The following is a 57671-nucleotide window of genomic DNA, read 5'->3' as shown; positions in this document are numbered from 1 at the left end:
TTAGGTCTAGTTGGGGAATCAGGCTGTGGTAAATCAACAACTGGACGCTCGATTATCCGCCTTTACGATATTACAGAAGGCCAAATTACATTTAAGGGGAAAAACATTTCCGAGCTAAAGTCACGAAAAGAATTGATGCAATTCAACCGTGAAATGCAAATGATTTTCCAGGATCCTTATGCGAGTTTAAATCCACGTATGACAGCCGGTGAATTAATTGCAGAAGGCTTTGACATCCATGGACTATATAAAAATAAAAAAGAACGCCAAGCTCGTATTGGTGAGTTGCTAGAAGCAGTTGGACTGACACGCGAGCATGCTAACCGTTATGCCCACGAGTTTTCTGGTGGTCAACGTCAACGTATTGGTATTGCCCGTGCACTTAGTTTAGACCCAAGCTTCATCATTGCAGATGAGCCGATTTCTGCGCTTGATGTATCAATCCAGGCACAGGTAGTAAACTTACTAAAGCAATTGCAAAAAGAACGTGGGTTAACTTATTTATTTATCGCCCATGATTTATCAATGGTAAAGTATATATCAGACCGTATCGCGGTTATGTATCGCGGAAAAATATTAGAACTTGGAAGTGCGGATGAGATATACAACAACCCAATTCATCCTTATACGAAGTCTCTATTATCTGCTGTTCCTCAGCCAGACCCAGCTTATGAACGCAACCGTACACGGATCCCTTACAAACATGTTGATCATGATCCGGAGGCTAAAGTAATCGAAGCCCGCCCTGGTCATTTCGTCTTTGGTACAGATATACAAGTAAAAGAATGGGCTAAATGTAAATAGAACAAAAATAAAAACTCCTTCACGAGGCAATGTGAAGGAGTTCTTTCTATAATATAAAGGAAATTTCCAATGACTAACCAAATTAATTAGAATGTTTCTGACGTTGTTTTTGCTTGCATGTGCAATGTTAAATAATCCGGGCCGCCTGCTTTTGAGTCTGTACCTGACATGTTGAACCCACCAAATGGTTGATACCCAACGATAGCACCTGTACAGCCACGGTTAAAGTAAAGGTTTCCAACATGGAATTCTTCACGAGCATACTCTAAATTCATGCGGTCATTTGTTATAACAGCACCTGTCAGGCCGTATTCCGTATTGTTTGCAATGTCAATTGCTTCTTCAAACGTATCTGCTTTTGTAATTGCTACAACTGGTCCAAAAATTTCTTCTTTCATAATTCGTGCTTCTGGATTCACATCGGCAAATACTGTTGGATGAACGAAATAACCTACTGAATCATCTGCCGTACCACCAGCTACTAAACGGCCTTCTGTTTTCCCAATTTCAATATATTCGCTGATTTTCTTAAATGCTGCTGCATCAATTACTGTTGCCATAAAGTTTGCATTGTCTGTCGGATCACCGATTGTTAAAGCATTTGTTAATTCTTCGACACGGTTTACAACTTGATCATATACATCCTTTACAATGACTACACGTGAACATGCAGAACATTTTTGGCCTGAGAAGCCGAATGCTGATTTAACGATTGATTGCGCTGCCAATTCCAAATCTGCATCTTTGTCTACAACAATCGTATCTTTACCGCCCATTTCAGCGATAACACGTTTAATCCAAATTTGACCTGGGCTTAATTTTGATGCGCGCTCGTTAATGCGTAAGCCGACATCACGTGAACCTGTAAAACTAATGAAGCGTGTTTTCGGATGGTCCACTAAATAGTCGCCTACTTCTGCGCCGCTGCCAGGTACGAAGTTTACGACACCTTTTGGCAAGCCTGCTTCTTCCAGCACTTCAATAAATTTATACGCAACGACCGGAGTAGTTGATGCTGGTTTTAATAATACTGTATTTCCTGTTACAACAGCAGCTACCGTTGTACCCGCCATAATTGCGAATGGGAAATTCCATGGTGAGATGACAATTCCGATACCTAGTGGAATATAGTCGTAACGGTTGTATTCATTAGGACGGCTTTCTACTTTTCGACCATCTTTCATTTCTAGCATTTGGCGACCATAGTATTCTAGGAAATCGATTGCTTCTGCAGTATCTGCATCCGCTTCATTCCAAGGCTTACCCGCTTCTTTCGTTAACCATGCCGAAAACTCGTGCTTGCGTCGTCGAATAATTGTTGCCGCTTTAAATAATACGTCTGCGCGGATTTCTGGTTTTACTTTTTTCCACGATTTGAAAGCCTTATCTGCTTCCTGCATAGCTTTTTCCGCTAGATCCTTGGACGCTTTTGAAACCGATCCAATGACTTCCGTTTTCTTTGCTGGGTTATATGAGACAATTTTATCTTCTGTAGTAATGCGTTCACCACCAATAATTAGTGGATAGTCTGCACCAAGTTGTGACTCTACTTTATTTAAAGCTTCTAAATACGCCTGCTTGTTTTCTTCTACCGAGAAATCTGTAAATGGTTCATGTTTGTATTTAATCATTTATCATTACCTCCGATATTAAGTGCAAAATTATTTTGCATCATATTGTGTTACTTAATTTGAATTATGCAATATAATAATGCTTAAATCAATTATTTTTTCGGAATTACACAAATTATCTCACAATAACAGACTCATGTTAAAATAAAATGAAGGGGGTTACAACGTATGAATCAGGTAGACCTTACTAGTGTCTTTGAATTTATGATTGAAAAAATAGAAACCGGCCTTTGTGCCATTGATGAAAGTGGACGTGTCATCGTTTATAACAAAAAGATGCGCGAACTCACTGGAGAATCACTTGACCAAATTACACAACGCTTTTTATCCCAATCACTCGACTTTAATCTAGAGGAAAATATGCTGCAAAAAGTGTTAGCCTCGGGTCAGGGATATAAACATGTTAAGCAAACATTCTGGAATGCTCGCGGTGAAGAAGTCACGATGATGAATGACTATTATCCCTATACCCTAAATGATGGTACAAAAATCGCCATTCAATTTTCCCATGACATTACACAACAGGAGTTTTTAATGGATCGTCCATTAAGCCGTTATGGGGCTCCTTTAACTTTCGATATCATTACTGCCGTTTCAAAATCGATGAAGCAAGTAATTCAGCAGGCTAAAATTGCCGCTTACGGTCGCATTCCAGTCATGCTTGTCGGGGAATCCGGGACAGGTAAGGATATGATTGCAGAAGGCATTCACCATGAACTTTCCGAAAAAAATGAACGTTTCATAACACTTATTTGCCGACGCAATGAAGATACATTGTTGGCGCAAATCGAAAAATATATTGCGTTAGAAAAAAATTATACTTTTTTTGCTGAACGAATTGAATTTTTATCGGACGAAGCACAAAACCGTATTGTGGAGCTTCTTGAACAACATACCGATCGTAATCATGTTTTTATTGCGAGCATCGGAGAAGACCCGATTGATTTAATTCACCAAGGGAGCCTCTCCAAAAATTTATATTATTTATTTTCTAATTTAACGATTCAAGTGCCAGCATTGCGTGATCGTCGTGAAGATATTAAGCCGTTCGTTGATGATTATTTTGCTCGTCGACGGATTGCATACGGGATTTCGGTGAAAGGGTTAGCCCCTGATGTTGAGGAAATTTTCCTGAATTATGATTGGCCAGGAAATTTAAAAGAGCTTGAAGTATTGCTTGATGATATTAGCGCATTACTCACAACGGAGGAATATGTTGAGCTTATACATATTCCGGCATATTTCAAGTGGAAACTTAAACAAGCCGAGCCTGTTATATCAGAGCAGCAAACATTGTTCGATTTTTCCCAAAAAAATATACAGCCACTTGATGAATATATGCGCAAAGTAGAAGACCATTATATTGCCCATGCATTACAGCTAAATAATGGCAATATATCACAAACAGCAAAAGCGTTGGGCATACACCGACAAGGTCTTCAGTATCGGCTGAAGCGCAAGTAGTTAATATACATGGAAAAATTTTATATTTTTTACCAATCGAAAGACCTTATTTACTAGGTCTTTCTTTTTTGGTTCGAGGATGCAATATTATAATGCACCAAATTAAATTCATGTATTTTATAGCATAATTACGTCTAATAAAGATATACCACGAAAGTTTTTTTGTATAAAACTCCTTGATATTCCTCACTTTTTCTTCTTACAAACATTTATTTACTCAAATTCCATTTCCTTTTTTGAATATTTTGTTTTATACTCTCCTCAATAACAATAAAATAATTTTTTCACTTAGGAGGATTAATCAAAATGTCATTAAAGGACTTTTTTATCGCACTTTCCGAGAATCAGACATTAAATTCCGCAGCCCAAAAGTATGGTTTTAAGTTCGGGGCGCAAAGTGTCGTTGCAGGTACAAATATCGATGAGGTAGTTGCGAGTATTAAGCAGTTAAATGCGCAAGGAATTTCCTGCACAGTGGATAATCTTGGAGAATTTGTTTTTGAAAGATCGGCTGCATTAGCTGCTAAAGAACAAATTTTAGCTGTAATAGAGCGTATCCATAGTGAAAATCTAGATGCACATATTTCGTTAAAACCATCACAGCTCGGATTGGATATTGATTATGAATTCTGCTATGAAAACTTAATGGAAATTGTTTCACTGGCAAACGAATATCAAATATTTGTTAACTTCGATATGGAGAACTATGCACGCTTACATCCATCATTTGAACTTTTGGAGAAAATTCATGCACAATATGACAATGTAGGAACAGTTATTCAGGCATACTTCTTTGAATCGGATGAAAATGTAGAACGCTATAAGGATTACCGTTTACGTCTTGTAAAAGGGGCCTACAAAGAAGATGAGTCGGTCGCATACCAAAATAAAACCGATATTGACCGCAAATTTATCGAGCAAATTGAATATCATTTACTACATGGCAAATTTACTTCTATTGCAACACATGATCATAATGTTATTAATCACGTCAGACAATTTGTTGCACAACATAATATACCTTATGAAAAGTTTGAATTCCAAATGCTGTACGGTTTCCGCAAAGAAATGCAACTAAGTCTAGCTAAAGAAGGGTATAACTTCTGTACATACGTTCCTTTTGGTAATGACTGGTACGGCTATTTTATGCGCCGTTTAGCTGAGCGCCCTCAAAATCTTTCACTAGTTACAAAGCAAGTATTCACTAAAAAGACGAATACTATTTTAGCAGTCGCTACTGGTGCTTTTTTAGCAGGTCGCTTAACAAAAAGGAAGAAATAGTTAGCGGAGACGCCAAATTATAATGCATTGACGGTATTTCCTAGTGTTGTATGCTGAAATTATTAAAAATTTATCTATAAAGGAGCTGCTTTTATGTCTGATTACAGTTATCAATTATTAGCCATTATTATTTACATGGTAGCCATGCTCGGAATTGGATGGTATGCGTTCCGTAAAACGAGCAACTTAACGGATTATATGTTAGGTGGTCGTGGACTTGGTGCGGCTGTAACTGCATTAAGTGCTGGTGCGGCTGATATGTCCGCCTGGCTATTAATGGGGCTACCTGGTGCAATTTATTTATCAGGATTAGTAGAGGCCTGGATTGCTATCGGTTTAACAATCGGTGCTTATTTAAACTGGTTACTCGTAGCACCTCGCTTACGTGTTTATACACAAGTAACTAAGGATTCGATTACAATACCAAGTTATCTTGATAATCGTTTACGTGATAATACAAAACTATTGCGTATTGCTTCAGGTATTATTATTTTAGTATTCTTTACATTTTACGTATCATCAGGGATGGTTTCTGGTGGTAAGTTTTTTGAAAGTTCATTCGGAATGGATTATCATACAGGACTTATTTTCGTCTCGGCTGTAGTAGTTGCCTATACTTTATTTGGCGGTTTTTTAGCTGTTAGTTATACAGATGTTATCCAAGGAATTATTATGGTTATTACATTAATCGCCGTTCCTGCATTCGGTATTTTCTTAACAGGTGGTCTAGGTGAAACAATTGAATCAATTAAAGCGGTAGACCCGGAGATGTTGAGCCTTCTTCCTTCTACTGCAACGGCAGCGGCCATAATTTCTTCACTTGCCTGGGGACTTGGTTATTTCGGTCAGCCACATATTATTGTGCGCTTTATGGCGATTACATCTGTAAAAGAGACGAAAAGCGCCCGACGTATCGGAATTGGCTGGATGATTTTCAGTTTACTAGGCGCGCTTGCAACAGCATTAGTCGGTGTTGCCTACTTCCAGCAACAAGGTACAGAATTAAAAGATGCTGAAACGGTATTTATCGTATTAGGGCAAATTTTATTCCACCCGTTCATTGCCGGTATTGTTCTTGCGGCAATTTTAGCAGCAGTTATGAGTACAATTTCTTCGCAACTGATCGTAACTTCTTCAGCACTTATTGAGGATATTTATAAAGCTCTATTTAACAAAACTGCGACAGATAAACATTACGTATTTTTAGGACGTGTTGCTGTACTTTTCGTATCGATTTTTGCTGCAATTGTAGCATGGAATCCAGAACGCACAATTTTAGACTTAGTTTCATTTGCATGGGCAGGCTTCGGTGCTGCATTCGGTCCGATCATTTTACTTTCATTATTCTGGCGCAGGCTTACAAATTATGGTGCACTTGCTGGTATGGTTGCTGGTGCGGCTGTTGTATTTGTTTGGGGGCGTACAGAAAGCTTAAAGAGCATGCTCTATGAAATCGTTCCAGGATTTATTGCGTGTCTTGTAGTAGCAGTTGTTGTAAGTTTACTAACTTATAAGCCAAATTCAGAAATTGAAGAAGAATTCAATGAAACTCAACGTATTTTAAAAGAAGAACACAAATAGTAGCAGAACGGTATGCATTTTGAAAGATGCATGCCGTTTTTAATTTTCTACGATCAACGAAACCTTTTATGATTCTTCCTCGTATAAGTAACCATTACAATTAAAGGAGTGCTTTTATGTTAGTTGTTACAACAAATACGATTGAAGGTAAATCAATCGAAACGTATCATGGCATTGTATCCGGTGAAGCAATAATGGGAGCTAATATCGTACGGGATATTTTCGCATCTGTTACGGATATTGTCGGTGGTCGAAGTGCCTCATATGAAGATAAATTGGCGGAAGGTCGTAAAATTGCCATTCAGGAAATGACTGATCGTGCACGTAGTATGGGTGCAAATGCCATTATCGCTGTAGATCTTGACTTTGAAACACTGCGTGAAGGCATGATGATGTGTGTCGCTACAGGTACAGCGGTAACAATTCGATAATTATTGATAATAAAATGATACAATAAAAGCGTATTTAGTTATATTCTCTACTAAATTCGCTTTTTCTATGCTTAATTTTGTATAAAAGGAGGCTTTACTATGCAACTTGCACAACTATTTCCTTCCCTAAAAATACATCACATATATCCGACACGCCAAAATTTTGCAACGTCTATTTTTTATGATTCTACTAATACATGTTGGTATGAAATCGCTAAAAGTGAAATAACAGTACGAGATTCCCTATACCTGAAACATTTTTACACTGAATGTACTGAGCAAGTTGACCCTTGGCTACTTTTATTGACGCAAGGGATAGTTCCTAAGGAGACCCCCTATTCTTCCGTTCGCATTTTACAATATCACGCAAAGAAAGATGCGCATCAATTAAGAGATGCGGTTGAGCTGTTCTTTATGCACGATGCTTATTTACTTGAAGTTTCTTCTGATACATTTTGGATTATTTTATTTAAAGACTATTCTTTGGAAGAACTAGAAGGATTTCTAGCAATACTGGAAAATGATTTTTATTTGCATGGACAACTTTTTATAGGGCAAATACTTCCGGTTACTGAAATGCTCCATACATCCTTTAAGTCAGAACAAAAAATATTCCAATCCATTCAAAATCTGCAATACCAAACGATTTATACATTTACGGAAAGCTTTCAAAGCTTACTGCCACTTTATCTGAACACGCCGATACAGCAGTACTTAAAACTTACATTGCTCACTGATTTAAATGAAGAGATGATCACTACCATTACAACATTATTCATCCATAATGGAAACATGTCCTCGGCCGCGAAAGAATTACATATCCATCGCAATACATTATTATATCGAGTACAGCGTTATTCAGAAGAGACAGCTTTGGATTTAAGGCGCAATGAAGACTTGCTATTAGCCTATTTAGCGGCCCAATTGCAAAAATTGACGAAATATTCATGAAAATATTAAGCACATTGCACAAAGGCAGTTCACTTCTAATCTTTTATAATATGAAAAAAGGGGGGACTGGTTTTTATGTTAGATTTTGATCATCTTGTAAAACGTTATCCAGATGGCTATGTAGCCGTTGAAAATTTTCATTTAAAGGTTGAACCCGGTGAATTTTTAGTTCTTGTCGGTCCATCAGGATGCGGGAAATCTACAACATTGCGGATGGTTGCTGGTCTTGAATCGATATCAGATGGTGAGTTACGTATAGACGGCAAACGAGTCAATGAAGTAGAACCGAAAGACCGCGATATTGCAATGGTTTTCCAAAACTATGCGCTATACCCCCATATGAATGTTTACGACAATATGGCGTTTGGCTTAAAGCTGCGTAAATTTTCAAAAGAGCAAATCGATGTTAAAGTACGTGAAGCTGCTGCCATTTTAGGGTTAACGGACTTATTGGATAAAAAGCCAAAATCCCTTTCTGGAGGGCAACGTCAGCGTGTTGCATTAGGGCGTGCAATTGTTCGTGATGCAAAGCTGTTTTTAATGGATGAGCCTTTATCGAACCTGGATGCAAAACTTCGTGTCCAAATGCGTTCTGAAATTACGAAGCTCCACTATCGTTTAAACACAACAACTATTTATGTAACCCATGACCAAACAGAAGCGATGACTATGGCCTCACGTATTGTCGTAATGAAGGATGGCATTATTCAGCAAATCGGTATTCCACGTGAAGTATATGATACACCTGAAAACGTATTTGTCGGTGGATTTATTGGTTCTCCAGCTATGAATTTCCTCCGTGGTAATGTAGTAGGTGACTATTTCGAAATTGCTAATGAGAAAGTCCGAATTCCGGACGAAAAGCTGAAAATATTGAAAGATCAAAACTATGTAAACCGCGAAATTATACTAGGAATTCGTCCAGAGGATATTAACGATGGCAATAAACAGGATTCAAGTACCCTTGTAACAACTAAAGTACAAGTTAGTGAATTAACCGGTGCGGAAATGATTGTTTATGCAACAATCGCCGATCAGCAATTTGTCGGTAAAATTCATGCGGATGCGGATGTTGCTATGGGGCAGGAGCTTCCACTTAACTTCAACTTGGCAAAGGCCCACTTCTTCGATCCAGCGACAGAAATCCGTATTCGTTAAGTAATACAACTATAAAAAGAAGCATTCGGATTTTCTGAATGCTTCTTCTATAGTTTAAAGCAATGCTGCACCAATCAAACCCGCATTGCCTTTATTTAAGCTCGCTTGTACTCGACCTTTTTTATGTTCAAAAAATGGCAAACTAAAATACTGATCGACCAAATGAGAAATTTCCTCCACAATTTGCGGTTGATGATTCATAATTCCACCACCGAGTACAATGACATGGGGATCTACTAAAAGGATGAAACTATGAATCTTTTGAGCAATTTCCCGTTGCCATTCATGAATAAGTGGCACGATAAGTTCATCCTGCTTGTAATAACGGGCAAAAAACTCAGGCAATGTCCTCTCTTCTTTAGTATGGTGCTGTAAAATCTTTAATAATCCTGGTCCAGCACATACATCTTCAAAAAAGTCCCCCGAGCTTGATAGCGAAAAGCCGATTTCGCCTGGAACTCCGGCACCTCTCATAAATTGTCCATCATGTATCATACAGCAGGCAATTCCTGTACTCACTGTTACGTAAATAAATGTTTCTTTTTCAAAACGGCGGATTTTATATTCACCGTTAGCTGCAGTCATCATGTCCGTTTCCATAATAATATGAGCTTGTGGATACACCTCTTGAAGTTTTTGAACGAGCGGAAAGTTACGCCAAGGTAAATTTTGCTGATGTACTACAAGTCCCTGATGTAAATCCAATATACCTGGTAATCCAACCGCAACTTTTACAATATGCCCATCTTCTCCTGCAAGAAGCTCATTAAAACCTGAAATAATCGCATCAAATAAAGGTTCAGATTGCTGGGGGCTCTTTACTTCCATTTGTTTTACTAATTGCTCCGGCTGTTCTTGCTTCGATAAAGCAAGTGCTAATTTTGTTCCACCGATATCAGCACTTAAAATCCACATTCAGTCCACCTGCTTTACAAAAATTCCGTAGTTTTTCCAAACCGTATAGCCTAGTTTTTCATAAAAGGCGATTAAATCTGTCCAGTCAATAAAGAATGTCTTTTTACCGCGCTGTTGTAAATAAAATTCTGCTGCTTCGATTACGGCTCTTCCTAATCCATACTTTCTGTAATCCTCATTTACCCCTAATGGACCAATACCGCCTAATTGGTCAAACTGCTCTGCCCAGTTGTAATTCGGTCCTTTCCAGGCGCTGAGTTCATCATTTATTCGACAGAAGCCAACAATCTTGCCTTCCCATTTCACAACGACATAATCTCTCCCGGTACCACCTTGGGCAAAATAATCATATGCCTCAAATGTCCAACGCCCTGGAAACGATTGTTCCATAAACTCCAATAACTGCTGTTGCTCATCCTTCTCTAATAGAACAAATTCGACATTGTCTTTTTCTGGAAGGGATAGTGGTTCAGTAATCGATTTTGTGAAATCTACACTTTCAACAACTTGTTTAAAGCCAAACATTTCTGCAAACGCCACACCTGCCTGATGTGCAAGCGGGACTCCACATAATAAGTGCCCTAAATCCCCACCGATTTGTATTTTTTTCACACCATTTTTCAAAAGTGCCTGTTCTGCAAATTTATAAAGCTCCGTTCCAATTTCCTGCTGACGGTAATCCGGGTGCACAAGCAACATTTGAATCCAGCCATGTTCCATATTTAAAGAAATACCATGTGTTTCATGCCACATTTTTGCAATGACCACACCAACAACTTTACCGTCCACTTCCTTTAGTGCGCTTCCTTCGTGTAAAACATATGGCGATTGCCACGTATTCTGTTCAAGCAAGCGATCTGTCAGCCTAAAATCAGGTAAACACGTATTCCATAAATCCAGGATTTCCTTGTGATATTCCTTTGTTACTGACTTTAGCATTTTACTTCCCCCCAAATGTTTCTTCCATTCGACGTAACGGGTCATCAACATAGCTTTCGTCCCATTCCACAACGTGCCCTTGCTCGATTAGCTGCTGTTTTAATTGTTCATACGAAATGTCCTGCACAGCCTTACTTTCCACTATCGCCGAAGCTGTTGCAGCACCTGCTACTTGTCCGAGCATCATAAAGATTGGTTCCATACGGATGGAGCCATATGCAATATGAGAGGCACTTAAGCACACAGGAACAATTAAATTAGTACAGTGCTCTTTTTTCGGCAAAAGTGCCCGCAGATCAATCATAAATGGTTTAACCGGCACTTGAATATCGCCTTCATTCATTACTCGCCCATTGACAACAACACGACGACAATTATGTGAATCCATATGAAATGATGCGACAGCAATCGGTTGTTCGCAAATTTCCCGCTGTAGCGCATGGTGTTCAGTCATTACATATTCGCCTATCATTCGCCGTGCTTCACGAATATAAAGTTGCCGCGGCCAGTTGTCTGTATCGGTGAATTCATCTGCCGCCAATCCCCACTGCCTTACTTCTTCTTGAATAACGGACGGTACCTCCTCATCATTGGCAAGGAAATACAATAATCCTGCGACATACGTAACATGCTGCTGGTATATTTCTTCCCTTGATTCATAATCCGCATCAGGGAATGCATAATTCATCCCGATAAAATCCGTTGAAAATGCCCCGTGGTTGTTTAAATCCGTCTTTCCATTCATCAAAGGTGTATGTAACTTCATTGCATCCCAATGTCCTGCCTTTATATAGCGTAGCAGCAAAGCATAATAATCGCGCTCATATCCATGAGGTTTAGGGAAAGGTACTTTTTCTTCCTTCGTTAAACACATTCGGAAATTATAGGCTTGAATACGATGATCACCTGCACCGTTATGCTCTGTCACATATTCTTCTGAAATACCAGATAATAGCCCGCTTGCTGGATTCCCCTCTTCTATATATGGATCAATAAAACTTTCAAATTTATGGTGTTGTGTACCAAATTGAACACCATTGTAAATCTCCTTATACACTGTGCTTGCTTCTCTTCCGACAATGTATTCAACACCTGCGTGTGCCAACAAATCCCCTTCATAGCTTGCATCAATAAACTGCTTTGCTTCATAGGTAGCTCCATCTGTCATTCGGACTTGCTGAATACTTTGATTTTCCAATACAGCCGACTCAATAAATTGTTCGGTTTGAACATTAATCTCCTGCTCTTGTAGCCATGTTTTAAAAATACGCTCAGCCACATGTGGTTCAAAACGGACGCATTTTTCCATTCCATAGTGCTGTGCTATCTCATCATAAAATTGCTTTGCTAAACCACCAAGCGCCTGTTCTGCCCCTAAATCAGTCGCTCCCAGTCCACTAGTCGTCATACCTCCGATAAAGCGGCTGCACTCGGCAATACGCACACTATGGCCATTCTTTTTTAATGTAATTGCCGCTGTAATGCCTGCTGGTGTAGCTCCGTAAATTAACACGTCCTGCTTATAGTGCTGTTGTCTCTTTTCTTTCTTACGGTAATAGTAAACCGATTCCCACATCTATAAAGCCTCCCAACGTAACTTCGTAGCATTCACCACTTGCTGTAATGCTTCAACATATTGCTGAAGCGGTTCTTCAATTTGTTCCTGTTGCAGCAATTGCTCCATTGCATTCAGTAATTCCAAAACTTCGGATTTGCACTTTGAATTTTTTGCCTCAACGACACGATTAGGAAAGAAGGTGGCATTATACTGACTAATTTGTGCAAAGAGCCCTTCAATTTTCCCGGAAAGCTGCTGCATTGATGGCGACATCAAATAGAAAACCGTTTCCACCCCTTCCCATAGCGAGCGTGCAAATACGATATTATTCAATTGCTGATACTGCTGGTAATCGTAATGTTCCATATGTGGTTGTGCCTTTGCTACTTTATGCAATGGAACGACTAAATTAACCATCCCATTACAGCCGATTTCCTTATAACGTTCTGTGTCCATTGCTAATCGGTTGAATAATAACGGAAATAGCTCACTTAACATAAAATGGTCACTGTAATATTCAAAAACCGTTACTTGTTTGTCTGTTGCACTCCGCCAGTCCAGCAGACTATCCCATGCACGCTGATCTATCTGTGAAGTAAAGTTTTGCGAATAGTCCCGTCCCCAATACGCATATAGCACATTTGCAGAACTCACTTGATGTCCTTTGCGCTCAAGCATTTCCCAACTCAGACCAGCATTATAAACAATATGCTCTACCTCAACCTGTAAATTCGCCATCACCAATGCTTCCTGAAGCTTTTCAGTAAATGCAATATATTGTGTTAAAAATAGTTTTGCATCTTCACCTTTTGCGCCTACATCTTCCGGCCACAATGAAATTCTTCGAATAACAGGCTCAGCCTTGCAATAAGACACAATGATTTGAATGACTGCCTGCTGTGCTTTTTCATCTTGTAGAAAGTCGTGGTTTTTAATCGCATTTGCTGCTGTAAATTCAGTTTCCTCACCGATTAAATCATTTACCGCTCCATCTGCCGCTGACTTTCCTGAAACAGTCGCACCATTCGCCTTAGCTACTAGATAGCGTAAACTGTGCCCGCCTAACGTAACATCAATTCCGCGTTTTCTTATTTCCGGCAATAGCACTTCCTTAACCTCATCCCATAGGAAAAATGTAAAGAATGCCTCATTCAGACCATTTTTAGTTCCCACATCCAGCATACTTTTGAGAAACGGAATATCATCAATTGTTTCGAATACATTTCCACGACGAGCAAACTTCGGATTTCCTTCATAAGTACCCGTAATCCCTTGAGCAACAATTTTTTTAGGTAGATATAAATCAAAAAATACAATGCCCTCTATTTTTTCGATTAGTTTATACACTCCATACAATAAGGATCGGCTTGTATTTCCACGAATCACATAACTTTCTTCTGTCTGAATAATTTCAAATTCAACACCGCTTTTCGGCGTATCGAAATATTCAAAAAGGACAGGAGTTTCACCTGTATAGAAGCATTTTAGTTCCTCAAATGCAAATTGTTCAATTTCATTTTCAAACTGTTGGTAGTTCATCTGCATCGATTCCTTTCATCGGTTGCTTACCGGTTGAATAAAAAGGATACTCATTGTGAGTACCCTTTGCATTTTTTATAGTTTCACCGCTTGCTTTCTAGTATTAGATTCGTAGGCAGCTAATGCGATTTCTAAAGATTTCAAGCCATCGTAACCGGAGATAAGCGGCTTTTCTCCATGCCGAATTGCTTTTAGGAAATCGACGATCAAGTCAAAATCGGTATCATTTCCGCTATATAGATGTGTAAGCGACTTATTACCCTTGCCATAAAGGTGAAGATTTTCACTAAATACATCCACTTTACGTGTTGCTTTCGTACCGATGACTTCAATCATCACGTCACCCCATGTCGGAAATTGCGGGAACCGTGACCAGCTTGCATCGTGTGAAGCAATCACACCATTATCGAATATAATTGTCATAATCCCTGCATCATCTGTTTTAAGCTCGGTAAAATAATTATTCGCAAATGCCGTTATTTCTTTTGCTTCACTATTCATATACCAGCGCATAATATCAACCATGTGCACAGTATGATCCAATACTGCGCCACCACCTGCCAACTGCTCATCAACAAACCAGCCACCAGGATTTTGCCCCCTGTTAGTAGACCTTATTGCTACAATTTCACCAAGCTCACCTGCATCTATTGCTACTTTCAGGTCACAAATCGGTGCACTGTAACGAACTGGATAGGCTATTGAAAGATGCACACCGTTTTCCTTGCTAACTTCAATCATCTCTTTTGCATCTTCAACATTTGTTGCAATTGGCTTCTCACATAAAATATGCTTTTTTGACTTTGCAGCAGCAATTACCATTTCTTTATGGAGCACATTTTCACTGCAGATAAGAACTACGTCTATGTTCTCTGCCAAAAACAAGTCCATATCAGCAAAAAAAGGTACATCATACTCCGCGCTTGCTTCTTTGCCTCTTTTTGTATCAGTATCGTAAATAGCTGTTAACTTCGTATCCGGAATACGTTGAATTGCCGATGCATAGCTCGTTGCATGGATATGTGCAAAACTCATAATGCCAATGTTCATTATTGTTCACCTCTTTGCAGGAGCTGCTGTATCGTGCTAAGCTTTTCGTCATAATATTCATTCCACATAATAGCAAACTGAACAATTGCATCAATATTTTTAAATAGGTTTCGATTATTATCCTTGTCACTGCTCATTTGCAAACTATCAAACTCTACAATATGCAGATGACTGCTCCACTCAAATTCAATACGGGCATTACCTGATTTATATTCCAAATGAGCCATAATGGAATCCCCAAATTCACATAGAACGATTGTATAATGCATTTCGCCGCCTTTATTCGAACGAACTGTCACATTTCGAACATCCCCAAACCATTCTGACAAGGCAAGGATATCTTCTTTTATATATGAGAACTTATTAGTCGTTCTCCGCAATCGAAGTACACCTTTTACAGTATCGTGCGCTTGCAGTACTTGCTTTAGTTGAATGGCAAATGAATAAGACCATAAATCAAAATAGATGTTCCCTTGTTTTTTCGATATTGAGAACGGTTGATATGCTTCTGCTGAAGGCTGCTGCAAAATTGTTACGACATTTGGTTCTTCACTATTCTCGGTTGTAAAGCGATACAGCGGAGAATGTGTTAGTAGCTGCTGATCTTTTTCCAATACTATTTTCACCATGTTATCACCTACAATTTGATTTCTCGGTTTGTCGCTGCTGATTCATAAATAGCCAGCAACATTTTCGTTACTTCAACTCCATCACTTACTGGCGAAATTGGCTGGACGTTATTAATACAACAATCAATAAAATGGTTGATTTCATTTACAAATGAGCCAGCAAAATCGAAACTCAGTAAATCGATTTGTGGTGTAATATTTAAAATTGTTTCATGCTGCTCCTTTATAATCGTCAACTCAGGCTCTACTTCTGCACCACCATTTTCACCGTACAGCTTTACCGATATTTCATCCTGTTTTGAGTGCAATGTAAAACTAACATCCACAAATAGAGAGGCTCCATTTTCAAAGCGAATAAGTCCATTGGCTAAATCTTCAACATCATTGTGCTCGGCATTATAATCAGCCGCCTTATAAAAGGACAAATTTTCAATATGTGCGCGATTACCCAGTTTCCTGTACGTATTACCCGAAACCGACACCGGCTTTGGTTTCCCCATTAAATACCAGCAAAGGTCTATCATATGCGTTCCTAAATCTATTAAAGGTCCGCCACCTGACTTGGATATATCACTGAACCAACCACCCGGATTTCCTAAACGACGCAGGCATGAAGCTTTTGCATAATAGATTTCTCCTAGTTCGCCCGCATCGATAAATTTTTTTAGTACTTTTACATTCGTTCCAAAGCGGCGTACATTGCCGACTTGTAGAATCTTTTTCGATTCTTTTACTGCAGCTTCCACTGCATAAGCCTCTTCTAGATTGAGACTCATTGGTTTTTCAAGAAGCACATGCTTGTTTTTTTGAAGCGCCTGTATGGCAATATCTGCATGTGAATTATTCCAAGTGCAAATACTCACTGCATCAATTTGCTCATTCGCTAGAAATTCGCCTACTTCTGTATATAAATTTTTTACTAAATATTTTTTTCCTAAGCCCTGCAGTCTTACTTCATTCGTATCACAGATTGCAATAATCTCTACATTGGGATGCTCAAAGTAAGGTCTTAAATGAAACTCCGAAATCGAGCCCCCGCCAATTACACCAACCTTTAACATTTTAATTCCCTCCTAAATATTCAATAATGGCTGTTAATGCCTCACTATTTTCCAACATGTCATATACATCCGCTGAATTTTTAAAAGGGATTTGCATTTGTACAAAGTCAGAAACATCTATCGACTTTCGTTCTAATAAACGAATATAGGCTGCTAAATTACGTCCTTCTGTCCAACGAACATAATGATATGGATAGTCAATTGCCTCTTTTTCGTATCGAGCATCATAACGACCAGGTCCACCAGCCCGTGAGATGGTTACTATTGCTTCTTTTATAAACAACTGTTCTCGATTGAATTGCGGTTCCACATCCCCGACAATAACAATTCTTCCCTGCTTTCGAACCCACTCCAAACTACGTGGAGTTGTTTCGGAATGCTTGTCGCCAGCACATAAGAGTACAGCATCTACGCCATGCCCGTTTGTAAAGGTTGTGATATGCTGATCCATCTCCATTAAATCTGAAAAAACCTCAATGCCAGGTGTATACTTTAGCATTTCTGCCCGTTTTTCATTTGGCTCATAGCAAATTACATCATAGCTTGCCGCTGCACAAATTTTTGCAATCATTTGTCCAAGTACACCTAATCCAATAACTACAACTGATTCACCAAACTGCAACTGCCCTTGTCTTATAGCGTGTATGGCAATCGTCCCGTGTGCTGCAAACGCTGCATGCTGCGGTAATACATCTGCAGAGCACTTAACAACCAATGTTTCCGGTACTACAAGTTGTTCCATATGCCCAACATAAGGTGCACCGTAGCATGCAACAATATCTCCTACTTGTATAGCCTTAACGCTTTGGCCAATATCCTTCACCTTACCAACCGCGCTATAGCCAAGTTGACGTACGCCACCCTTGCTTCCTTCTATCAATAGCCGCTCCGTTCCTGGAGAAACAGCAGTATAGATAGTTTCAACTAATACTCCTGTAGCAAAAAGCTCGGGAGATTGTATTTCTACTAATTTCGCAACTCCATCATGGGCTTGTAAAGCTTTCACATTCCTCACCTGATTTCCACTCTGCTAAATTTTGTTTAACAAATGCATCGTCATGTAAATGTGGGTACATTTCATAAACACGCGTAATTTCTTCTGCCTGTCCTGCACTTAGCACTTCATGATCCGCCAAACACCAATTGCCTTTCAACAAACCTTGTCTAGTCAATACTTCATTTATTCCTGCTATGCTTCCTTTAAAGGCATGAGCTGGGTCAAAGAAAGCGGCATTTGCATCCGTTACCTCAATTGCCTTTGTAAACCAGATTGTATCTATTTGTACGTTATCCCTAATTGCTTTTATGTCTTCAAAATATTGGACAGCTGTTTTTGCCCATACCGACCAATGCCCTAATAGACCACCAACAATTCGTTTTTTAACGCTTGCACCATTTATATTAAATTCGTATTCTGTTAACAAATCGACGATGATATTATCATCATTACCTGTATAGAGTGCGATTTCATTTCGACGACTACTATTGCATACTGCGCGAACAACATCGAGCGTTTGATAACGATTAAAAGGTGCCATCTTAATTGCATAGACATTTTCAATATTTGCTAGTTCCCGCCAAAAATCATACGTTAATACACGTCCACCAACTGATTGTTGTAAATAGAAGCCCACTACAGGTATAATTTTGGCCACTTCTCTCGTTCGCTCCAGCAGTTGTGCTTCCGACTGCGCCTGCAAGCCTCCCATACTTAACAATGCTAAATCATAGCCAAGCTTCTTTAGGATGCCTGCTTCATTCACAGCCTGCTCTACAGGACCGCAAACACCACCTATCTTAATAAAAGATTCAGGTACATTCGCTTTTCTCATCTCATCTATCGCTAAGGAAAGTACGCGCTCATACAAATTGAATTGCGGATCGCGAATCTCAAACTGTGTCGTATGCACTCCAACAGCTAAGCCTCCCACTCCTGCTGCAATATAATATTTCGTCAAAGCACGCTGACTTACTTCATCCAATGATTTATCCTCATTTAATGCCAATGGGTGCGCTGGAATAAAGGCACCATCAAATAATGCTTTTTTTGCAGCCTCATTCATTTAAAACGCCCCTTTTCTCTCTTGGAAGTGCGTTGGTTTATTTAGTGTTGTTCCATCTAAATTTACCCAATTCGCAACTAAGTCCAACATTTGCTCTATAGATACTCTTGGATAACCAAATAATCTATGTGCATGGGCAGCAGTGTTTAACAGAGCCGTATCCTGTTCAACCCCGATTATTTTAGCTTCCTTATTAAAACGTGCTGCAAATTCTTTCGCTAACCAGCGGACAGATAATGTTTCCGGTCCTGTAACATTCAGTATTTTCACAGGGGATTCACAGTGCAATAAAGAACGAATAGCGTATTCGTTGGCATCTCCCTGCCAAATTACATTGACACTGCCCATCGTGACATCGACTGGCTCATTATTGTAAACCGATTTTGCAATTTCCAATAGAACCCCGTATCGTAGATCAATGGCATAATTTAGCCGGAACATGAGCATTTTTGTCTGAAATCGGTTGGAAAAGTTTGAAAAGATACGCTCTCTCCCTAATGTAGACATTGCATATTCACCAACAGGAATGGGCGTAACATCCTCTCCACAGTTACCTGCTGCAACAGGAGTAAATGGATAGATGTTACCAGAAGAAAATACAACAATATTAGAGTCTTTATATTTATCTGCAACACGACCTGGTACGTAAGTATTCATCGCCCATGTGAAGTGTTCATTATTTACTGTTCCAAATTTATTACCTGCCATGAAAATAACATTAGGAATATTCGGAAGCTGAGCCAGTTGCTCTTCATCCAATAAGTCGCAAGTAATCGTCTCTATCCCTGCTCTTTCCAGTTCCTCTTTCATCTCTTTATTTGAAAATCTAGCTACGCCGATAATTCGCTTCTCAATACCTGCTTCATCGGCCGCGCGCTTAGCCATTCTAGCTAAAGTAGGACCCATCTTTCCTGCTATTCCCAGAATCAATATATCTCCATCAATTTTTTTAATATCCTCTACCAATGCTGCAGATGGTTTTGTCATAAATTCTTCTAATTGTTGAACCGTTTGCATAGTGATCACCTCTTTTTAATTTGAATATTCTAACAAATTTCTGTAAAATTATTATACTATGGATTTTTGGAGGCCAAGACATAATGAATAATCACACACCGTATACCTCACAAAGTTTAATAGGAATTATTGTTCCCAAAATTTTGCAGGACACAATTAGAGAAACATTACGTGGATTCCCAAATATCCAACCACATTATTTTATAATTCATGATTTTTCAATGACGGACGAACTACAGCGATTTATTTATGAATATGAAATGCTGGTCGTCGCCGATCCTTATATTTTTCAACAGCTAAAGCTTTATGACTCATCACTGCCTCTTTATCAAATTAATAGTAGAGCAATTCGCCTATACGAATTACTATTAACCCATCAATTACAAAATGTACAAAAGCAATATTGTTTCGACTTAATGCAGCAAAGTGACATTTTATCGATTACACATCAATTACAGCAAGAAATTGATTTTGTTTACTCAACAGGCGAAACGATTGATGAAATAGTGGATGCACATACAAAACATGCTGAGCAAGGTGCGTTCCCTATTACTACCATTGCCTCCGTCTATATATCCTTATGTGAACGTAATATAGAGTGCCGCTATTTAATCCCGACAAAACAAGAGATGATCGTTGCTTTTGAACGCGTGCTTTTAGCCTCCAAAGGACGACAAAATAAAGAAAGTCAGATTGTATATGGCATTATTCAATTTGAACCGTTTACTAAACAAGTGCAATCCAAAGTAGAACAAATATTGCACTATTTTACACAGCAGTTGGATGGACATTTAATCATGCTCAACCCATTGCAATATAGCTTTATTACAACTAGGGGACAGCTTGAGCGTGAAACACTCGGCTACAAGCACCTGCCATTACTTTCTCGATTTAAAGAAGAGCTGCAAATCAATTGCACAATCGGAATTGGATTTGGTATTAACGCCTATGACTCCGGTCGTCACGCAAAACAGGCACTATACCAGGCAAATGAAAATGGACCAAATCTCTGCTATATTGTGCGCGAAGATAATAGTGTAATCGGACCAATAGACACGACAGTTTTCATTAACTACGAACAGTATCCTCTAGTAATTACAGATTTGAAATTACTGGAGCGTGCAGAAAAAGCCGGGATGTCAGCTTCTTATATCTCCAAATTAATGGGTCGTATAATGAAGCATCAAAAACTTGTTTATACTGCCGATGAACTTGCGCAAACGTTGAATATAACTCTGCGCAGTGCCAACCGGATATTACTTAAATGGTTGGATGCTGGACTAGTTGATATTATCGGCGAGGAAAAAGTAGCCCACCGCGGTCGTCCTAGGCGCATCTATTACATTCAGTTTTTGGAGGATCTAAAAAATCAATAACCCTTTCCAGCCGTCTTTGTCATCTGTTCCAGTACCCTAATAATTTGCAAAGTCTCTTCCGGATTAATTGGACTTTCCCGCAATATAAAAAACTGTTCAATTGCATCAATCAGGTAATCGTAAAATTGAACATTACCTTCACTAATTTCATACCATTCACTTTGTTGATGGGTGTGTGTCACAAATTGAAAACTATTACGATGCTGTAAGTAACCGCGAATCGTAGACACTGTACCATCTTTAAATGTAAGAGTGATAAAGTGCCACTGTTCACATACTGTAACAGTTATGTCTTCTATTCCGGTTTCCTTTAAGGCACTAATCATTTCGACTGCATGTATGCCATAGTAGAAATAATCTAAATCCCTTGGCATCGGCAGTGGTGCGATTATATCCACTGCCTCAATATTACTTTTAGATTTTGCCTGTTGAATTTCTTCTGCAAACCTTAAGGCTGAACAGCTCATTATAGGAATGCCCTGTTTGTTGGCATGCTCTATTATTGCAACAGCCTGCTCATAATTTTTTGCCAATGGTTTATCTATGAAAACAGGCTTTTTTGTATCTGACAACTCTTTAAATTGTTCAAAGTGCTGTGATGCATCAACTGATGTAATGATAAATGCATCACAAATCTGTGACAGTTCTTGTAATGAATCGATAAATAGAATACCGTTTTCACATAATTGTCCCGAGATTCTTTCAATCCTTGTACTGCTTAACTCAATTAAAGAACCACCTCGATAAGCAAATATTTCATGACCTTTATTTATTAGTCGTTTACTAAAGGCAATAGCATGAGATGAGTCTGTTCCAATAATTCCTATCTTCATGGCAGCCCCCTACTTAATACCTGACATCGTAATTCCTTCTGTAAAATAACGCTGGAAAAAGATAAATATTAAAAACGTCGGTATAAATGAAATTGTTGCTCCTGCCATTTCTACACCGAAGTTCCCTTCTTTTCCGAGCATTGAAGCAAGACCGACTGTCACCGGGAACATCTTCTCATTAGTTAAATAAATCAATGGTTGGAATAAGTCATTCCAATTTGAAATAAAGGCAAAGGTACCGACTGTCGCAACAACCGGAAATGATAGTGGCAAAATAATCTTGAAGAAAATCTGCCAGTCATTTGCCCCATCAATATAGGCAGCCTCCTCCAAATCCTTCGGTATTCCCTGTAAAAATTGTCGTACTAAAAATACACCCATAATTGCCCATAATTCAGGTACAATTAATGCCCAATATGTATTTATCCAACCGAAATCAGCGAACATAATATATTTGGGAATTATAAATAGCTGTTGAGGAATCATGATAACCGCCATAAAAGTCCAAAAAATCGCTTCTTTTCCCCAAAATTGCTTTTTCGCAAATATATAACCTAATAGGGCTGCAAAAATCATTTGAGTCATAACGGGAATTACGGTAATAACGATAGAGTTCCAAATCCATCGTAAAAAAATTCCATTTGAAAAAATCGTAATATAGTTTTGAATCGATGGATTGGTAGGTAGCCAAAACAGCGGATCAATTTGTGCCTGCTTGACTTCTTTTAATGATCCGAAAACCATAATAATAAATGGCATAATAAAAACGATTGCTAATATTGCTAATGCTGTATAAGAGATTACTTTTTTCATTTGTCTGCTCCTCCCCGCACCAGCTTAATAATAATTTGGGTCTTTCCCAATGTATTTACGTTGAATTAACGAGATAATTAAAATGATAAAGAACAATACATACGATAAAACAGCAGCATAGCTCAAATTTAAGCTTGTAAATCCTTGGTGGTATAAGTAATACACAATTGTAGTCGTTGAATAGTTTGGTCCACCATTCGTCAATAGGAACGCCGAATCGAAAATTTGAAATGAACCAATTGTTGTTGTAATTGCAACGTAAAAGTGTATCGGCTTTAGCATTGGGAACGTAACACTCCAAAACATTTTCCACGAGTTTGCACCATCGATTCGTGCTGCCTCATACAATTGACGGTCGATCGATTGTAAGCCCGCATAGTAATAAATCATTGTCGTACCAGCCACTTTAAAAATACTTAAACCTGCCAAAACAAGGAGTGCCTGGGACGAACTTGATAAAAACAGCTGTGGATCAATGCCGACAAAACCAATTAAATAGTTAATAAAGCCATCTTCAGTACCACGGAATAACCATCCCCAAATACCTGCAATAATTACGAATGATGTAACAACCGGCAAGAAAAATAACCCTTTAAAGAAGCCTGAAAACTTAATGCCCGAATTAATAATTAGTGCCAAAATTAGGCCAAGTGCCATTGTCGGCAGTATATAGTAGACGGAAAACTTAACAGTATTCCATATTGCTTTCCATGCGATTTCATCATCAAATAGATTTTTCCAATGCTTTAATCCAACAAATTCAGGGTCGCCAATTATTTTCCAATCATGAAAAGTTAAATAGAAGCTAAGAGCAAATGGATAAACTTGAAATATGATGAAGTGAATGATAACTGGAATGAGTACGATATAGACTAATAAATTTTTATTTAATTCTCTCTTTATTCGTGCACTAAGTGATTGTTTAGAAGTTGTAGAGGTCACATGCCTCACCCTTTCTGTACTTGAAGTAATGAGAGAGTTTGATCATTAAGACCAAACTCTCCTTTAAACTATTTGTTAATCAATTTATCAATTGCTTCCGCTGACTTATCCGCAGCTTCTTGAGGAGATTGTTTCCCTTCCAGCATTGCTTGAATTTCCGCTTGAACTACAGGCATTATGTTACGGCCTTCCGGGTGAATAATACCCGGCTTAGCATATTGAGTGTAGCCTGCTAATTGAGCCATGTATGGTTGTGAGTCAAAAATATCCTTCGCATCGTCGCGTGTTGGAATATATTGTGTAATATTGTTAAACGTACGTTGATTCTCAGTGTTTGTTACATATTTCATGAATTCTGCTGCCGCTTCCGGGTTTTTGGAAATTGCAGAACCTACGAACATTCCAACAGTACCGTAAGTTAACTGCTCAGCATCTTTTAATGGTGGAGCAATGACAAAATCAAATGGCTTTTCAGCTAATAAACGGTTTACAGAAATACCTGAGCCATTTACAGCTAATAACTTACCACCGAAGTATAAGGAGTCATGATCTAGTGCTGTAATTGAATCTTGAGGGATCCAGCCCTTTGTATACATTTCATTAATTAATTCAAATGACTTAACTGCTTCCGGCTTGTTAATTAAAATATTATTACTCTCATCAATTACGTTACCGCCAGCTTGCCATAAGAATGGATAAAGTGTGTTATTTAACGAACCGCCACCTGCATATGAGAATGCATAGTAGCCCGCTGCTTTTGCTTTTTCTGCTAAAGCTTTGAATTCATCCCAAGTTGTTGGAAGGCTGTTTTCATCAACGCCCAACTCAGTTAAAATTTCTTTATTATAAACTAAAGACTCAGCCGTTTGAAGAATTGGCATACCATACTGTTTGCCCTTCCAGCTTGTTGCTTCGATCGCTGTTGGTACAAATCCGCTTAATTCTTCATCTGTCACATATTGTGAAATATCTAAAATTAATTGTTGCTCTGCATATTGAGGCATTTGGTCAGGGATTACATAGAATACGTCCGGACCTTGACCTGCTGCTAAAGCTGTCAGGATTTTTTGGTCACGGTTAGCCCATGGAATTTGTTCGAAGTTTACTTTTACCCCTGTTTCACTCTCAAAGTCAGCTGCGAAAGTCTTCCACATGTCACCTTCACCTGTCGTACCGTCTGTATATGGATGTGCCCACACTGTTATTTCTCCAGATAATCCTGTAGATTCCTCTGTCTCACTGTTAGCGCTTCCATTATCCGTAGTCGTGTTAGTATCAGTTGAATTAGTTTCATCATCACTACAAGCAACCATTACAGCAGAAAGTACCAATACTAGAAATAATAGTCCAAACTTTTTGAAAATTGAAATACTCATACCCCATCCCCCTTTTTTCTTTCTCATTTGTATAAAATAGCAAATTCGCTATTTTTTTCAGACTACAAAAAAAATCGAATTAACTCAAGTCCATTAAAAGTCCTTAATTTAAATTGAACGATTTTTCTGACTTTTTATCTTATAATAAGGATAAGGGGGTATTTTTATGTCAATTTGGGACGGCTTTTATAGTTTTGGTGTAAAACTATTAAAAATAATATACTTAAACTTTTTATGGTTGTTTTTTTCCGCGATTGGACTATTTATTTTTGGATTGTTTCCAGCAACGATTGCATTATTTACGATTACAAGACAATTGCTGCTCGATATTGATAAACCGATGACGCACACTTTTTGGGAAGTATATAAAAGTGAATGGCTAAAAGGAAATGGCTATGCAATCATTAGCTATAGTATTCTATTCATTTTAGCTATCGACTTTTATGCCATTTATACATTTGAATCTTTATCTATTCTCCTTATACCAACTTTTATTGTGGCATTTATTATTTTTGGCACTTTATTTTTCTTCTTTCCAGTGTATGTACATTTTGATTTAGCATTTTTTGCGATGATTAAACAGGCGTTTCTATTCACCATTACCTCGCCTTTCACCGTTGTTTTGAATTCTATAAGTATTATTTTTATATATTTTGTTTTTAATATTATGCCAGGTGCGATCCCTTTATTTGTCGGCAGTGTTCTTAGTTTAATAATAATGAAGTTCTCGCTTCGTTCATTTACAAAAATCGAAAAAAGGAAGTTGTCGAAGGCGGTATCAGTATGAAAGGGCTACACCCTGAACTGGCTGAAATATTTAACCGAAGCTTAAAAAATGCACGTACATTCCATGAACTCATAGCGAATCGTACATTCACCCATTTTTCCGAGCAAAATTTTCGGACTGAAAATTGCTTAGTGCAAGAAATGATGATTAATAATGTACGCGTTATTTGTTTAAAACCGAAGCAAGCGGCACAAAATATGCCATGTTTTGTTTGGTTTCATGGTGGTGGAATGGTTTTCGGCAATCCGGATGACAGTATTCCCTATGTCATCGACTTTGTCCATAACTTTCAAGCGGTTGTATTCATCCCACAATATCGTCTGGCCCCGGAGCATCCTTATCCTGCTGCATTGGAGGATAGTTATGAAACTCTAACATGGATTTATAGACATGCAAACGCTCTAAATATTGATCCAAACAAAATAATAGTAAGCGGAGGTAGTGCTGGGGGTAACTTGGCATTGGCAGTAGCATTAAAGGCACGAGATGAAAAAGGACCTCAAATAGCGGGGATTTTGCCATTGTATCCGATGCTCGATGCAAAAGAGAGGCCATTTCATGAAAAGTTTGCTTCACCTGCTATTTGGAATAATGAAAAAAACAGACACAGTTGGGATGCTTATTTAGGCAATATGAAAATCATTCCTCCGTACGCATCACCTTTATACGCTAATGTGGAAAGACTTCCACCAATCTATACTTTCATCGGCACCCATGATCTTTTTTACGAGGAAGTTTATGAGTTTGTTAATAAATTACGTCAGGCGCATATAGACGTTCAATTTGATATTTACAAAGGCTGCATTCACGGATTTGATTTAGAGGAAATACCAATAGCCCGTGAAGCAAAAAAGCGCCTTCTATACGTCACCGCAAAATTATTAAACGGTCATACTGGTTTTGGCGACTTGCCCGACTAAACTTCTTAAATTGACCGCAAAATGGAGGTCCGGGGAACATTTTCCGGACCTCCATTTATTATGCTAAACCACTATATGGATACAGTAAATTATTCGGATAGTCGATATCTATTTGATTTTTCACAAACATGGCACCCTCATCTATGAACATTTCCTGTACAATAGGAATTTTTAAATCATCCGGCGTAAAGCACAGTTTAATTTTCGAGGTTTGAATTGGCAGGCTTCCCAACACTTCCAACAAATCAAAAGGCTCTTTAGAAATTACATCAATTACCTCAACATGCTGCGCTGATTCTTTTAAAATGACAAATACCCGGAACTTTGGAACATAGTAGATACAATCCCGATATTGCGTCAATGCATGGAACATAACAATACTTTCATTTTGAACCATACTCATTTTTCGGCTAATTGGTACACGGTTCATCGTTGTATTGTAAAATAGCTTTCTTTCGATATTATCATCCATGTTAATTTTGTTTATTTCCGTTTCATTGGATACAAGATCTTTTTTATCCAATGTAAAAGTAGATTGTGTTCGCATTTCAAATCCAAACTTCGGATAAAAACCTAATACTGATTTATTTGCAAATAAATAAATTATATTGGCATTCACATGATCTTCCATTACTTTTTCCATTAGCCGCCGTGATAATCCTTTCCCTTGGAATTTTGGATTTGTCATGACAGTCCCTATTTGAACAGCCTCATACTGTTTGCCATCTAAAACCATCATTCCCGTACTTGTTGATACATTTGAAGCTATTTCACCATCCACTTCAAAGGCATAGGGGCAATATGTATCGTTCCAATATCCAAGCTCATCCCATTGTTCAAATTTTAGATTAAACGTTTCATCAGCCAAATTGAAAAAGCTCCTTTTTAGCTGTAAGTCATTGTGTAAAGCATCCCCTTTAATGAAATTCACCTTTACTCCCCCTTTAGGTTCTCAAAAATTACTTTTCCTTCTGAAACAGTCATTACAACATCCTCTTGTTCATTTACTATATAAAAATCAGCATCTTTACCAATTTCAATTGAACCTTTATGTTCATATAACCCTAACAGTTTTGCACTATTTGTTGCCGTCAGCTTAGCCAGTGTCATGTCTGATAGTTGAAGCCATTCTTTCATGTTTTTTCTTGCCTTATTTAAATTAAGTGTGCTTCCTGCAAGCGCATCACTTTCTACCAGTTTACACAACCCATTCTCTACACGAACTTGCTGTCCCCCTAAATCATAAATACCATCCGCCAATTCAGTCGCCCTCATACTGTCTGAAATTAATATCATTCGGTCTTCACCAATTGAATCAAATATAAAACGAATCATGTCTGGATGAATATGTATTCCATCCGCAATAATCTCCAGCTTACTGTCACTTTGCAATAAAGCTACTTGCAGACCTGGCTCACGATGATGGATTGACCTCATCCCATTGCAAAAGTGAGTAGCATTTTGAATTAGCTGTTGCTCCAATAAAATCTTTGTTTCGGCATACTTCGCATTAGAATGTCCGATGGATGCTACAATGTCATTATTTTTCAAGTATGATGCAAGCTTTTCCCCTTCATCCAGTTCCGCTGCAAATGTTATGAGCTTTATTTGTTTTTGTGAGGATGTATTAAGCTTTTCAAAAATTTCAGCAGAGGGCTTTATAATATATTGATCAGACTGTGCACCCTTTTGAACTGGATTAATGAATGGACCTTCTAAATGAATACCAACGATTTTGGCACCCTGTACTGAGTTTTTGTTATCAGCTACCGTTTGTACGACATGTTCAATTTGGTTTACTGCGGCTGTCATCGTTGTTGCCAAAAAGCTGGTCACACCATGTTTGGCAAGTGCTTTACTAATGGTATTAAGACTACTTTCCATTCCGTCCATTACATCTGCACCTGACATTCCGTGGATATGCTGGTCAATCATCCCTGGCATTAATTTATAGGTAGCCTTTGTTTCCACAAAATCAATCTGTTCAGGTAAGCCGGCTTTTTCACAAAACTGGACAATTTTTTTACCTTCAATAACCGCATAATGGTCTTTGTTTATTTGTTGTTCTCGTACAATTTGAATTGGTCCCACACACCAGGTCTTTTCCAAAATAAATCCCTCCCTCTTCCTCACTTTTTATATTTCCAATTATTAGCTTATGATTATAATTTATCAAGTGAATTCCTATAAAAAAAACGACAGTCTATTATAGATAGACTGCCGTTCACACGAAGAAATTAGCGTTTATTAATTTCTTCCATTAAAATTTGATTTGTTAATTGTGGGTTTGCCTGACCTTTAGAAGCTTTCATAATTTGACCTAAAAGTGCTTTAATCGCACGTTCGTTGCCGCCTAAGAAATCAGCTACCGATTTTGCATCGTTATCAAGAACAGTTGTTACGAAGCCTCGAATTACTTCTGGATCAGAAATTTGAACTAACCCTTTTTCCTTCACGATTTTCGCTGCATCGCCACCGTTAGTAACTAATTCAGTGAATACTTTTTTCGCGATTTTAGAAGAAATTGTGCCGTCTGTAATTAATTTCACCATACCAGCTAAGTTTTCTGGTGTTAAAGCTGTATCTTTTAGCTCTTTTTGCTCTGAATTCAAGTATGCAGATACGTCACCCATTAACCAGTTTGCCGTTAATTTTGCATCTGCACCAGCCGTTACAGTTGCATCAAAGAAATCTGAAATCTCTTTGTTTACCACAAGTACGTTTGCATCATAATCTGTTAAGCCTAGTTCAGAAACGTAACGTGCTTTACGTGCATCTGGTAATTCAGGAATTGACTGGCGGATACGCTCTACCCATTCATCAGAAATAGAAAGACGTACTAAATCTGGCTCTGGGAAGTAACGGTAATCATCTGTTCCTTCTTTTACACGCATTAAAATAGTTTTACCTGTCTTTTCATCGAAACGGCGAGTTTCTTGCTCAATAATGCCACCTGACATTAGTACTTCTTCCTGACGAACTTCCTCATGCTCTAAACCACGACGTACGAAGTTAAATGAGTTTAAGTTTTTCAGCTCTGTTTTTGTACCGAACTCTTCTTGGCCGTATGGACGAATCGAAATGTTCGCATCACAACGTAATGAACCTTCTTCCATACGTACATCTGATACACCTGAATATTGAATAATTGACTTCACTTTTTCAAGGTATGCATATGCTTCATCCGGAGTACGGATATCCGGCTCAGAAACAATCTCAACAAGAGGTGTTCCTTGACGGTTTAAGTCCACTAAAGAATAACCATCAGCGTGTGTTAATTTACCTGCATCTTCTTCCATATGAAGACGTGTAATACCGATTTTCTTTTTGTAGCCTGGTGTGTCGCCTTTAGCAGGAATTTCGATTTCAACCCATCCGTTTTTACCGATTGGCTTATCAAATTGTGAAATTTGGTAAGCTTTCGGATTGTCCGGATAGAAGTAGTTTTTGCGGTCGAATTTAGTTTCTTGTTCGATTTCCATGTTTAATGCTAAAGAAGCACGGATTGCATAGTCTACTACTTGTTTATTTAATACTGGTAAAACACCTGGGTATCCAAGATCAATTACCGACGTATTTGTATTTGGCTCTGCACCGAAATGGTTTGGGGAAGCCGAGAAGATTTTAGAATTCGTTTTTAATTCAACGTGAATTTCTAAACCAATGACTGTTTCAAAGTTCATCTTATTTTACCTCCCATAGTGCTGGAGTTTTTGTATTGAAATCTGTGTTTTGCTCGTAAGCATATGCTACGCGGTAAAGTGTTTCTTCATCGAAGTGTTTACCGATAATTTGTAATCCTAGTGGTAAGTCATTTTCAAAACCACATGGAATTGAAATTGCTGGTACACCAGCTAAGTTAATTGGAATTGTTAAAATATCGTTTGCGTACATTGTCATTGGATCATCAATGTTAGCACCGATTGCGAATGCAGGTGTTGGCGCTGTAGGTCCAATAATTACGTCATAGTTTTCGAATACTTTGTCGTAATCTGCTTTAATTAATGTACGTGCTTGTTGTGCTTTTTTGTAGTATGCATCATACGTACCTGCTGATAATGAATAAGTACCAAGCATGATACGACGTTTTACTTCATCGCCGAAACCTTCAGCACGAGATTGTTTGTATAGCTCCAATAAGTTTTTAGCGTTTTCTGAACGGTAACCGTAACGAATACCGTCAAAACGTGAAAGGTTAGAAGAAGCTTCAGATGATGAAAGAATGTAGTATGCTGCCAACGCATATTTAGAATGTGGTAAAGATACCTCTTCTACTGTTGCGCCTAAGCCTTTTAATACTTCTAGTGCATCAAGCACTGACTGTTTTGCTGCTTCGCCAACGCCTTCCCCAAGGAATTCTTTTGGTACAGCAATTTTTAAACCTTTAATATTGCCGTCTAAAGCAGCTGCATAATTCGGTACTGGCACATCTGCAGAAGTAGAATCCATTTCATCTACACCTGAGATTGCTTCAAGTAATAATGCGTTGTCCGTTACATTACGTGTAATTGGTCCAATTTGATCTAAAGAAGATGCAAATGCAACTAAACCAAAGCGAGATACACGACCATATGTAGGTTTCATTCCTACAACACCACAGTAAGCTGCCGGTTGACGGATTGATCCACCTGTATCAGAACCAAGTGAGAATGGTACTTCGCCTGCTGCTACTGCTGCTGCAGATGCGCCTGAAGAACCACCTGGCACGTGTGAAAGATTCCACGGGTTTTTGGTTGTTTTATAAGCCGAGTTTTCGTTAGAAGAACCCATTGCGAATTCGTCCATATTTAATTTACCAACTGTTACCATACCTGCATCGCGTAATTTCTTAACGATTGTTGCATCGTAAATTGGCATAAAGCCTTCCAAGATTTTAGAAGCACACGTTGTTTCTAAACCTTCTGTCACGATATTATCCTTAACCCCGATCGGCATACCGAATAATGGACCGCGCTCCTCAAAAGGAACTTTATCTAATTCTGCCGCTTTAGCAGTTGCTTGTTCTTTATTTAATGCTAAGAATGCTTGTACATCGCCGTCTAACTTTTCAATGCGGTCAAATGCTTCTTTTGTTAATTCCGCAATTGTAAGTTCGCCCGACTTTAAGCTCTCTTGTAATTGTGCTGATGTGCGCTCAAATACTGTCATGCGAGTGGTTCCTCCTATTACTCCATAATTGATGGTACTTTAATTTGACCTTCTTCTTGTTCTTTTACGTTTAGCATTACTTTTTCAAGAGGTAAGCCTTCTTTTGCTACGTCCTCACGAAGTACGTTCACTAAAGGTAAAACATGTGAAGTCGGCTCTACATTCGTTGTATCTAATTCATTTAACTGCTCTGCAAAATCAGTAATTTTTCCAAGTTGTTCAGCAAATTTCTCTGCTTCCTCTTCTGTGATTGCAAGGCGAGCTAAGTGCGCTACGTGTTTTACTTCTTCTTTTGATATTTTTGCCATTTATTACACCTCCAAAGTATCGAATCAAATATGCCTCGGCATATGTGTCAGAATTTTTGAATACATTCGAAAAACTAAAAAAATCTGGATTATCTGCCGGGGCCATATGTGGAGTCAGTGATTGTTTCGGACACCCGCTGATTCTACATAAACCATGCCCATAATGATACCATTTTTCCTAATAAAAATCACAGCTTTGCGAAAAAATCGAGCAAACAATCCCTAACCTTGGACGTTTTTTCGCCAAATTAACGCATTAAAGTGATAAAGTGGATTTTTTATACAAAAATGAAAATACCACACTTTTAAAAGTATGGTATTCTTCGTTGAATTTTACTCATAAATATGAACAAATGGTTTATCATCATTTGGTTCTTTAATAATCAATACTTCTGGACCGTTTACCGAAGTAATACTTACCGAAATATACAGATCAAGCGGTAAATGATTGAGTAAGAGAGCCGTCAGATATTGTGTAAAACCGGTAATTTCCGCTGTACCGTAAAACTGAATCGGAATTTCAATGTCTAGCTTCTGGATTTTTTTATTTTGATAAAAACCTGTTGCGAAAACACTTGTGAAATTTGAGAAGTATTTGTCGACATCCTGCTTAAAGTTTTGGAAGTTTGTATTAAGTTCACGATAAATATCATCTGGTGAACTCATTGGGAATGTTACATATCTTTCATCGATTCCTTCCCAATCACCTAGGGCAGTCGTACCTTTATCAACAAAATTATAATCTGTGTAAGTTCCTGGTATAATCGCATTTCGCTCTGCCTGTTTAAATAAAGCAATTACGATAGGAACATCGGCTAGTTCTGAACGTGCACGCAAACGATTGATTACTTCCTGTGCAATTTTTTTGCCTTCTGCTTCCAACTTATCATCCGGAATCTTCTGCTCGAAAAACTCACCGTACTGTTCTTTTTGATAATAGTAAATTGAATTTAGCGCTAAGCCAATCGATACACCGCCCAATTTCACTTTATTGTCATCTGTTTTTGTTAAATAATTCTGTTCGATAATATGTGCTAAATACACCGGTGCTTCTGTCGCTTTAACGGTAGGATCCATCTCCTCACCAGTTTCTTCATCAATACTTGAAGGATTTAACCCTTGGTATTCAGGCCCTTTATCCTCCGTTTGGTTTGGTCGTGCCAACCAGTATTTCAACGTTGTTTCATCTAAGTATTGACCTTCTTGAAAATAGTAATTTTCCGTATCAAAGTGATTTTGTGAAATACGCATTAAACCTGTTTCGACTTCTTTCATGTCGTATTTCGTAAAAATATTGGAAACGACCAATCCTCGACTTGCACTTTCCTTATAAGGAATTAATATACGATAAAATTTATCGTTAATTTGCATATTCGGGATAATCGTTGTTTCAACAGCTTGATCCGTGTCTGATTCTTGTGTCAACTCTGTTTCAGGTGTAATGTTTGGCGCACACGCTGATAACAGAACAGTTGCAATTATCGCAGGTATCCAGCGATATCGTTTCATGAGAACAAGTCCCCTTTACTATAATAATTGTTCGATTAGGCGCACTTCATCCCAAATTTCTATGCCTAAGCTTTGAGCCTTTTCAAGCTTTGAGCCAGCATCTTCACCGACGATTACAAGATCTGTTTTTTTACTTACACTTCCTGCAACCATTCCACCTAACTGTTCTATTTTCGCCTTTGCTTCGTTACGTGTCAATTGCTGAAGTTTGCCTGTCAGCACAATTGTTTTACCCGCAAAAGGATTAGCCCCAGCTTCTACCACAATCTTTTTACCTTTATAGGACATATTCAGGCCAAATTCCTTTAAGCGCTCGATTAGCTGCTGCACGGACTCATTCGCAAAATAAGCAACGATGGATTCGGCCATTTTATCGCCAATTTCATGAATATCTTTCAATTCGTCTTCTGTAGCCAGCATTAAGGCATCCATCGTTTCAAAATGTGCAGCTAAAATTTTAGCTGCCTTTTCGCCTACATGACGTATACCAAGACCAAACAGTAATCGCTCCAGGGAATTATTCTTTGACTGCAGTAGTGCCTCCACTAAATTCGTTGCAGATTTTTGACCCATGCGCTCTAACTGAATGAGTTGCTCGACTGTCAATTCGTATAAACCAGCAACATCCTCAATATAACCTTCACGAAGCAATTGCTCTACAACTTTTTCCCCTAATCCGTCAATATTCATCGCATTACGTGAGACGAAATGCTTCACGCCTTCCGCGATTTGTGCAGGACATTGTGGATTGACACAACGAAGAGCTACATCGGTATCAATACGTACAACTTCTTCATTACAGGCTGGACAATGTGTTGGCATTTTGTATTCAACTGCATCCTCTGGGCGTTGCTCTACTATTACCCCAACAATTTGCGGTATAATATCGCCTGCTTTTCGAACGATGACTGTATCCCCTATACGAATATCCTTTTCCCGAATGAGGTCCTCATTGTGCAAGGAAGCCCGGCTTACTGTAGTACCTGCAACTAAGACCGGCGTTAAAATAGCAGTAGGAGTGATAACGCCTGTGCGACCTACTGTAAGCTCGATATCCAGAAGTTTTGTTACGACTTCTTCTGCAGGGAATTTATATGCAATGGCCCAGCGTGGAGATTTGGCGGTAAAACCAAGCTCATCTTGATGGGCATAGCGGTTTACTTTTATTACGATACCATCGATTTCATATGGTAAATTAGGACGCGCTTCTGTCCACTTTTCTATAAACGCCAAAACGTCCTCAATTGTTTCACAATGCTCGCGTTCTTTATTGGATGGGAAACCGAGTTGCTCTAAATAGTCGAGCATTTCCCAATGTCCATCAATTCCATAAGCTTCCCCATCGCCACCAATCGCATAAATGAACGTTGATAAATTACGACTTGCAGCAATTTTCGGATCCAATTGACGCAATGAACCTGCCGCGGCGTTCCTTGGGTTTGCAAACAGTTCTTCATCATTTTCGGCACGACGTTCATTTAACTTTTCAAATGATTTTTTTGGCATATATGCTTCTCCGCGTACTTCAACTGTTACAGGGTCTTTTAAGCGTAATGGAATTGCCCGGATCGTTCTTAAGTTTGCCGTAATATCTTCTCCTACAGAACCATCACCACGTGTCGCGCCCTGTACAAATACACCATTTACATAGCGTAGAGAAATGGCCAAACCATCAATTTTCAATTCACAGACGTATGAATAGTTTGGTCCGATTGCCTGTTTGATTTTCCGGTCAAAATCGCGTAAGCCTTCTTCATCAAATGCATTCGATAAACTGAGCATCGCCGTTTCATGCGTCACTTTTTTGAAGCCTTCTAAAATTGTACCACCGACACGCTGCGTAGGAGAATCTGGGTAAATAAATTCCGGATTTGCTTCTTCTAAGGCGATTAGCTCCTGTAAAAGCTGATCATATACACTATCTTCAACGAGTGGCTTATCCAGTACATAATAGGCATAGCCATATTCATGAAGCAGCTTGTTTAGCTCCGCAATTCTTTGTTCGATTTCATTCATAAAATAGTTCCTCCTAAGCTTTCGTTATCGGTGCAAATTTTGCAAGCAAACGCTTAATGCCAGTTGGAGCAGGGAACGCAATATCCAACTCCATTCCATCTCCTTCGCCTTTCACGCTAACGACCATTCCGATACCCCATTTACCGTGGGACGCTTTGTCTCCAACTTGCCAATTAAACTTATCGCCACCTGTAGAATTTAGGCGTGATGTTTGGGAAGCAGGCGTTTGCACACTTCCTAATGAACGTTTCGGCATACGGTCATAACGATTAGACTTAAACGGCAATGAATCATCACGATAAGAAGTAGTATTCGCTTTCGAAACCTGCTCTAATACATTTTCATCAATCTCGCGTAAAAAACGTGACGGTGCATTGTAGCCTGTGCGGCCGAAGATCGTACGAGAGCCTGCGCAAGATAGGTAAAGGCGCTGTTCTGCTCGAGTCGCACCAACATACATTAAGCGTCTTTCCTCTGCCATTTCGTCTTCACTTTCTAGCGATCGAGAGTGCGGGAATATATTTTCCTCGAGCCCAATAATAAAGACAACTGGGAATTCCAATCCTTTTGCGGCATGCATCGTCATTAAAATAATTGTGCCTTTTGCCTTTTCTTCTTCATCCAAAGAATCAATATCTGCAATTAAGGCAAGGTCTGTTAAGAAGGCAACTAAAGATTGATCTTCGCTGCGTGCCTCGAATGCCTGTGTAACAGTTAAAAACTCTTCAATATTTTCCAATCGGCTTTCCGCTTCAATTGACTTTTCAGCCTTCAGCATTTGACGGTAACCTGATTTTTCAAGCACTTCTTCTACAATTTCCGTCACCGATAATTCTTGTTGACGTTCACTTAACGAATGAATCATATTATAGAAATTTTCGGCCGAAGTGGCTGCTTTTCCCGAAAGCCCCATAAACACAAGCTCGCTCATAGCATCAAAAATTGAACAGTCGCGCTCCATCGCATAGTACAGCATTTTATCGAACGAAGTCGCTCCAATCGCACGCTTAGGTTCATTAATAATCCTAGCTAGTGACAAATCATCATCATTATTTGCAATTAAACGTAAGTATGCCAGTAAATCTTTAATCTCTTTTCTATCATAGAACTTTGTACCACCAACAATTTGATAGTTCATATTCGATTTTACGAGTACATCCTCCATTACACGCGATTGTGCATTTGTTCGGTATAAAATCGCAAAATCATCTAGCTTGTAACCCTCATCTTTCATGAGCTTCTGAATCGTACGTACAACATATTGGGCCTCATCCTGTTCATTACCGGCTTTATATAGCTGTATCTTTTCGCCTTCAGGGTTATCTGTTCGTAGCACTTTTTTATAGCGGTCTTTATTTTTTTCAATAACGCTGTTTGCAGCTTGTAAAATATGTTTTGTCGAACGGTAATTTTGCTCAAGCATAATCACTTTTGCGTCTTTATAATCCTTTTCAAACGAAAGAATATTTGTAATATCTGCACCACGCCAGCGATAAATCGATTGGTCCGAGTCCCCTACAACACAAATATTGCGGAACTTCTTTGCCAACATTTGAACGAGCAAATATTGTGATTTATTTGTATCCTGATACTCATCCACGTGAATGTACTGGAATTTATTTTGATAAAATTCAAGCACATCTGGCGCCTCTTTAAATAAACGAATCGTAAGCATAATTAAATCATCAAAATCGAGGCTTTGATTTTGTTTTAGGCGTTTTTGATAGCCTTTGTACACTTGCGCAGCAATCTTTTCAAATGGATTATGCGGATTCATATTCGCTTCAAAGCCATCTACTGTAATACATTCATTTTTTGCCGAGCTAATCGTATTTAATATTGCACGCGGATCGTACTTTTTCGGGTCGATATTATCTTGCTTCAATATATTTTTTATTACTGTCAGCTGATCGGAGCTATCTAAAATAGAGAAGCTTTTCGAGTAGCCAATACGGTCGATATTGCGGCGCAAAATACGCACACACATAGAGTGGAATGTTGATACCCACATACTTTCTGTTGTACCTGTCCCTAAAATCCCATCGATTCGATCACGCATTTCACGTGCTGCTTTATTCGTAAATGTAATTGCCAAAATTTTTGACGGATACACTTCACGCTCTACGACTAAATACGCAATACGATGTGTTAGTACGCGTGTTTTCCCTGATCCTGCCCCTGCCATAATAAGGAGTGGTCCTTCTGTTGTTTTCACCGCTTCTGCCTGCTGCGGATTCATACCGACAATTAAGTTTTTTGCTATGTGCTCCATGTTGCACCTTCCTATCTAAAGAACATTTGTTCCTATTATATATTACTTCACGATGCTTTTCACTGCTTGTACAGTTTTTAATGCAGCTTTTAAGTCGTCATAAATAATGTTGCCTACAACAACTGTATGAGCATGTGCAGCCATTTCCTTCGCCTGCTCGACAGAAGTAATACCACCACCATAAAATAGCTTTGTTTTATCTAATACTTCAGCTGTAGCTTTTACCATTTCAATATCGCCATATGCTCCACTATATTCTAAATAGAAAATAGGTAATTTAAAGTAGTTTTCTGCCATTCGAGCATATGCTACTACATCTTCTACCGTTAAATCCGTTTTGGCATTTGTCACTTGTGCTACTTTACAATCCGGATTTAATATACAATAGCCCTCTGCAACAAGCTCTTCCCAAATTAAAACATCCCCGTATTCTTTAATGGCTTCATGATGTAAATCCTTCACCCATTTTGTATCACGACTATTTAAAACAGATGGGATGAAATAATAGTCATAACCTGGAGTAATACTATCTACATTTGAAATTTCAAGCGCAACCGGCACGGAAAAACGACGGACACGTACTAATAAGTCCAGCACACCATCAAGTGTCACCTCATCTGTACCGCCAACCAAAATAACATCTGTACCTGATTCGCAAATTAGCTCTAATGCTTCATCTGAAATTTCTTTCGCAGGGTCTAATTTAAACACGTGACGCCAATTTAAGTAATCCATTCTCTCTTCCACCTATTCTTTTAAATTCTTCTAATTATATTTTAAGTCAGTTCATTATTTACGACTATCTAATAGTATAACGAATGTATAAAAAATAATAAAAGACTGAGCGAGAAAATCTACTCAGTCTTTAAGCTACTCATATTTAAACATTCATCTTAGCATAATCGCATACTATGAAAGAAGTTGTTGGTTAGCTTTATCACTTTGGTGTAAATGGCTTTTCATCAGGATAAAGACGTCCCAACATCTCATCATAAGTGTCATTTCCATAGTCAAAGCAACGGCGTACACGGGAGATCGTTGCTGTCGAAGCACCTGTTTCCTTTTTAATTGTTTCATACGTCTTCTTTAAACGTAATAAATGCGCAACCTCGAAACGCTGTGCTAATGATTGGATTTCACTGATCGTGCATAAATCATCAAAAAACTTATAGCATTCCTCGATATCTTTTAATTCCAGGACCGCTTTAAATAGCTGTTCCGTTTGATGACCGCGAATTTTTTCAATTTGCATTTAGCCCATCATTTCCTTTCTACTCTGAATATATAACAGATGTTGCTAAACCTGGAGATGATGGTACGAAATGTACCCAAGTCTTCCCTTGTACTAACTTTACTTCAGAGCCATCTTCCTCAATAGCAATTAACAAACCATCTGCATTTTTCCACTTAACTTCCCGTACCATTCCCGCTTGGGCTACGTAGGCGTTGCCTCCGCCAGTAATTGTAATATCACGTCTTCCTGCATTATCAATAATGCGGTGCGGCATTTCAAAAAATAATATATTAGCTAACTCGATAGATTCATTTGTTTCATAATCGATTGTTTCAGTATTTGCTGAATATCTCGTATACCGATTTGTGTCTGCATTATATACATACTGACTATTAAATGAACCACTATTATTATATTTCATCGATACTTCATTAGCCGTTGTCCCTATTTTAACATTATCTTCAGCTTCATAGAATGGATATGATACTTTTTTCTGATAAAGTAATGAAGCACCTACTTTTTCTGCTCCTGCACGAACGTTGTCACCGGATATATAAGAGTTGTGAGGTGCTTTGCGTGCAGAAGAACGTTTAAAATAAGTCCCGTCATAATGCATTCCGTTAATATTTTCTACAACCTTACGTTCAAGCATTGATTTTGCTTCTGGACTATAACCATGCGCAATATAAAAGGCATCTAATCCATTGGCAATATCAATGAAGTACGAACGGGCACTACGGATCGGTCCGATCGATTCAGGAATTTCGGATTGATAAAGCGCTAAAAAACGTGTCACATCCCCTTCTGCCAACATCTCGTACACAACATCTGCCTGTGCTAAACCCGATTGTGGGCGTGCTTGTGGATGGTTGTTAATCGTTGCAAGAATTGGGCGCATTGTAACTTCTTCTGCTACTCTCTCCCCTGTAAACGGTGTAATAAAAGGCAATACTTCTGCACCGGCCACAATAATATTTTCCTGGTCTTCCACTTGCTGCTCTTCTATTTCAACTACTGGCCCTTCCTCTGCCTGTTCTTTATTGGAACATCCTGTAATCACGGCCATACTTAACATTGCTAATATCAATATACTGCGTTTCATCATGCTAACTCCTCTCATTTCATCTATCGCATCACAGCTGGTAACATGACCGTATTTTTCATGACATCAAAAATGCCTCGTGGTGTAATTCGAATATATGGCAAATGCGTTGATTGTAAAAATAGTAATGTATAAATCGCATCTGAATGACTATAACCACGTTTTTTTAATGCACTTTTTAATGCTAGTTCAAGCGGAATTAAATCTCCCACTGCCCCATCATACACAGCACCTGATAACTTTAACGGTATGCTTGTGACAACTTGTCCATCTTCAACAAGCACAATACCGCCATTCATTTTCTTTAATTCATTAAATGCATGCTGCATATCATGCATCGATTTTCCGATTAATATAATATCACCCGTATTTGAATACGAGGAGGCAAAACCTTTTACATGTGTAGCAAAGCCTTTAATCATTGTATTAATACGCCATTTCCCTTTACGGTCTACGAGTATTAAATAGCTTTCGTCATGTTCAGTAAATAATGAGATATTATATCCGTGATTTTTTATACTATATGGCTTTGTTATCACATCATTTACCATTTCAATTCCTATAGGCATTGAAAACTGAAAATCAGATTCATGTAAATCAAAATCTATTTGCAAACTCTCAAAAACGGACAAATCCACGGATGGAAATACCTTAGTATCTTGATGATTACGCTTTAACCATACACCTTTTGAAAGTACTGCTTCAGGTGTTGGTGAATACTCATCTGTTAGAACATTTAAATTCGCATAGCGTCCTGTAGCAATGAGTCCATGTAAATTGGTCATATTATAATAACGGGCTACGTTATAACTTGCCATATTATACGCGTCTACCGGACGTACTCCTGCTTCGAGTGCTGCACGAATACATTTATCTATCACACCGTCTTCATGGAAGCTTGGTGTAGAACCATCTGTTGTCATCATTAAATGATCAAATATTTCATAGCCTTTATCAACGACTGCTTTTAAAAGTTGAGGTAAATCCGGGCGAATTGACGAATAGCGAAGTGTAACTGCATATCCATGAAGTAAACGTGCTTCAATATCTTCTATTGTCATTGATTCGTGATCACCATCTACACCGAATAATCTCATTTTTGCTAATGTTTTTTCTGAAGCACCTGGTAAATGTCCTTCAATCTTTTTCCCTTTATGTTTGGCATTCTGAATCCAGTACAGCATTTGATTATCCCCGTGCATTACCCGTGGCCATCCTGTAAGTTCTCCACCAAGCAATACGTCATGACGTTCCAGCCATTCCATTACCGAGGCATTCGAATAAAGCTCCCCTTCGTTCTCAAGCTCTGTCTGTGAATCAAAGCGACTCCACCAATAAAAGGAGAATGGCAATTTTGCAAGCTCGTCCATCAAAGAAAACGCTTTCTTGTTTTCAAATAAAGAGACAAATGTCATATTATCGGAAATAAATGCTGTCGTTCCTGATTGAGCACAAAACTCTGCAAAACTATGAGGATTATATAATTGAAATGGGTGCACATGGGGCTCAATATACCCCGGTACAACAATCTTTCCTGATAAATCTAAAATTTCCGTTCCATTAAGATTTATGGGCATTTGATTTCCTACATAAACAATACGGTCATCGCTAATCCAAATATTACCGGAAACCCAGGTTTTAAGTATACTATGCAAATATTTTGCATTCCTTAAAACCAGGTTTGGAGCGTCATGCCCATCAATGATACCTACATGCTTTCGAATATTATTTAACTTCCAGTTTATTTCTGGCATTTTAAACACTCCCCCCAAAAATTTAGTATCTTTTCATTTGGAAAAACCATACTAAATCTATTATATTTTGCTTTATGTAGGCTTTTGCTACAATATTCCTTTTGTGAATTAATCGTATCATAGCACTTTTATAAAGCAAAGTGTTTCCAGAATAATTTTTTAAATTTTCTAATAAAAGGAGGAGCTATTAATGTTAAACCCTAATATTTCTGAAACAAATGCTTTTGTACGTATGATGTGTGGTGTAGCTATGACTGCATTCGGTGTCGGTAGAATTGCCCGTAAACCTCAATGTACAGTTGGACGTATGATGATTCTCGCCGGTTCAATGAAGGTCGCGGAAGGTTATTATCAATATTGTCCTGTAGTTGCAATGGCCAATTCCGAACAAATGAATGAAATGATGCCAGTTAATGATTAATCCTTAAAATAATCCCGAAAAAAAGCTGTGTTAAAAGTCAATTTGACCATTAGCACAGCTCCATTATTATTTAAATGTTCTCCAACCAATATCCTGACGGAAGAAGAAGTTTGACCATTGCTTTTTCGCGAGCTCTGTATAGACCTTTTCCTGTGCTTCTTTTAATGTTGCGGCTTCAGCGGCAACTAAAAGCACTCGCCCTCCATTACCAACAAATTGACCATCTTCAAATTTTGTGCCTGCATAGAACACTGGCAAGTCAATATCGGACAGCTCTGGTAATGCATTTCCTTTTTCTACATCGCCTGGATAGCCTTCAGCAGCTATTACAACCCCTAACGTCACTTCATCTTTCCACTTTAACTCAAACGGCTTTTCATTCATTAAGCTAATCATAAATTCACCAAAGTCAGATGCCATACGTGGAAGAACAACTTGTGTTTCCGGGTCGCCAAAGCGTGCATTAAATTCGATAACCTTTGGACCTTTTGCTGTTAAAATTAATCCTGCATACAAAATACCTGTAAACGATACACCTTCTGTCTCCATTGCTTGTACAGTCGGTTGAACGATTGTGTCATAAGCAACCTTTACTACATCCTCAGATATTTGTGGGACCGGCGAATAAGCACCCATTCCTCCGGTATTCGGACCTCGGTCGCCATCATATGCACGTTTATGATCTTGTGCAATAACCATTGGATAAATTTGCCCTTTATGTACGAAGCTCATAAAGCTGAATTCTTCGCCATCCAGGTACTCTTCAATTACTACGCGCGACGATGAATCACCAAAGCGCTGGTTGCCGATCATATCCTCAACTGCTTCAATTGCTTCCTGTTCTTCCATCGCTACAATAACACCTTTACCAGCTGCTAAACCATCTGCTTTAATAACAATTGGGGCGCCTTGCTTTTTAATGTAGGCAACTGCTTTATCTGCTTCTGTAAACGTTTCGTGTGCAGCTGTCGGAATTTGATATTTGTTCATAATATCTTTTGCATAAGACTTAGAGCCTTCAATTTTTGCTGCGGCCTTAGTTGGACCAAAAATAACTAAGCCTTGCTCATTGAAGTAATCGACAATTCCTTCTGCCAATGGCTGTTCCGGTCCTACAAAAGTTAGAGCGATATCATTTTCTTTGGCGAATAGTGCAAGTGCCGCAAAATCTAATGCATCGATTGCTACGACTTCTGCGTCCTGCCTCATTCCATCATTACCTGGTGCTACGAAAACCTTTTCTACAGATGGTGCGTTGTTAAATTGTTTAGCGATTGCATGTTCACGACCGCCACTACCAATTACAAGAATGTTCATGATGAGCTCTCCTTTAAAATGAATAGTTTAGTTTATTAGGTATAACTAGTTGATTGTAGTGCAGGCGGCGACTCCTGAGACTACAGGCTTAGACCCTGCCCGCAGAAAGCGTCCACCGAAACGGAAATCAATGGGCTTGAAGTTAAAAAATTATATAAAAAAACGCCCGCCAAATTTTAGGCGAGCGTTTTTCATTAATGGTCATTCGCACTGCGATACCCGACCAAAAGTAGTGCTGTGCTTGTTACAATTAATGATCATTTTATTATTAACAATGCATCTCCCGACCAAAGTCGATGCATTATTAATAAATTATTTTACGATGAGGACCCGGCCAAGAATCGCTCAATCGTCTTATTCATCCCTCTCCCAGCCAGAAAGAAGAATGAATAAAGCATTTGCAAACGCTTCTGCTAACGTCCGGCCAGAACATTAGCGAAACTTTATTCTATTATAACGAAAATCCGCAATTTTCTCTACTAAAATTAAATGGAATATAATGTTTTAAACATAAAGTTACAAATTAGTGTTTGAAATGACGTACACCTGTAAATACCATTGCGATACCATATTTGTTTGCAGCATCGATGGATTCTTGGTCTTTAATCGAGCCGCCTGGTTGAATGATTGCCTTGATGCCAGCTTTTGCTGCTGCTTCTACTGTATCTCCCATTGGGAAAAATGCATCCGATGCCAATGCCGCGCCTTGTGCTTTTTCACCAGCTTGTTCAAATGCAATTTTAGCTGCTCCAACACGGTTCATTTGCCCCGCGCCCACACCTAACGTCATTTGCTTGTCCGTAACAACAATCGCATTGGATTTTACATGCTTTACTACTGACCATCCAAGCTTTAATGCTTCCCATTCTTCCTCTGTCGGTTCACGATCTGTTACGACTTTAATATCTGCTTCTTCAAAGCCGAAACGGTCTGGTTCCTGAACGAGTAAACCACCTTCAACCGCTACAACATTGAATTGGTCCTGCTTCTCTTGTGCAAAATCAATTGTTACTAAGCGAATATTTTTCTTTTGCGTTAAAATATGTAGTGCTTCTTTAGAGAATGAAGGTGCAATAATGATTTCCAGGAAAATACGAGATAATTTTTCAGCAGTTGCTTCGTCCACTTCTTTATTTAATGCAATAATGCCACCGAAAATTGAAGTTGAATCTGCCTCATATGCTTTATTAAATGCTTCTTCGATTGTTTCACCTGTACCAACACCACATGGATTCATATGCTTCACAGCTACAGCAGCCGGCATCTCAAACTCTTTTACAATTTGAAGTGCAGCATTTGCGTCCTGAATATTGTTGTATGACAATTCTTTTCCATGCAATTGTGTCGCGTAGGCAATCGAGAAATCCGAACCTAGGCGTTTTGCATAGAAAGCAGCCTTTTGGTGAGGGTTTTCACCATAGCGCAATGTTTGCTTTAGTTCATAAGTTAGCGTTAAGTTTTCAGGGAACTCTTCCCCGATTGCTGTTGTTAAATGATTTGAAATATACGAATCATATGCAGCAGTATGACGGAAAACTTTTGCTGCTAAACGACGACGTGTTTCTAATGTTGTTTTGCCATCTGCCTTTAATTCTTCAAGTACTGCAGTATAGTCGTTGCTATCTACGATTACTGTTACATAATCATGATTTTTTGCTGCTGAACGCAGCATTGTTGGACCTCCGATATCGATATTTTCTATCGCATCATCCCAAGTAACATTCGGCTTTGAAATCGTTTCTACGAAAGGATAAAGGTTTACACAAACAATTTCGATTGGCTCAATGCCGTGTTCTTCCATTTGTGCAACATGACTTGGCTCATCAAATTTACCAAGAAGACCGCCGTGAATCATAGGGTTTAACGTTTTTACACGTCCATCCAAAATCTCTGGAAACTTTGTTACTTCATCAACTGCTGTAACTGGTACATTGTTTTCTTGTAGTAAATTTTTTGTACCTCCAGTTGAAAGTACTTCATAGCCAAGTGCTACTAATTCTTTTGCAAATTCTAAAATACCATTTTTATCTGAAACACTAATAAGTGCACGTTTCGTCACGATTAGGTCCTCCAATTTTTCATTTTTTTCGGTGAGCAGTGCCCTCACAGGAGCAGCCCAGGCGAAATTACGATTCAAATAACTGTTGTAATGTTTTTGTATAAAGTAAATGTTCTAATTTATGGATACGATTTTCTGTTGCTTCACGGTCACCCTCTACAACATCAACGGCACCCTGTGCAATAATTTTGCCTGTATCCATTCCCGCATCTACGTAGTGTACGGTAACGCCTGTAATTTTCACACCGTGCTCCATCGCTTGACCTATAGCATCTTTTCCTGGAAATGATGGCAGTAAGGATGGATGGATATTAATAATACGATTTTCATAAGCCGATAAAAGCGTTTCACCGATCAGGCGCATATACCCCGCTAAAATGACCCATTCAATCTTTTTTTCTTTTAGTAATTTAACAATTTTTGCTTCATAGGCAGCTTTATCTTCAAAGCTTTTTGGTGCTAACTCTGCTACTGGAATATTTAAACTTTGTGCACGTTTGACAACGTAGGCACCAGGCTTGTCTGTTACAACAAGCCCGATTTCGGCATTAAGCTTTCCGTTAGCAATACTTTCAGCAAGCGCTTGAAAATTACTGCCACTTCCTGATGCAAAAACGGCAATTTTCGTTGTCATTACACTAAACTCCCGTCATGCTCACCGTTGAAAATAACGCCTTCCCCTTTTACAACATGACCGATTTTGTAAGCTTTTTCACCTTCTGCCTCTACTGCAGCGATTACTTTTTCTGCTTCACTTGCTGGTACGGCAATGACAAAACCAATCCCCATATTAAACACGTTATATAAATCTTTGTCCGCTAATGCACCTTTTTCTTTCAAGAAATCAAAGATACGTAATACCGGCCAAGTACCTAAGTCAATTTGCGTTGCTAAACCTGCAGGCATCATACGTGGTAGATTTTCATAGAAGCCTCCACCTGTAACATGTGCACAGCCATGTACATCTGCAGATTTAAGTGCCGCTAATACAGGCTTTGCATATAGCTTTGTAGGAACTAAAAGTGCTTCTCCGATTGGACCAAGATCTTCATAACCTTCAACAACAGCGTCTACCGCAAAATTATTATCTGCAAATACAATTTTGCGTACTAATGAATAACCATTTGAATGCACACCACTAGAAGCTAGACCAATTAATACGTCACCTTCTGTAATTTTCTCACCTGTAATGATATCTGCTTTCTCACAGGCACCTACAGCAAACCCAGCCAAGTCATATTCGTCCTCTTCATATAGACCTGGCATTTCAGCAGTCTCTCCACCGATTAAAGCTGCACCAGACTGAACACAACCATCTGCTACCCCTTTAACAATTTGCTCAATTTTTTCTGGTACTGCTTTTCCTACAGCGACATAGTCGAGGAAATAAAGCGGCTCTGCACCTTGGGCTACAATATCATTTACACACATTGCCACACAGTCAACACCGATTGTATCGTGCTTATCAACCATGAATGCCAGCTTTAGCTTTGTCCCAACCCCGTCTGTCCCTGAAATAAGAACTGGTTCTTTTAAGTTCAGTGCAGATAAATCAAACATACCGCCAAAACCACCGAATGTCCCCATCACACCTAGACGATTCGTACGCTCTACATGTGACTTCATACGCTTAACTGCTTCATATCCTGCTTCTATATTAACGCCTGCTTGCTCATATGCTTTTGACATAATGCCATGCTCCTCCTTGATTTCTAACAGTCTTTTTCATGCGGCAATACTGTATCAGGGAAAATTTCTGTCGGATATTTCCCTGTAAAGCACGCTAAGCAAAGACCCCCATTTTCATCTTCAAACGGACGATTTGTTGCACGTACCATTCCTTCTAATGATAAAAACGTGAGTGAATCCGCCTCAATTGCTTCACGAATTTCCTCGACACTATGGTTCGATGCAATGAGCTCCTCATGAGTCGATGTATCAATACCGTAATAGCATGGATCTGTCATCGGTGGTGAAGAGATTACGACATGTACTTCAGCTGCGCCCGCTTCTTTTAGCATGCGAACAATACGTTTAGACGTTGTACCGCGTACGATAGAATCGTCAACCATTATGACACGCTTTCCTTTAACAACTTGTACGACAGGTGAAAGTTTCATCTTTACACCGCGCTCACGTAACTCCTGAGTAGGCTGGATAAATGTACGTCCAACATATCTGTTCTTAATTAATCCAAGCTCATATGGAATTCCGCTTTCTTCAGAAAAGCCAATTGCCGCTGAAATGGATGAATCAGGTACCCCTGTAATAACATCGGCTTCAATATGAGCACATTCTTTTGCAAGCTCTTTCCCCATACGTTTACGAGCCATATGAACATTAACATCATCAATATTAGAATCGGGACGTGCTAGATACACATATTCCATTGCACACATAGTTCGTTTATCTTTTTCGACATAGCTATCTACTTCAAGACCATTATTAGAAATAATCAACAATTCTCCCGGCTCTACTTCACGAATGTATTCCGCACCAATTAAGTCAAATGCGCAAGTTTCAGAAGCAACAACGTATGCATCGCCCAACTTGCCTAATGAAAGCGGACGTAAACCATTACGGTCTCTTGCCACAATCATCTGATCATTTGTCAGCAAAATTATTGAAAATGCTCCTTTTAATAAAGATAAAGCTTCCTTTATTTTCGCTCGGAAAGGTGAATGCTTTGATTTTTTTATTAAATGAACAACTACTTCTGTATCAGATGTAGAATTAAAAATACTACCAGAGCGCTCTAAAAATTGCTTTAAATGAGTGGCATTCACCAAGTTACCATTATGTGCAATCGCTAGTGAGCCTGTTGAAGACCGGAACAATAGTGGCTGAACATTTTCCAGCCCTTTCCCGCCTGCAGTTGCGTAACGTACATGTGCAATTGCTGCATGCCCTACAACTTTACGTAACTTATCTTCATTGAACACGTCATTTACAAGACCTTCACCACGGACAGCCTGAAGCTGAGTACCGTCTGTTGTGACGATACCAGCTCCCTCTTGTCCACGATGTTGCAACGCGTGTAAACCGTAATAACTTAAGTGGGCTGCATCTTGGTTGCCCCAAATGCCAAATACGCCACATTCTTCGTTTAAGCCTCTGATTTCAGCAAGCATGGGATTGCTCCTTTCCAAGCAGAACGGAATTCCTCCACAGTACCTTCAACAAGTAAGCCAGTTTCACCGTTAATTTTAATCGTTGCGTCAGCTGTTACTGACCCAATTTTTGTTGCATCTTTTACAAAGGCTTCAAATGCCGCTGCATTTTCTTCTTTTACTGTTAAAACAAAACGGGATTGTGATTCGGCAAATAAAGCTGTCGTCGCAGAACCTGGTATCGTTATATCTAAACCTAAACCATTCGCTGCAAATGTTTTTTCGGCTAATGCAACGGCAACTCCGCCTTCAGAAACGTCATGCGCAGATTGTACAAGTCCCGCTTGAATCGCTTCTAAAATTGCTTTTTGACGAGCTGCTTCTACAGTTAAATCAATTGATGGTGCTTTACCTGAAATACCACCTTCAACTAACTTTTGTAGTTCCGATCCACCGAACTCAGTTTTCGTTTCACCAATTAAGTACACAACATCACCGGCAGCTTTCACTTCCTGTGTCGTTACATGTGCTAAATCCTTTACTAAACCGACCATACCGATTGTCGGTGTTGGGTAAACTGCTTCACCTGAACGTTCGTTATACATCGATACATTACCACCAATAACCGGTGCATCAAGTGCTAAACAAGCTTCTGCGATTCCGTCTGCTGATTTTTGAATTTGCCAGAAAATTTCCGGTCTTTCTGGGTTACCAAAGTTCAGGCAGTCAGTAATTGCAAGTGGTTGTCCACCAGAACATACGATATTACGTGCTGCTTCAGCAACAGCAATTTTACCACCTGTTGTTGGATCTAAATAAATGTAGCGGGAGTTACAGTCAGTTGTCATCGCTAACCCTTTGTTTGTACCACGGACACGTAATACAGCAGCATCCGATCCAGGTGCCACTACAGTATTAGTGCGAACCTGATAGTCATATTGATCATACACCCACTCTTTCGAAGCGATTGTTGGTGCTTTTAATAAAGCAGTTAATGTTTCCTTGTAATCTACTACTTTAGGTTCTACATTTTCCATTGCTTGATATTCAGCAAAATAAGCTGGCTCAGCATCTGGCATATTATACACCGGCGCATCTTCAGCAAGTGCATCAGCAAGTACTTCCGCCACTACTTCGCCATTGTGGATCAGGCGCAGCATTTTATCGTCTGTTACACGACCTACTGCTACTGCATCTAAATCATATTTATCAAAAATTGCTTTAATTTCTTCTTCACGGCCTGCTTTTACAACGATTAACATACGCTCTTGAGATTCAGATAACATCATTTCGTAAGCTGTCATGTTCGTTTCGCGTTGAGGAACTAAGTCCAGATTCATTTCTACACCAGTACCAGCTTTAGAAGCCATTTCTGCAGAAGATGAAGTTAGACCAGCTGCACCCATATCTTGAATACCTACTAATGCATCCGATTTAACAACTTCCAAACATGCTTCAAGAAGTAATTTTTCCATGAATGGGTCCCCAACTTGTACTGCTGAACGACTTTCTTCAGTATCTTCTGTCAATTCTTCAGAAGAGAATGTTGCACCGTGAATACCGTCACGACCTGTTTTCGCACCAACGTACATTACAGTATTTCCTACACCTGCAGCAACACCTTTTTGGATATCCTTATGGTCAATTAACCCTACACACATTGCGTTTACTAGCGGATTTCCTTCATAACAAGGATCAAAACCAATTTCGCCGCCTACAGTCGGGATACCGATACAGTTACCATAACCCGCGATACCTGCTACTACTTCTTCAAACAAGTATTTTCCGCGCGCTGATTTTAACTCACCAAAACGTAGAGAATTCAGCATGGCAATTGGACGCGCACCCATAGAGAATACGTCACGAATAATTCCGCCTACACCAGTTGCTGCGCCTTGGTATGGTTCAATTGCAGATGGGTGGTTATGTGATTCCATTTTGAATACAACAGCTTGTTCATCACCGATATCAACTATTCCTGCACCTTCACCAGGACCTTGTAAAACTTGAGGACCTTTTGTTGGGAATTTACGCAATACAGGCTTTGATTTTTTATAAGAGCAATGTTCAGACCACATAACTGAGAAAAGACCTGTCTCTGTCCAGTTTGGAATGCGTCCTAATTTTTCGATTGCTAAGTCAAATTCTGCATCTGTCATACCCATGTCCGCATATAGACGTTGTTCTTTAATCTGCTCTGGTGATGGCTCAAATTTAGTTGTTGACATGTTGTTCCCTCCACTGCTTCACAATTGATTTAAATAATTTCAGACCGTCTGCGCCACCAACGATTTCGTTTGCTGCACGCTCTGGGTGCGGCATCATACCTAATACGTTGCCTTCTTTGTTAATAATTCCTGCGATATCCGCTAAAGAACCATTTGGATTTTCACCTTCGTATGTGAATGCGATTTGGTTATTCGCTTTAAGTTCTGTCAAAGTTTCCTCGTCACAATAATAGTTTCCTTCACCATGTGCTATTGGAATATTAATTACTTCTCCAGCTTCATACTGGTTCGTAAATAATGAGTTGTTATTTTCAACTTTTAATTGTACGGTACGGCACATGAACTTCAGGTTCTTGTTTCGAATTAACGCCCCTGGTAAAAGACCTGCCTCCGTTAAAATCTGAAATCCGTTACAAACACCTAACACTGGTTTGCCTTGTCCTGCAAACTCCTTTAATGCTGTCATAATGTTTGATTGGTTTGCCATTGCACCACAACGTAAATAGTCTCCATATGAGAAGCCACCAGGAACGAGTACCCCATCAAAACCTTCTAAACTAGTAGCTGTATGCCACACATATTCTACTTCTTCACCTAATTCGTCCTTGATCGCATGATACATGTCGATATCACAGTTAGACCCCGGGAAAACGAGTACTGCAAATTTCATAGTATTATGCCTCCTCGATTTCGTAACGGTACTTCTCGATAACCGTATTTGTTAATACTTTTTCACACATTTCTTTTACGATTGTGTCAACGTCACGGTCAGTATCGCTGATTGTTACTTCTAAATATTTACCGATACGTACGTCAGATACTTCGTTGTAACCGATTTTTTGTAAAGAGCCTTGAACCGCTGAACCTTGTGGATCTAGAATACTTTCTTTTAATGTTACATATATTTTGACTTTCTTCATGAGTTAAATGCCTCCAAGTTTTTGTAAAATAATTTCATATACTTCAGTAATACTCCCTAAATCACGGCGGAATACGTCTTTATCAAGCTTTTGATTTGTCTTAGTGTCCCATAAACGACAAGTGTCTGGTGAAATTTCATCGGCTAATAATACATTGCCGTTGTTATCACGACCGAATTCTAATTTGAAATCGATTAATGTTACACCAACTGCAGCGAAGATTGGACTTAGCACTTCATTGACATGCAGAGCTGCGTTATATAATTCTTCTACTTCCGCCAGTGTTGCAATGCCTAACACATCGATATGCTCCGTCGTAATAAGGGGGTCGCCTAACGTATCGTCTTTATAATAAAATTCAACGATAGGACGTTTAAGCGCCATACCCTCTTCAAACCCCAGGCGTTTCGCTAGGCTTCCTGCAGCGATATTTCGTGTCACAACTTCAATTGGAATAATTTCTACTTTACGTACAAGCTGCTCGTTATCCGAAAGACGTTTAACGAAGTGTGACTCAATGCCGTTAGCTTGTAATTTCTCGAAAATTAGCGTCGTAATTTGATTATTTAAATTTCCCTTACCAGCAATATTAGCTTTTTTCTCGCCATTAAATGCTGTAGCACTATCTTTATATTCAACGAAAAGAACTTCCGGATTTTCTGTTTCATATAATCGTTTTGCTTTTCCTTCGTACAAAAGTTGACCTTTGTTCATCACGTATTCCCCCTGATTAATGGATTAATTAGTTAAGACCTAAACGTTCGAAAATCATATCAACATTTTGAATATGGTAGCTGTAGTCAAAGCAATCTTCAATTTCAGATGCTGATAGATAAGAAGTGATTTTTTCACTTGCCTCTACAAGCGGACGGAATTGAGTTTGCTCATCCCAAGCACGTGCCGTTAATGGTTGTACCGTATCGTACGCTTCCTCACGCGATAAGCCTTTATCAATTAAAGCTAGTAAGATCCGTTGTGAGTAGATAAGACCGAATGTGCGTTCCATATTGCGTTTCATGTTTTCAGGGAATACTGTTAAGTTTTTAAGAATGTTACCGAAACGATTTAACATATAATTCAATGTGATTGTTGCATCAGGAATAATGACACGCTCCGCCGATGAGTGCGAAATATCACGTTCATGCCATAATGACACGTTTTCAAAAGCTGTTAACATATAGCCGCGCATTAGACGTGCCATACCTGTCATATTTTCAGAACCAATAGGATTACGTTTATGCGGCATTGCCGAAGAACCTTTTTGTCCCTTTGCAAAGCCTTCTTCAACTTCACGAGTCTCCGATTTTTGTAAGCCTCGAATTTCTGTTGCAAACTTTTCAATTGATGTTGCTATAAGTGCTAAAGTAGAAAAATATTGTGCATGACGGTCACGCTGCAATGTTTGTGTAGATATTGGTGCAGCAGCTAAGCCTAGATGCTTACATACATAAGCTTCAACACGCGGATCGATATTGGCATATGTTCCTACCGCACCGCTCATTTTACCTGTTTCAATTACGTTTGCCGCTTCTTCAAAACGTACTAAATTACGGCGCATTTCTTCTAACCACAATGCAAGCTTTAAACCAAATGTAGTTGGTTCTGCATGCACACCGTGTGTACGACCCATCATAACTGTATATTTGTGCTCTTTTGCTTTTTCAGTAAGGATAGCAATGAAATTATGTAAATCTTTTCGTAAAATTTCATTTGCCTGTTTGATTAAATATGATAATGCTGTATCTACAACGTCCGTAGAAGTTAATCCGTAGTGAACCCATTTCTTTTCATCACCAAGTGCTGGCATTTCTGAAACTGCACGTGTAAACGCCACAACATCATGACGTGTCTCCTGCTCGATTTCATAAATTCGATCCATATCAAATGATGCATTTGCACGTAGTTTCACAACATCTTCTTTTGGAATTACACCGATTTCAGCCCATGCTTCACAAGCTAAAATTTCTACTTCCAACCATGCCTTAAACTTGTTCTCTTCAGTCCAAATGGCACCCATTTCGGGACGTGTATAGCGTTCTATCATAAATTTTCTCCTTCTATTCCGGCCAAATACCGGAATCCTTAATTTGTTTTATTGTTGTATTTATATCATCTGTCATAATTGTTACGTGACCCATTTTGCGGTTTACTTTTGCTTCTGATTTTCCGTAAAGGTGTATAGACCAATCAGGATATTTCGAAATAGAGTTTGTTAACGAAACGACATGCTGACCAAGCACGTTGACCATAATCGATGGTCCCCATAGCTTTGGCTTCCGTAAAGGCCAGCCACATACAGCACGGATATGCTGTGTAAATTGGGATATATTGCACGCCTCTATTGAGTAATGACCTGAATTATGAGGGCGCGGTGCACATTCGTTAATAACAACACTACCATCTTCAAGCACGAACATTTCTACTGCCAATGTACCGACTAATTGTAAATGGTCCGCAATATTCATAGCTGCCTTTTCTGCCAACCCTGCCGTTTTAGTATCAATCCTTGCAGGCACAATTGTCTCATGTAAAATGTGGTTCACATGTACGTTTTCACCTACTGGCAAGCAGTATGTTTCACCATGTCCATTGCGCTGAACAATAACGGAAATTTCTTTTGTAAATGGAACATAGCCCTCTGCAATACATTGTGAATGTGTAAATAAATCTTTTGCTAGCGGTAAATCATCCGCAGACTTCAACAACTGCTGACCTTTCCCATCATAACCGCCTCTTGCTGTTTTCACGATACATGGGAAGCCGATTTCTACAATGCTTTCTTGAAGTTGTTCATATGTAGTAGCGACAATGTACGGTGCTACCGGACAACCCGCATCAACAATCATTTGTTTTTCTGTAATACGGTTTTGTGTAATACGTACAAGTTCCGCGCCTTGTGGAACGTAAGCAATTTGTGTAAGACGCTTTAAACCATCGTAATCTATATTTTCAAATTCATAAGTAATTACATCACTTACTTCTGCTAGTTCTTCCAATGCTCCCTCATCATCATAGGCGGCAACAATGCGAATATCTGCCACTTGTCCACAAGGTGAATCCATCGTAGGTTCGAGTACCGCGATTTTATAGCCGGCTTCTTTCGCCGCTACTGCCATCATGCGACCAAGTTGGCCACCGCCGATAATACCAATTGTTTGTCCAGGGTAAATCATTTTTGTCACGTCAAGTCACCTGTGCTTTCTAAAACCTGCGCTTTTGTCGCTTCACGTCGCGCTTCAAGCTTTGTAGCAAGGTCGTGATCAAAAGCACCTAATATTTGTGCTGCAAGCAATCCTGCATTTGTTGCACCTGCTTTACCAATTGCAACCGTTGCTACTGGCACACCACCTGGCATTTGTACGATAGATAATAATGAATCAAGACCATTTAATGCGCGGGATTGTACAGGCACACCAATTACAGGTAATGTCGTTTTCGCAGCTACCATGCCTGGTAAATGTGCTGCACCACCTGCCCCTGCAATAATTACTTGAATACCTCGACTACGTGCACCTTCTGCATATTCAAACATTAGATCTGGTGTACGGTGAGCAGATACCACTTGTTTTTCATAAGGTACTTGCAGTTCTTCCAAAATGTCACAAGCATGTTTCATCGTTTCCCAGTCACTTGAACTTCCCATTATAACGCCAACTTTTGGTTCCATGAGTTTCGCTCCTTTAAACATCTTCTCCACTTGCGTAATTATTAACGAAAAAAATCCTCAAATAAACTACTCTCTGCGCATGAGAAAGCAGTTTACTTGAGGACTGTTAATAAAATATGTAGATACATGCATTTGCAATCCACACCCTTTTTATAATCATACCAAAAGTTGCTTTCCCACATAGTCCGGTATTTACGGTGCCGGGTAGAGACACTAGAGCCATATTCTCTAGCATATATGAGGGATTAAATGTTTTTCCTTTTCACATTTTAACAAGGGTTGGTTATAAAATCAACGTCAAAATGCGAACAATATTTTTTAGGTAAAACTAATTGTTCGTGTTTTTAACTGGATCTTTGTCATGATTCCATTAATATACCTTTAAATCGGATTTTTTGACGTAAGTAAATTGGTTCTCCATTTACTTCTTCAAATACTGGCTCTTCTTTCCGCCCAAACGCCATATAGCCATCTTTCTTCATTCTTTCTAGACATTGCTCGATTGTCTCATTTTCTTCTACTTCATACCAAACTTGTTTTTTAGTCAAATTGTACACCTTCCACATCTTAAATATCGCTCTAACTATACCATGTAAGTTTCAAACCTTCCTAATGGAAACAATTCCATTTGTGAACGATTTGTCACAATTTCAAAAAAATGATTTAAAAAGAAAAGTGATTTTAGGGCATACCCATGCAAACGAAAATCGGGACAATTAATATCATTGTAAAATACTCATACGACGAGTAAAAGTAAAAAGGCTATGTTACACCAAACAGTTTGTATAAAGTAAGGAGACTTCACAGGGTCCTTTAATTTTTCACGCAATGCTTTTATGTGAACTGTTACAGTATGTGTCTGATCCAACTCTACTTGCTGTCATACATGGGTGTATAACGCTTCCTTTGTAAACAGCTCAAATGAATTTTGGGCAAGTACCAATAAAATATTGTTTTATCGGGCGCCCAACACTACTCTATTACATTCGCAAAACCACTTGCGGCATTCCCAATGGTATAATTTTTCTACTTATTGGAGGAGACCACTTCATGTCTGAGGCACGTGCTGTAACTAACCTAATCGGGAACGGGTGTAGCATGTGTAGTTAGTATACAAACATAAATAGGCTGCTTAGCACCGTTACAATACGGTCGCTAAGCAGCCTATTATGATTTTTTTATGTGTATTTAAAAGTTATGTATACACTATATTAAGCACAACTATTAAAATGCCTCTTCTATCAACGACACGACTCCCCATCTGTCTAAAAAGAACAGGCTGAATTTCCACTCTAACCACTCGTAATCATGATTAACAAAGCATACTACTTAAACAAGTTCATAACATAAAACCATTTTAGATTCAGAGCATCAGCCTTAACAGGGGGAATTATAAAACGAAATAAGTGCACAAAAAAACCACTGATTTCTCAGTGGTTTTACATGTGCGAAGCGACGTCCTACTCTCACAGGGGGAAGCCCCCAAC

General features: G+C 38.9%; 51 protein-coding genes, 1 pseudogene and 1 riboswitch (1 of these 53 running past the window's edge). Of the genes and pseudogenes, 11 read left to right on the top strand and 41 right to left on the bottom strand.

Annotated elements, in window-relative coordinates; all coding sequences use genetic code 11:
- Positions 1 to 804, top strand: partial view of an ABC transporter ATP-binding protein gene (locus tag H9632_RS15255; RefSeq protein ID WP_191704932.1) — the 3' portion only. The gene continues 111 nt to the left of window position 1, outside the view; the window shows 804 of its 915 coding nt (coding positions 112–915); the start codon falls outside the window, past its left edge; its stop codon occupies positions 802 to 804.
- 86 nt (positions 805 to 890) lie between these two features.
- Here the strand turns inward: H9632_RS15255 and pruA are convergent, their stop codons facing one another.
- On the bottom strand, positions 891 to 2435 hold the full coding sequence (gene pruA, locus H9632_RS15250) for an L-glutamate gamma-semialdehyde dehydrogenase (RefSeq protein ID WP_191704931.1): 1545 nt from the start codon (positions 2433 to 2435) through the stop codon (positions 891 to 893).
- Between the two features lie 168 nt (positions 2436 to 2603).
- Between pruA and H9632_RS15245 the strand changes: the two genes are divergently transcribed.
- The 6 genes from H9632_RS15245 to H9632_RS15220 all read left to right on the top strand — a co-directional run bounded on the left by H9632_RS15245 (position 2604) and on the right by H9632_RS15220 (position 9301).
- Complete coding sequence (locus H9632_RS15245; RefSeq protein WP_191704930.1) at positions 2604 to 3899, top strand: sigma 54-interacting transcriptional regulator; 1296 nt, start codon at positions 2604 to 2606, stop codon at positions 3897 to 3899.
- A 306-nt stretch (positions 3900 to 4205) separates the two neighbouring features.
- The gene (locus H9632_RS15240) at positions 4206 to 5180 is read left to right on the top strand and encodes a proline dehydrogenase family protein (protein ID WP_191704929.1); all 975 of its coding nucleotides are present in this window, start codon (positions 4206 to 4208) and stop codon (positions 5178 to 5180) included.
- A gap of 93 nt (positions 5181 to 5273) precedes the next feature.
- Positions 5274 to 6761: a sodium/proline symporter PutP gene (putP, locus tag H9632_RS15235; RefSeq protein WP_191704928.1), complete on the top strand. Its 1488-nt coding sequence runs from the start codon at positions 5274 to 5276 to the stop codon at positions 6759 to 6761.
- A 116-nt stretch (positions 6762 to 6877) separates the two neighbouring features.
- Positions 6878 to 7192 carry a YbjQ family protein gene (locus tag H9632_RS15230; RefSeq protein ID WP_191704927.1) on the top strand — a complete coding sequence of 105 codons (315 nt, stop codon included), beginning with the start codon at positions 6878 to 6880 and terminating at the stop codon, positions 7190 to 7192.
- 99 nt (positions 7193 to 7291) lie between these two features.
- A complete protein-coding gene (locus tag H9632_RS15225; RefSeq protein ID WP_191704926.1) occupies positions 7292 to 8143 on the top strand; it encodes a helix-turn-helix domain-containing protein in 852 nt (283 codons plus the stop codon).
- A gap of 75 nt (positions 8144 to 8218) precedes the next feature.
- On the top strand, positions 8219 to 9301 hold the full coding sequence (locus tag H9632_RS15220) for an ABC transporter ATP-binding protein (protein ID WP_191704925.1): 1083 nt from the start codon (positions 8219 to 8221) through the stop codon (positions 9299 to 9301).
- A gap of 54 nt (positions 9302 to 9355) precedes the next feature.
- On the opposite strand, the gene H9632_RS15215 is transcribed toward H9632_RS15220, so the two are convergent.
- The 10 genes from H9632_RS15215 to H9632_RS15170 all read right to left on the bottom strand — a co-directional run bounded on the left by H9632_RS15215 (position 9356) and on the right by H9632_RS15170 (position 20072).
- On the bottom strand, positions 9356 to 10216 hold the full coding sequence (locus tag H9632_RS15215; RefSeq protein ID WP_191704924.1) for an ROK family protein: 861 nt from the start codon (positions 10214 to 10216) through the stop codon (positions 9356 to 9358).
- Positions 10217 to 11155 carry a GNAT family N-acetyltransferase gene (locus H9632_RS15210; protein WP_191704923.1) on the bottom strand — a complete coding sequence of 313 codons (939 nt, stop codon included), beginning with the start codon at positions 11153 to 11155 and terminating at the stop codon, positions 10217 to 10219.
- A gap of 1 nt (position 11156) precedes the next feature.
- Complete coding sequence (locus H9632_RS15205) at positions 11157 to 12731, bottom strand: FAD-dependent oxidoreductase (protein WP_191704922.1); 1575 nt, start codon at positions 12729 to 12731, stop codon at positions 11157 to 11159.
- Positions 12732 to 14252 carry a hypothetical protein gene (locus tag H9632_RS15200; protein WP_191704921.1) on the bottom strand — a complete coding sequence of 507 codons (1521 nt, stop codon included), beginning with the start codon at positions 14250 to 14252 and terminating at the stop codon, positions 12732 to 12734.
- Between the two features lie 75 nt (positions 14253 to 14327).
- On the bottom strand, positions 14328 to 15302 hold the full coding sequence (locus tag H9632_RS15195; RefSeq protein WP_191704920.1) for a Gfo/Idh/MocA family protein: 975 nt from the start codon (positions 15300 to 15302) through the stop codon (positions 14328 to 14330).
- Complete coding sequence (locus tag H9632_RS15190) at positions 15302 to 15931, bottom strand: peptide ABC transporter substrate-binding protein (protein ID WP_225223870.1); 630 nt, start codon at positions 15929 to 15931, stop codon at positions 15302 to 15304. Before H9632_RS15190 ends, H9632_RS15195 begins: the two co-directional genes overlap by 1 nt.
- 8 nt (positions 15932 to 15939) lie before the next feature.
- On the bottom strand, positions 15940 to 16992 hold the full coding sequence (locus tag H9632_RS15185) for a Gfo/Idh/MocA family protein (protein ID WP_191704919.1): 1053 nt from the start codon (positions 16990 to 16992) through the stop codon (positions 15940 to 15942).
- A gap of 1 nt (position 16993) precedes the next feature.
- A complete protein-coding gene (locus H9632_RS19090; protein ID WP_191704918.1) occupies positions 16994 to 17998 on the bottom strand; it encodes a zinc-dependent alcohol dehydrogenase in 1005 nt (334 codons plus the stop codon).
- Positions 17976 to 19055, bottom strand: a complete 1080-nt coding sequence (locus H9632_RS15175) for a dihydrodipicolinate synthase family protein (protein WP_191704917.1) — start codon at positions 19053 to 19055, stop codon at positions 17976 to 17978. Before H9632_RS15175 ends, H9632_RS19090 begins: the two co-directional genes overlap by 23 nt.
- A complete protein-coding gene (locus tag H9632_RS15170) occupies positions 19056 to 20072 on the bottom strand; it encodes an NAD-dependent epimerase/dehydratase family protein (RefSeq protein WP_191704916.1) in 1017 nt (338 codons plus the stop codon).
- 83 nt (positions 20073 to 20155) lie between these two features.
- Here H9632_RS15170 and H9632_RS15165 point away from each other — a divergent pair, with 83 nt between their 5' ends.
- Positions 20156 to 21448 carry a helix-turn-helix domain-containing protein gene (locus H9632_RS15165; RefSeq protein ID WP_191704915.1) on the top strand — a complete coding sequence of 431 codons (1293 nt, stop codon included), beginning with the start codon at positions 20156 to 20158 and terminating at the stop codon, positions 21446 to 21448.
- Here the strand turns inward: H9632_RS15165 and H9632_RS15160 are convergent.
- The 4 genes from H9632_RS15160 to H9632_RS15145 form a co-directional block, all read right to left on the bottom strand.
- Positions 21442 to 22281: a Gfo/Idh/MocA family protein gene (locus H9632_RS15160; protein WP_191704914.1), complete on the bottom strand. Its 840-nt coding sequence runs from the start codon at positions 22279 to 22281 to the stop codon at positions 21442 to 21444. The two genes, H9632_RS15165 and H9632_RS15160, sit on opposite strands and share 7 nt — an antisense overlap.
- Positions 22282 to 22290: 9 nt before the next feature.
- Positions 22291 to 23094: a carbohydrate ABC transporter permease gene (locus H9632_RS15155; protein ID WP_191704913.1), complete on the bottom strand. Its 804-nt coding sequence runs from the start codon at positions 23092 to 23094 to the stop codon at positions 22291 to 22293.
- 24 nt (positions 23095 to 23118) lie between these two features.
- Positions 23119 to 24036, bottom strand: coding sequence for a carbohydrate ABC transporter permease (locus H9632_RS15150; protein WP_191704912.1), 918 nt, complete (start codon positions 24034 to 24036; stop codon positions 23119 to 23121).
- A 68-nt stretch (positions 24037 to 24104) separates the two neighbouring features.
- Positions 24105 to 25412 (bottom strand): sugar ABC transporter substrate-binding protein, encoded by a 1308-nt coding sequence (locus H9632_RS15145; protein ID WP_191704911.1) that lies wholly within the window; start codon positions 25410 to 25412, stop codon positions 24105 to 24107.
- Positions 25413 to 25578: 166 nt separating this feature from the next.
- Between H9632_RS15145 and H9632_RS15140 the strand changes: the two genes are divergently transcribed.
- Both H9632_RS15140 and H9632_RS15135 read left to right on the top strand, forming a co-directional pair.
- Complete coding sequence (locus H9632_RS15140) at positions 25579 to 26199, top strand: YesL family protein (RefSeq protein WP_191704910.1); 621 nt, start codon at positions 25579 to 25581, stop codon at positions 26197 to 26199.
- Positions 26196 to 27119 (top strand): alpha/beta hydrolase, encoded by a 924-nt coding sequence (locus H9632_RS15135; protein ID WP_191704909.1) that lies wholly within the window; start codon positions 26196 to 26198, stop codon positions 27117 to 27119. Before H9632_RS15140 ends, H9632_RS15135 begins: the two co-directional genes overlap by 4 nt.
- Before the next feature lie 58 nt (positions 27120 to 27177).
- Here the strand turns inward: H9632_RS15135 and H9632_RS15130 are convergent, their stop codons facing one another.
- The 12 genes from H9632_RS15130 to H9632_RS15075 all read right to left on the bottom strand — a co-directional run bounded on the left by H9632_RS15130 (position 27178) and on the right by H9632_RS15075 (position 42462).
- Positions 27178 to 28050 carry a GNAT family N-acetyltransferase gene (locus H9632_RS15130; protein WP_191704908.1) on the bottom strand — a complete coding sequence of 291 codons (873 nt, stop codon included), beginning with the start codon at positions 28048 to 28050 and terminating at the stop codon, positions 27178 to 27180.
- Positions 28051 to 28052: 2 nt separating this feature from the next.
- Positions 28053 to 29228 (bottom strand): N-acetylglucosamine-6-phosphate deacetylase, encoded by a 1176-nt coding sequence (gene nagA, locus H9632_RS15125; RefSeq protein ID WP_191704907.1) that lies wholly within the window; start codon positions 29226 to 29228, stop codon positions 28053 to 28055.
- Positions 29229 to 29356: 128 nt separating this feature from the next.
- Entirely contained in the window at positions 29357 to 30802 is a 1446-nt protein-coding gene (gene gatB, locus H9632_RS15120; protein WP_191704906.1) for an Asp-tRNA(Asn)/Glu-tRNA(Gln) amidotransferase subunit GatB, read from the bottom strand.
- A gap of 1 nt (position 30803) precedes the next feature.
- Complete coding sequence (gene gatA, locus H9632_RS15115; protein ID WP_191704905.1) at positions 30804 to 32267, bottom strand: Asp-tRNA(Asn)/Glu-tRNA(Gln) amidotransferase subunit GatA; 1464 nt, start codon at positions 32265 to 32267, stop codon at positions 30804 to 30806.
- A gap of 17 nt (positions 32268 to 32284) precedes the next feature.
- Positions 32285 to 32575: an Asp-tRNA(Asn)/Glu-tRNA(Gln) amidotransferase subunit GatC gene (gatC, locus tag H9632_RS15110; protein WP_191704904.1), complete on the bottom strand. Its 291-nt coding sequence runs from the start codon at positions 32573 to 32575 to the stop codon at positions 32285 to 32287.
- A gap of 333 nt (positions 32576 to 32908) precedes the next feature.
- Positions 32909 to 34084, bottom strand: a complete 1176-nt coding sequence (locus tag H9632_RS15105; RefSeq protein WP_191704903.1) for a CamS family sex pheromone protein — start codon at positions 34082 to 34084, stop codon at positions 32909 to 32911.
- A gap of 18 nt (positions 34085 to 34102) precedes the next feature.
- On the bottom strand, positions 34103 to 36100 hold the full coding sequence (gene ligA / locus H9632_RS15100; RefSeq protein ID WP_191704902.1) for an NAD-dependent DNA ligase LigA: 1998 nt from the start codon (positions 36098 to 36100) through the stop codon (positions 34103 to 34105).
- Between the two features lie 13 nt (positions 36101 to 36113).
- Complete coding sequence (gene pcrA / locus H9632_RS15095) at positions 36114 to 38372, bottom strand: DNA helicase PcrA (protein ID WP_191704901.1); 2259 nt, start codon at positions 38370 to 38372, stop codon at positions 36114 to 36116.
- A 42-nt stretch (positions 38373 to 38414) separates the two neighbouring features.
- On the bottom strand, positions 38415 to 39107 hold the full coding sequence (locus tag H9632_RS15090; protein WP_191704900.1) for a heptaprenylglyceryl phosphate synthase: 693 nt from the start codon (positions 39105 to 39107) through the stop codon (positions 38415 to 38417).
- 202 nt (positions 39108 to 39309) lie between these two features.
- The gene (locus H9632_RS15085) at positions 39310 to 39624 is read right to left on the bottom strand and encodes a YerC/YecD family TrpR-related protein (protein ID WP_191700886.1); all 315 of its coding nucleotides are present in this window, start codon (positions 39622 to 39624) and stop codon (positions 39310 to 39312) included.
- A 19-nt stretch (positions 39625 to 39643) separates the two neighbouring features.
- Positions 39644 to 40708 carry a DUF3048 domain-containing protein gene (locus H9632_RS15080; RefSeq protein WP_191704957.1) on the bottom strand — a complete coding sequence of 355 codons (1065 nt, stop codon included), beginning with the start codon at positions 40706 to 40708 and terminating at the stop codon, positions 39644 to 39646.
- Between the two features lie 23 nt (positions 40709 to 40731).
- Positions 40732 to 42462: an adenine deaminase C-terminal domain-containing protein gene (locus tag H9632_RS15075; RefSeq protein WP_191704899.1), complete on the bottom strand. Its 1731-nt coding sequence runs from the start codon at positions 42460 to 42462 to the stop codon at positions 40732 to 40734.
- 190 nt (positions 42463 to 42652) lie between these two features.
- On the opposite strand from H9632_RS15075, the gene H9632_RS15070 reads away from it, so the two are divergent.
- On the top strand, positions 42653 to 42883 hold the full coding sequence (locus H9632_RS15070) for a YgaP-like transmembrane domain (RefSeq protein ID WP_191704898.1): 231 nt from the start codon (positions 42653 to 42655) through the stop codon (positions 42881 to 42883).
- A 66-nt stretch (positions 42884 to 42949) separates the two neighbouring features.
- Here H9632_RS15070 and purD read toward each other — a convergent pair whose 3' ends face one another.
- From purD to H9632_RS19145, 14 genes and pseudogenes are all read right to left on the bottom strand, one after another.
- Positions 42950 to 44200: a phosphoribosylamine--glycine ligase gene (gene purD / locus H9632_RS15065; RefSeq protein ID WP_191704897.1), complete on the bottom strand. Its 1251-nt coding sequence runs from the start codon at positions 44198 to 44200 to the stop codon at positions 42950 to 42952.
- 523 nt (positions 44201 to 44723) lie between these two features.
- Entirely contained in the window at positions 44724 to 46259 is a 1536-nt protein-coding gene (gene purH, locus H9632_RS15060; RefSeq protein WP_191704896.1) for a bifunctional phosphoribosylaminoimidazolecarboxamide formyltransferase/IMP cyclohydrolase, read from the bottom strand.
- A gap of 67 nt (positions 46260 to 46326) precedes the next feature.
- Positions 46327 to 46893 (bottom strand): phosphoribosylglycinamide formyltransferase, encoded by a 567-nt coding sequence (gene purN, locus H9632_RS15055; protein ID WP_191704895.1) that lies wholly within the window; start codon positions 46891 to 46893, stop codon positions 46327 to 46329.
- Positions 46893 to 47948 (bottom strand): phosphoribosylformylglycinamidine cyclo-ligase, encoded by a 1056-nt coding sequence (gene purM / locus H9632_RS15050; RefSeq protein WP_191704894.1) that lies wholly within the window; start codon positions 47946 to 47948, stop codon positions 46893 to 46895. Before purM ends, purN begins: the two co-directional genes overlap by 1 nt.
- 23 nt (positions 47949 to 47971) lie before the next feature.
- Positions 47972 to 49390 carry an amidophosphoribosyltransferase gene (gene purF, locus H9632_RS15045; RefSeq protein WP_191704893.1) on the bottom strand — a complete coding sequence of 473 codons (1419 nt, stop codon included), beginning with the start codon at positions 49388 to 49390 and terminating at the stop codon, positions 47972 to 47974.
- On the bottom strand, positions 49366 to 51597 hold the full coding sequence (gene purL / locus H9632_RS15040; protein ID WP_191704892.1) for a phosphoribosylformylglycinamidine synthase subunit PurL: 2232 nt from the start codon (positions 51595 to 51597) through the stop codon (positions 49366 to 49368). Before purL ends, purF begins: the two co-directional genes overlap by 25 nt.
- Positions 51584 to 52267, bottom strand: a complete 684-nt coding sequence (gene purQ / locus H9632_RS15035; protein WP_191704891.1) for a phosphoribosylformylglycinamidine synthase subunit PurQ — start codon at positions 52265 to 52267, stop codon at positions 51584 to 51586. The genes purL and purQ overlap by 14 nt, the downstream gene beginning before the upstream one ends.
- Positions 52268 to 52271: 4 nt before the next feature.
- Positions 52272 to 52517: a phosphoribosylformylglycinamidine synthase subunit PurS gene (gene purS / locus H9632_RS15030; protein WP_191700875.1), complete on the bottom strand. Its 246-nt coding sequence runs from the start codon at positions 52515 to 52517 to the stop codon at positions 52272 to 52274.
- 3 nt (positions 52518 to 52520) lie between these two features.
- Positions 52521 to 53231: a phosphoribosylaminoimidazolesuccinocarboxamide synthase gene (gene purC, locus H9632_RS15025; protein ID WP_191704890.1), complete on the bottom strand. Its 711-nt coding sequence runs from the start codon at positions 53229 to 53231 to the stop codon at positions 52521 to 52523.
- 28 nt (positions 53232 to 53259) lie between these two features.
- The gene (purB, locus tag H9632_RS15020; RefSeq protein WP_191704889.1) at positions 53260 to 54561 is read right to left on the bottom strand and encodes an adenylosuccinate lyase; all 1302 of its coding nucleotides are present in this window, start codon (positions 54559 to 54561) and stop codon (positions 53260 to 53262) included.
- A gap of 13 nt (positions 54562 to 54574) precedes the next feature.
- Positions 54575 to 55699, bottom strand: coding sequence for a 5-(carboxyamino)imidazole ribonucleotide synthase (gene purK / locus H9632_RS15015; RefSeq protein WP_191704888.1), 1125 nt, complete (start codon positions 55697 to 55699; stop codon positions 54575 to 54577).
- Positions 55696 to 56184 carry a 5-(carboxyamino)imidazole ribonucleotide mutase gene (purE, locus tag H9632_RS15010; protein ID WP_191704887.1) on the bottom strand — a complete coding sequence of 163 codons (489 nt, stop codon included), beginning with the start codon at positions 56182 to 56184 and terminating at the stop codon, positions 55696 to 55698. Before purE ends, purK begins: the two co-directional genes overlap by 4 nt.
- 161 nt (positions 56185 to 56345) lie before the next feature.
- Positions 56346 to 56445: riboswitch (purine riboswitch) on the bottom strand.
- Between the two features lie 98 nt (positions 56446 to 56543).
- Positions 56544 to 56732 (bottom strand): NETI motif-containing protein, encoded by a 189-nt coding sequence (locus tag H9632_RS15005; protein WP_191704886.1) that lies wholly within the window; start codon positions 56730 to 56732, stop codon positions 56544 to 56546.
- A gap of 188 nt (positions 56733 to 56920) precedes the next feature.
- Positions 56921 to 57133 (bottom strand): annotated as a pseudogene (locus H9632_RS19145) (winged helix-turn-helix domain-containing protein); the annotation flags it as partial.
- Positions 57134 to 57671 lie beyond the last annotated feature (538 nt).

The organism is Solibacillus merdavium, from assembly GCF_014836935.1.
GTDB classification, from domain to species: Bacteria; Bacillota; Bacilli; order Bacillales_A; family Planococcaceae; genus Solibacillus; species Solibacillus ferritrahens.
This window is presented reverse-complemented; position numbering and strand designations above follow the sequence as displayed.

Bases quoted from the DNA above. Each gene is read 5' to 3' on its own strand.
- pruA (WP_191704931.1), bottom strand. From the start codon at position 2,435: ATGATTAAATACAAACATGAACCATTTACAGATTTCTCGGTAGAAGAA.
- H9632_RS15195 (WP_191704920.1), bottom strand. From the start codon at position 15,302: ATGAACATTGGCATTATGAGTTTTGCACATATCCATGCAACGAGCTAT.
- H9632_RS15135 (WP_191704909.1), top strand. From the start codon at position 26,196: ATGAAAGGGCTACACCCTGAACTGGCTGAAATATTTAACCGAAGCTTA.
- H9632_RS15075 (WP_191704899.1), bottom strand. From the start codon at position 42,462: ATGCCAGAAATAAACTGGAAGTTAAATAATATTCGAAAGCATGTAGGT.
- putP (WP_191704928.1), top strand. From the start codon at position 5,274: ATGTCTGATTACAGTTATCAATTATTAGCCATTATTATTTACATGGTA.
- H9632_RS15145 (WP_191704911.1), bottom strand. From the start codon at position 25,412: ATGAGTATTTCAATTTTCAAAAAGTTTGGACTATTATTTCTAGTATTG.
- H9632_RS15215 (WP_191704924.1), bottom strand. From the start codon at position 10,216: ATGTGGATTTTAAGTGCTGATATCGGTGGAACAAAATTAGCACTTGCT.
- H9632_RS15155 (WP_191704913.1), bottom strand. From the start codon at position 23,094: ATGAAAAAAGTAATCTCTTATACAGCATTAGCAATATTAGCAATCGTT.
- H9632_RS15140 (WP_191704910.1), top strand. From the start codon at position 25,579: ATGTCAATTTGGGACGGCTTTTATAGTTTTGGTGTAAAACTATTAAAA.
- H9632_RS15080 (WP_191704957.1), bottom strand. From the start codon at position 40,708: ATGAAACGCAGTATATTGATATTAGCAATGTTAAGTATGGCCGTGATT.
- H9632_RS15160 (WP_191704914.1), bottom strand. From the start codon at position 22,281: ATGAAGATAGGAATTATTGGAACAGACTCATCTCATGCTATTGCCTTT.
- purE (WP_191704887.1), bottom strand. From the start codon at position 56,184: ATGGAACCAAAAGTTGGCGTTATAATGGGAAGTTCAAGTGACTGGGAA.
- H9632_RS15205 (WP_191704922.1), bottom strand. From the start codon at position 12,731: ATGTGGGAATCGGTTTACTATTACCGTAAGAAAGAAAAGAGACAACAG.
- gatC (WP_191704904.1), bottom strand. From the start codon at position 32,575: ATGGCAAAAATATCAAAAGAAGAAGTAAAACACGTAGCGCACTTAGCT.
- H9632_RS15245 (WP_191704930.1), top strand. From the start codon at position 2,604: ATGAATCAGGTAGACCTTACTAGTGTCTTTGAATTTATGATTGAAAAA.
- H9632_RS15225 (WP_191704926.1), top strand. From the start codon at position 7,292: ATGCAACTTGCACAACTATTTCCTTCCCTAAAAATACATCACATATAT.
- H9632_RS15240 (WP_191704929.1), top strand. From the start codon at position 4,206: ATGTCATTAAAGGACTTTTTTATCGCACTTTCCGAGAATCAGACATTA.
- purD (WP_191704897.1), bottom strand. From the start codon at position 44,200: ATGAACATTCTTGTAATTGGTAGTGGCGGTCGTGAACATGCAATCGCT.
- purF (WP_191704893.1), bottom strand. From the start codon at position 49,390: ATGCTTGCTGAAATCAGAGGCTTAAACGAAGAATGTGGCGTATTTGGC.
- H9632_RS15175 (WP_191704917.1), bottom strand. From the start codon at position 19,055: ATGAATGAGGCTGCAAAAAAAGCATTATTTGATGGTGCCTTTATTCCA.
- H9632_RS15070 (WP_191704898.1), top strand. From the start codon at position 42,653: ATGTTAAACCCTAATATTTCTGAAACAAATGCTTTTGTACGTATGATG.
- purC (WP_191704890.1), bottom strand. From the start codon at position 53,231: ATGAACAAAGGTCAACTTTTGTACGAAGGAAAAGCAAAACGATTATAT.
- pcrA (WP_191704901.1), bottom strand. From the start codon at position 38,372: ATGGAGCACATAGCAAAAAACTTAATTGTCGGTATGAATCCGCAGCAG.
- purQ (WP_191704891.1), bottom strand. From the start codon at position 52,267: ATGAAATTTGCAGTACTCGTTTTCCCGGGGTCTAACTGTGATATCGAC.
- purN (WP_191704895.1), bottom strand. From the start codon at position 46,893: ATGACAACGAAAATTGCCGTTTTTGCATCAGGAAGTGGCAGTAATTTT.
- H9632_RS15220 (WP_191704925.1), top strand. From the start codon at position 8,219: ATGTTAGATTTTGATCATCTTGTAAAACGTTATCCAGATGGCTATGTA.
- purS (WP_191700875.1), bottom strand. From the start codon at position 52,517: ATGAAGAAAGTCAAAATATATGTAACATTAAAAGAAAGTATTCTAGAT.
- H9632_RS15105 (WP_191704903.1), bottom strand. From the start codon at position 34,084: ATGAAACGATATCGCTGGATACCTGCGATAATTGCAACTGTTCTGTTA.
- H9632_RS15090 (WP_191704900.1), bottom strand. From the start codon at position 39,107: ATGGATTACTTAAATTGGCGTCACGTGTTTAAATTAGACCCTGCGAAA.
- H9632_RS15170 (WP_191704916.1), bottom strand. From the start codon at position 20,072: ATGCAAACGGTTCAACAATTAGAAGAATTTATGACAAAACCATCTGCA.
- H9632_RS15165 (WP_191704915.1), top strand. From the start codon at position 20,156: ATGAATAATCACACACCGTATACCTCACAAAGTTTAATAGGAATTATT.
- H9632_RS15200 (WP_191704921.1), bottom strand. From the start codon at position 14,252: ATGAACTACCAACAGTTTGAAAATGAAATTGAACAATTTGCATTTGAG.
- purB (WP_191704889.1), bottom strand. From the start codon at position 54,561: ATGATAGAACGCTATACACGTCCCGAAATGGGTGCCATTTGGACTGAA.
- H9632_RS15185 (WP_191704919.1), bottom strand. From the start codon at position 16,992: ATGTTAAAGGTTGGTGTAATTGGCGGGGGCTCGATTTCGGAGTTTCAT.
- purM (WP_191704894.1), bottom strand. From the start codon at position 47,948: ATGTCAAAAGCATATGAGCAAGCAGGCGTTAATATAGAAGCAGGATAT.
- purL (WP_191704892.1), bottom strand. From the start codon at position 51,597: ATGTCAACAACTAAATTTGAGCCATCACCAGAGCAGATTAAAGAACAA.
- H9632_RS15190 (WP_225223870.1), bottom strand. From the start codon at position 15,931: ATGGTGAAAATAGTATTGGAAAAAGATCAGCAGCTACTAACACATTCT.
- gatA (WP_191704905.1), bottom strand. From the start codon at position 32,267: ATGACAGTATTTGAGCGCACATCAGCACAATTACAAGAGAGCTTAAAG.
- ligA (WP_191704902.1), bottom strand. From the start codon at position 36,100: ATGAATGAAATCGAACAAAGAATTGCGGAGCTAAACAAGCTGCTTCAT.
- H9632_RS15210 (WP_191704923.1), bottom strand. From the start codon at position 11,155: ATGCTAAAGTCAGTAACAAAGGAATATCACAAGGAAATCCTGGATTTA.
- gatB (WP_191704906.1), bottom strand. From the start codon at position 30,802: ATGAACTTTGAAACAGTCATTGGTTTAGAAATTCACGTTGAATTAAAA.
- H9632_RS15085 (WP_191700886.1), bottom strand. From the start codon at position 39,624: ATGCAAATTGAAAAAATTCGCGGTCATCAAACGGAACAGCTATTTAAA.
- H9632_RS15230 (WP_191704927.1), top strand. From the start codon at position 6,878: ATGTTAGTTGTTACAACAAATACGATTGAAGGTAAATCAATCGAAACG.